54 protein-coding genes, 1 other RNA gene, 1 pseudogene and 1 other annotated feature (2 of these 57 running past the window's edge) are annotated in these 57,671 nt (G+C 41.0%); of the genes and pseudogenes, 47 read left to right on the top strand and 9 right to left on the bottom strand.

The annotated features are described in order from the left end of the window. From lon to IRY55_RS05620, 11 genes and pseudogenes are all read left to right on the top strand, one after another. A protein-coding gene (gene lon / locus IRY55_RS05665; RefSeq protein WP_194562263.1) for an endopeptidase La crosses the window boundary here: on the top strand, positions 1–563 show its 3' portion. Its footprint begins 1,750 nt before the window's first position; only the last 563 of its 2,313 coding nucleotides appear in the window; the start codon falls outside the window, past its left edge; it ends in the stop codon at positions 561–563. Between the two features lie 3 nt (positions 564–566). Then, a complete protein-coding gene (yihA, locus tag IRY55_RS05660; protein ID WP_194562262.1) occupies positions 567–1,148 on the top strand; it encodes a ribosome biogenesis GTP-binding protein YihA/YsxC in 582 nt (193 codons plus the stop codon). 21 nt (positions 1,149–1,169) lie between these two features. Further along, a complete protein-coding gene (locus tag IRY55_RS05655) occupies positions 1,170–2,219 on the top strand; it encodes an SDR family oxidoreductase (RefSeq protein WP_194562261.1) in 1,050 nt (349 codons plus the stop codon). A gap of 258 nt (positions 2,220–2,477) precedes the next feature. Further along, entirely contained in the window at positions 2,478–3,857 is a 1,380-nt protein-coding gene (gene hemA / locus IRY55_RS05650) for a glutamyl-tRNA reductase (protein ID WP_194562260.1), read from the top strand. Positions 3,858–3,893: 36 nt separating this feature from the next. Next, positions 3,894–4,724, top strand: a complete 831-nt coding sequence (ccsA, locus tag IRY55_RS05645; protein ID WP_194562259.1) for a cytochrome c biogenesis protein CcsA — start codon at positions 3,894–3,896, stop codon at positions 4,722–4,724. 18 nt (positions 4,725–4,742) lie between these two features. After that, complete coding sequence (gene hemC, locus IRY55_RS05640) at positions 4,743–5,681, top strand: hydroxymethylbilane synthase (RefSeq protein ID WP_194562258.1); 939 nt, start codon at positions 4,743–4,745, stop codon at positions 5,679–5,681. Further along, a pseudogene (locus IRY55_RS13490) lies at positions 5,665–6,381 on the top strand (uroporphyrinogen-III synthase); the annotation flags it as partial. The gene hemC and the pseudogene IRY55_RS13490, both read left to right, overlap by 17 nt. A gap of 45 nt (positions 6,382–6,426) precedes the next feature. Next, positions 6,427–7,404 carry a porphobilinogen synthase gene (gene hemB, locus IRY55_RS13485; protein ID WP_235961069.1) on the top strand — a complete coding sequence of 326 codons (978 nt, stop codon included), beginning with the start codon at positions 6,427–6,429 and terminating at the stop codon, positions 7,402–7,404. Next, entirely contained in the window at positions 7,405–8,697 is a 1,293-nt protein-coding gene (gene hemL / locus IRY55_RS05630; protein WP_194562256.1) for a glutamate-1-semialdehyde 2,1-aminomutase, read from the top strand. Positions 8,698–8,803: 106 nt separating this feature from the next. Next, positions 8,804–9,250: a CoxG family protein gene (locus IRY55_RS05625; RefSeq protein WP_194562255.1), complete on the top strand. Its 447-nt coding sequence runs from the start codon at positions 8,804–8,806 to the stop codon at positions 9,248–9,250. Between the two features lie 42 nt (positions 9,251–9,292). Continuing rightward, positions 9,293–9,508: a binding site (T-box leader), on the top strand. Positions 9,509–9,546: 38 nt separating this feature from the next. Further along, a complete protein-coding gene (locus tag IRY55_RS05620; RefSeq protein WP_194562254.1) occupies positions 9,547–12,189 on the top strand; it encodes a valine--tRNA ligase in 2,643 nt (880 codons plus the stop codon). Positions 12,190–12,225: 36 nt separating this feature from the next. On the opposite strand, the gene IRY55_RS05615 is transcribed toward IRY55_RS05620, so the two are convergent. Both IRY55_RS05615 and IRY55_RS05610 read right to left on the bottom strand, forming a co-directional pair. Continuing rightward, positions 12,226–13,008 (bottom strand): ATP-grasp domain-containing protein, encoded by a 783-nt coding sequence (locus tag IRY55_RS05615; RefSeq protein ID WP_194562253.1) that lies wholly within the window; start codon positions 13,006–13,008, stop codon positions 12,226–12,228. Next, on the bottom strand, positions 13,005–13,871 hold the full coding sequence (locus IRY55_RS05610; protein ID WP_194562252.1) for an ATP-grasp domain-containing protein: 867 nt from the start codon (positions 13,869–13,871) through the stop codon (positions 13,005–13,007). The genes IRY55_RS05615 and IRY55_RS05610 overlap by 4 nt, the downstream gene beginning before the upstream one ends. Positions 13,872–13,929: 58 nt before the next feature. Here IRY55_RS05610 and IRY55_RS05605 point away from each other — a divergent pair, with 58 nt between their 5' ends. From IRY55_RS05605 to IRY55_RS05560, 10 genes are all read left to right on the top strand, one after another. Continuing rightward, positions 13,930–15,132: a bifunctional folylpolyglutamate synthase/dihydrofolate synthase gene (locus IRY55_RS05605; protein WP_194562251.1), complete on the top strand. Its 1,203-nt coding sequence runs from the start codon at positions 13,930–13,932 to the stop codon at positions 15,130–15,132. Between the two features lie 357 nt (positions 15,133–15,489). Further along, on the top strand, positions 15,490–16,680 hold the full coding sequence (locus IRY55_RS05600) for a VanW family protein (RefSeq protein ID WP_194562250.1): 1,191 nt from the start codon (positions 15,490–15,492) through the stop codon (positions 16,678–16,680). A 16-nt stretch (positions 16,681–16,696) separates the two neighbouring features. Then, positions 16,697–18,361 (top strand): GspE/PulE family protein, encoded by a 1,665-nt coding sequence (locus tag IRY55_RS05595; RefSeq protein WP_194562249.1) that lies wholly within the window; start codon positions 16,697–16,699, stop codon positions 18,359–18,361. 16 nt (positions 18,362–18,377) lie between these two features. Continuing rightward, positions 18,378–19,412, top strand: coding sequence for a type IV pilus twitching motility protein PilT (locus IRY55_RS05590; RefSeq protein WP_194562248.1), 1,035 nt, complete (start codon positions 18,378–18,380; stop codon positions 19,410–19,412). Further along, positions 19,412–20,620: a type II secretion system F family protein gene (locus IRY55_RS05585; protein ID WP_194562247.1), complete on the top strand. Its 1,209-nt coding sequence runs from the start codon at positions 19,412–19,414 to the stop codon at positions 20,618–20,620. The genes IRY55_RS05590 and IRY55_RS05585 overlap by 1 nt, the downstream gene beginning before the upstream one ends. Positions 20,621–20,718: 98 nt before the next feature. Beyond that, on the top strand, positions 20,719–21,210 hold the full coding sequence (locus IRY55_RS05580; RefSeq protein WP_194562246.1) for a prepilin-type N-terminal cleavage/methylation domain-containing protein: 492 nt from the start codon (positions 20,719–20,721) through the stop codon (positions 21,208–21,210). Between the two features lie 97 nt (positions 21,211–21,307). Continuing rightward, positions 21,308–22,396, top strand: a complete 1,089-nt coding sequence (pilM, locus tag IRY55_RS05575) for a type IV pilus biogenesis protein PilM (RefSeq protein WP_194562245.1) — start codon at positions 21,308–21,310, stop codon at positions 22,394–22,396. Next, a complete protein-coding gene (locus tag IRY55_RS05570; protein WP_194562244.1) occupies positions 22,393–23,004 on the top strand; it encodes a hypothetical protein in 612 nt (203 codons plus the stop codon). Before pilM ends, IRY55_RS05570 begins: the two co-directional genes overlap by 4 nt. Further along, positions 22,985–23,689 (top strand): hypothetical protein, encoded by a 705-nt coding sequence (locus IRY55_RS05565; RefSeq protein WP_194562243.1) that lies wholly within the window; start codon positions 22,985–22,987, stop codon positions 23,687–23,689. The genes IRY55_RS05570 and IRY55_RS05565 overlap by 20 nt, the downstream gene beginning before the upstream one ends. A gap of 1 nt (position 23,690) precedes the next feature. Then, positions 23,691–24,443: a prepilin peptidase gene (locus tag IRY55_RS05560; RefSeq protein WP_194562242.1), complete on the top strand. Its 753-nt coding sequence runs from the start codon at positions 23,691–23,693 to the stop codon at positions 24,441–24,443. Between the two features lie 39 nt (positions 24,444–24,482). Here IRY55_RS05560 and IRY55_RS05555 read toward each other — a convergent pair whose 3' ends face one another. The 3 genes from IRY55_RS05555 to IRY55_RS05545 are packed head-to-tail and all read right to left on the bottom strand — an operon-like array spanning position 24,483 to position 27,268. Next, entirely contained in the window at positions 24,483–26,195 is a 1,713-nt protein-coding gene (locus IRY55_RS05555) for a hypothetical protein (RefSeq protein ID WP_194562241.1), read from the bottom strand. Next, positions 26,170–26,793, bottom strand: coding sequence for a PulJ/GspJ family protein (locus IRY55_RS05550; RefSeq protein WP_194562240.1), 624 nt, complete (start codon positions 26,791–26,793; stop codon positions 26,170–26,172). The genes IRY55_RS05555 and IRY55_RS05550 overlap by 26 nt, the downstream gene beginning before the upstream one ends. After that, complete coding sequence (locus IRY55_RS05545; protein ID WP_194562239.1) at positions 26,762–27,268, bottom strand: type IV pilus modification PilV family protein; 507 nt, start codon at positions 27,266–27,268, stop codon at positions 26,762–26,764. Before IRY55_RS05545 ends, IRY55_RS05550 begins: the two co-directional genes overlap by 32 nt. Before the next feature lie 196 nt (positions 27,269–27,464). On the opposite strand from IRY55_RS05545, the gene IRY55_RS05540 reads away from it, so the two are divergent. The 16 genes from IRY55_RS05540 (at position 27,465) to IRY55_RS05465 (ending at position 41,598) form a co-directional block, all read left to right on the top strand. Then, complete coding sequence (locus IRY55_RS05540) at positions 27,465–28,070, top strand: Maf family protein (RefSeq protein WP_194562238.1); 606 nt, start codon at positions 27,465–27,467, stop codon at positions 28,068–28,070. Next, complete coding sequence (radC, locus tag IRY55_RS05535) at positions 28,057–28,755, top strand: RadC family protein (RefSeq protein ID WP_408015125.1); 699 nt, start codon at positions 28,057–28,059, stop codon at positions 28,753–28,755. Before IRY55_RS05540 ends, radC begins: the two co-directional genes overlap by 14 nt. Positions 28,756–28,845: 90 nt before the next feature. After that, complete coding sequence (locus tag IRY55_RS05530) at positions 28,846–29,862, top strand: rod shape-determining protein (RefSeq protein WP_194562237.1); 1,017 nt, start codon at positions 28,846–28,848, stop codon at positions 29,860–29,862. Between the two features lie 22 nt (positions 29,863–29,884). Then, positions 29,885–30,766 carry a rod shape-determining protein MreC gene (mreC, locus tag IRY55_RS05525; RefSeq protein WP_194562236.1) on the top strand — a complete coding sequence of 294 codons (882 nt, stop codon included), beginning with the start codon at positions 29,885–29,887 and terminating at the stop codon, positions 30,764–30,766. Then, a complete protein-coding gene (gene mreD, locus IRY55_RS05520) occupies positions 30,763–31,287 on the top strand; it encodes a rod shape-determining protein MreD (RefSeq protein ID WP_213086645.1) in 525 nt (174 codons plus the stop codon). Before mreC ends, mreD begins: the two co-directional genes overlap by 4 nt. Before the next feature lie 15 nt (positions 31,288–31,302). After that, entirely contained in the window at positions 31,303–31,974 is a 672-nt protein-coding gene (locus IRY55_RS05515; RefSeq protein ID WP_194562235.1) for a septum site-determining protein MinC, read from the top strand. After that, positions 31,974–32,771 (top strand): septum site-determining protein MinD, encoded by a 798-nt coding sequence (gene minD / locus IRY55_RS05510; RefSeq protein WP_194562401.1) that lies wholly within the window; start codon positions 31,974–31,976, stop codon positions 32,769–32,771. The genes IRY55_RS05515 and minD overlap by 1 nt, the downstream gene beginning before the upstream one ends. A gap of 280 nt (positions 32,772–33,051) precedes the next feature. Then, complete coding sequence (panB, locus tag IRY55_RS05505; protein ID WP_194562234.1) at positions 33,052–33,891, top strand: 3-methyl-2-oxobutanoate hydroxymethyltransferase; 840 nt, start codon at positions 33,052–33,054, stop codon at positions 33,889–33,891. Next, positions 33,888–34,736, top strand: a complete 849-nt coding sequence (gene panC, locus IRY55_RS05500) for a pantoate--beta-alanine ligase (RefSeq protein WP_194562233.1) — start codon at positions 33,888–33,890, stop codon at positions 34,734–34,736. Before panB ends, panC begins: the two co-directional genes overlap by 4 nt. Further along, entirely contained in the window at positions 34,736–35,125 is a 390-nt protein-coding gene (panD, locus tag IRY55_RS05495; protein ID WP_194562232.1) for an aspartate 1-decarboxylase, read from the top strand. The genes panC and panD overlap by 1 nt, the downstream gene beginning before the upstream one ends. Before the next feature lie 195 nt (positions 35,126–35,320). Then, complete coding sequence (gene dinG, locus IRY55_RS05490) at positions 35,321–38,092, top strand: ATP-dependent DNA helicase DinG (RefSeq protein WP_194562231.1); 2,772 nt, start codon at positions 35,321–35,323, stop codon at positions 38,090–38,092. Continuing rightward, entirely contained in the window at positions 38,080–38,574 is a 495-nt protein-coding gene (locus IRY55_RS05485) for a cell wall elongation regulator TseB-like domain-containing protein (protein WP_194562230.1), read from the top strand. Before dinG ends, IRY55_RS05485 begins: the two co-directional genes overlap by 13 nt. Before the next feature lie 24 nt (positions 38,575–38,598). Next, positions 38,599–39,798 carry a pyridoxal phosphate-dependent aminotransferase gene (locus tag IRY55_RS05480; RefSeq protein ID WP_194562229.1) on the top strand — a complete coding sequence of 400 codons (1,200 nt, stop codon included), beginning with the start codon at positions 38,599–38,601 and terminating at the stop codon, positions 39,796–39,798. An 83-nt stretch (positions 39,799–39,881) separates the two neighbouring features. Further along, the gene (locus IRY55_RS05475) at positions 39,882–40,571 is read left to right on the top strand and encodes a DnaD domain-containing protein (RefSeq protein WP_194562228.1); all 690 of its coding nucleotides are present in this window, start codon (positions 39,882–39,884) and stop codon (positions 40,569–40,571) included. A gap of 14 nt (positions 40,572–40,585) precedes the next feature. Then, on the top strand, positions 40,586–41,233 hold the full coding sequence (gene nth / locus IRY55_RS05470; RefSeq protein ID WP_194562227.1) for an endonuclease III: 648 nt from the start codon (positions 40,586–40,588) through the stop codon (positions 41,231–41,233). Then, positions 41,230–41,598 (top strand): YpoC family protein, encoded by a 369-nt coding sequence (locus IRY55_RS05465; protein WP_194562226.1) that lies wholly within the window; start codon positions 41,230–41,232, stop codon positions 41,596–41,598. The genes nth and IRY55_RS05465 overlap by 4 nt, the downstream gene beginning before the upstream one ends. Before the next feature lie 24 nt (positions 41,599–41,622). Here IRY55_RS05465 and IRY55_RS05460 read toward each other — a convergent pair whose 3' ends face one another. Further along, the gene (locus tag IRY55_RS05460) at positions 41,623–44,262 is read right to left on the bottom strand and encodes a penicillin-binding protein 1A (protein WP_194562225.1); all 2,640 of its coding nucleotides are present in this window, start codon (positions 44,260–44,262) and stop codon (positions 41,623–41,625) included. 10 nt (positions 44,263–44,272) lie between these two features. Next, positions 44,273–44,875, bottom strand: coding sequence for a Holliday junction resolvase RecU (recU, locus tag IRY55_RS05455; protein ID WP_408015134.1), 603 nt, complete (start codon positions 44,873–44,875; stop codon positions 44,273–44,275). Positions 44,876–45,054: 179 nt separating this feature from the next. Between recU and IRY55_RS05450 the strand changes: the two genes are divergently transcribed. The 8 genes from IRY55_RS05450 (at position 45,055) to IRY55_RS05415 (ending at position 54,039) form a co-directional block, all read left to right on the top strand. Then, positions 45,055–45,396 (top strand): DUF1798 family protein, encoded by a 342-nt coding sequence (locus IRY55_RS05450; RefSeq protein WP_194562223.1) that lies wholly within the window; start codon positions 45,055–45,057, stop codon positions 45,394–45,396. Beyond that, on the top strand, positions 45,393–47,651 hold the full coding sequence (locus tag IRY55_RS05445; RefSeq protein ID WP_194562222.1) for a DEAD/DEAH box helicase: 2,259 nt from the start codon (positions 45,393–45,395) through the stop codon (positions 47,649–47,651). The genes IRY55_RS05450 and IRY55_RS05445 overlap by 4 nt, the downstream gene beginning before the upstream one ends. A gap of 77 nt (positions 47,652–47,728) precedes the next feature. After that, positions 47,729–48,997: a ribonuclease H-like domain-containing protein gene (locus IRY55_RS05440; RefSeq protein ID WP_194562221.1), complete on the top strand. Its 1,269-nt coding sequence runs from the start codon at positions 47,729–47,731 to the stop codon at positions 48,995–48,997. A 72-nt stretch (positions 48,998–49,069) separates the two neighbouring features. Then, a complete protein-coding gene (gpsB, locus tag IRY55_RS05435; RefSeq protein WP_194562220.1) occupies positions 49,070–49,390 on the top strand; it encodes a cell division regulator GpsB in 321 nt (106 codons plus the stop codon). Between the two features lie 46 nt (positions 49,391–49,436). After that, positions 49,437–49,807: RNase P RNA component class B (gene rnpB / locus IRY55_RS05430), an RNA gene on the top strand. Between the two features lie 104 nt (positions 49,808–49,911). Then, a complete protein-coding gene (locus tag IRY55_RS05425; protein ID WP_194562400.1) occupies positions 49,912–51,042 on the top strand; it encodes a THUMP domain-containing class I SAM-dependent RNA methyltransferase in 1,131 nt (376 codons plus the stop codon). Between the two features lie 92 nt (positions 51,043–51,134). After that, a complete protein-coding gene (locus IRY55_RS05420) occupies positions 51,135–53,036 on the top strand; it encodes an ATP-dependent DNA helicase (protein WP_194562219.1) in 1,902 nt (633 codons plus the stop codon). A 19-nt stretch (positions 53,037–53,055) separates the two neighbouring features. Further along, a complete protein-coding gene (locus IRY55_RS05415) occupies positions 53,056–54,039 on the top strand; it encodes an NAD(P)H-dependent flavin oxidoreductase (protein ID WP_194562218.1) in 984 nt (327 codons plus the stop codon). A 16-nt stretch (positions 54,040–54,055) separates the two neighbouring features. Here IRY55_RS05415 and IRY55_RS05410 read toward each other — a convergent pair whose 3' ends face one another. After that, positions 54,056–54,475 carry a universal stress protein gene (locus tag IRY55_RS05410; RefSeq protein ID WP_194562217.1) on the bottom strand — a complete coding sequence of 140 codons (420 nt, stop codon included), beginning with the start codon at positions 54,473–54,475 and terminating at the stop codon, positions 54,056–54,058. Positions 54,476–54,574: 99 nt separating this feature from the next. On the opposite strand from IRY55_RS05410, the gene IRY55_RS05405 reads away from it, so the two are divergent. Next, positions 54,575–54,877 (top strand): hypothetical protein, encoded by a 303-nt coding sequence (locus tag IRY55_RS05405; RefSeq protein ID WP_194562216.1) that lies wholly within the window; start codon positions 54,575–54,577, stop codon positions 54,875–54,877. 189 nt (positions 54,878–55,066) lie between these two features. Further along, positions 55,067–56,116, top strand: a complete 1,050-nt coding sequence (locus IRY55_RS05400) for a 2,3-butanediol dehydrogenase (protein ID WP_194562215.1) — start codon at positions 55,067–55,069, stop codon at positions 56,114–56,116. Between the two features lie 45 nt (positions 56,117–56,161). Here the strand turns inward: IRY55_RS05400 and IRY55_RS05395 are convergent, their stop codons facing one another. Continuing rightward, positions 56,162–57,671, bottom strand: the 3' portion of a protein-coding gene (locus IRY55_RS05395; protein WP_194562214.1) for a methyl-accepting chemotaxis protein. 209 nt of this gene lie beyond the right edge of the window; only the last 1,510 of its 1,719 coding nucleotides appear in the window; the start codon falls outside the window, past its right edge — the gene reads right to left on this strand; it ends in the stop codon at positions 56,162–56,164.

Raw genomic sequence — 57,671 nt, 5'->3', positions numbered from 1 at the left:
GCTTAATGGAAGAACAGAGTGAAGTTGGTGTGGCGACAGGGCTTGCTTATACGCAAGTCGGAGGGGATACACTTCAAATTGAAGTGGCGCTTTCAGAAGGAAAAGGAAAGCTCGTCTTAACAGGAAAGCTCGGCGAAGTGATGCAAGAATCTGCTCAAACGGCACTCTCTTATGTACGTTCAAATGCCGAAAACTTACACATTGATCCGAAGTTTAATGAGAAGACAGACATCCATATTCATGTGCCAGAAGGAGCGGTTCCGAAAGACGGTCCATCTGCGGGAATTACGATTGTGACAGCACTCGTATCTGCATTGACAAACCGACCGATCCGTCGTGATGTCGGGATGACGGGTGAAGTAACGCTTCGCGGTAAAGTGTTACCAATCGGTGGATTGAAAGAGAAATCTTTAAGCGCACATCGCGCAGGAATACGCACAATTATTTTGCCATATGATAATGAAAGAGATTTAGAAGACATTCCTGAAAGTATTCGAGAAGAACTCGAATTCCACCTCGTGAAAGATGTAAAAGAGGTCCTTTCACTCGCTTTGGAGGCGTAGAAAATGAAAGTAAATAAAGTAGAAATGATTATGAGTGCTGTACGACCAGAACAATATCCTGAGACGGGCTATCCTGAATTTGCTTTAGCAGGACGCTCGAATGTAGGAAAATCATCTTTTATCAACCGGATGATCGGTCGGAAGTCACTCGCTCGAACATCGAGTAAACCAGGAAAGACACAAACATTAAACTTTTATGAAATTGAAGATCAACTATATTTCGTTGACGTTCCAGGATACGGTTATGCAAAAGTATCGAAGACAGAGCGCGAAGCATGGGGACAAATGATCGAGCAATACTTAACAGGACGAGAGCCATTAAAAGCGGTCTTATTAATTGTCGACTTGCGTCATGATCCATCAGAAGATGATTGTATGATGTATGAATTTTTAGTGCATTACAATATTCCGACGATCGTTATTGCGACGAAAGCAGACAAATTAAAACGTGGACAAATTGCAACGAATCGTAAACGAATTAAAAAAGTGTTGAATATGCGTCCGGAAGATGAACTGATCGTTTTCTCTTCAGAAACGAAGGTAGGCATAGAAGAAGCATGGAAAGCAATTGAAAAATATCGTTAATCGTTTTTAGGAGGAACACCATTGTCAATTTTTTTAACAGGAGCGACAGGCTTCTTAGGCGGTCAATTATTAAAAAATTTATTGCGTGATACAGAGGAAGACCTTTATATTTTAGCGCGAGATGTCGAAAAGGCAGAGCAATTGGTACAATCATTTCCACCGAGTGAACAATCACGTGTGCATATCGTAGAAGGAGATGTGACAGCTCCGCGTTTCGGTATGGCGGATGATGCTTTCAATCAGCTGATTGGAAAAGTATCGCTCGTTTACCATTTGGCGGCGCTCGTTCGCTTCGATGAAGACTTACGTGATCTCATCTTCTCCATCAACTACGATGGTACGCAATATGTGTTAGACGCATCGGTAGCTTTAGGCGCTAAACGATTTATTTATGTGAGTACAGCGTATACGGTAGGGAAGGCAGAGCGTGGATTAGAACAATTGTATCCACTCGATCATCCAACGCACAATCCGTATGAAGAAAGTAAAGTGAAATCTGAACATCTCGTATTTCATTATGCAGATAAAATGGATGTCTCTATTTTCCGCCCGGCGATTATCGTCGGAGATTCTCGCACAGGAGAAGCGGATTCGAAGTTTACATTGTACGGATTTATGCGTGCGTTAGACGTCTTTAAGCGCCGGGTAGCACTGCGAAATCCTGATGCGACATATCGCATTGTAGGCAATGAGCAAGCGACATCGAATTTAGTACCAGTGAACTATGTAGCCGATATTTTAGCGATTGCTGCTGAAAAAGCAGAGCCAAATAAAGTGTATAATATTACGAACCCGAATCCAGCGACAAATTTTGATATTTTTAAAATGATTCGTGATGCTTTGACGTTTGAACAACTCGATATTATTCGTCCGAATGAACGACATGACTTATCGGAGTTAGAAGAGCGTATGAATGCTACAATTTCGGTATTTGACCCGTATTTGTCACGTGATTTCCAATTCGATGATGACAATACTCAAGCTCTACTACAAGGAACTTCAGTTCGTCACTTACAGTTGGATGATGAAACGTTGGAAATGATTATTCGAGCTTATTTCAAAACAAAATAATAAAAAGTGTTGTCCTTCCATGAGGGATAACACTTTTTTTATAAAACAAAGCAAATAATTCATCATTCATCACATATCTTTTATGAAAGGTTCATGAAAGAAATGTGACGAATTATTCAACAAAATAGAGGGCATACTTCAAAAAAACGAGCGGACCGACGGCGATGAGCATATAAAATATGTTATACTAACAATTGAATATGAACTGAATGTTACGTAAATCATATAAAAAATGAATGTGAGAGGTGTGAACACCCGATGCATACAATCGTAGTCGGTGTGAACTATCGGACAGCGCCGGTAGAAATACGAGAGAAATTTGCTTTCGCAGAATCTGAATTACCAGAAGCGATGCAAACATTACAGCAGCAAAAAAGTATTTTGGAAAATATCATTATTTCAACGTGTAACCGCACAGAAATTTATGCAGTTGTCGATCAATTGCATACAGGGCGCTACTATGTGAAACGATTCATCGCAGATTGGTTCAACTTGCCAATCGATGAACTGTCGAAACATTTAATCATTCGCGAAGATGAGAAAGCAGTTGAGCATTTGATGCGTGTGACGTCAGGCATTGAGTCGATGATTTTAGGGGAGACGCAAATTTTAGGACAAGTGCGTGACAGCTTTTTACAAGCGCAAGATATTGGGACGACAGGTACGATGTTTAATGAGATGTTCAAACAAGCTGTCACATTTGCGAAACGCGCCCATGCAGAAACAGCAATCGGTGAAAATGCAGTGAGTGTATCATATGCAGCAGTAGAATTAGCGAAGAAAATATTCGGTTCATTAAAACATAAACATATTGCAATTTTAGGTGCTGGGCAAATGGGAGAGTTAGCGGCGAAAAATTTAGCGGGAAGCGGTGTCGGGAAAATTACCGTTTTAAACCGTACATTTTCTAAAGCTGAAGAACTCGCGAGCCAATTTGAAGGAGAAGCGAAGCCGTTAACAGAATTACAATGTACTTTGCTCGATGCGGATATTTTAATCAGTTCGACAGGAGCGACAGACTATGTCATCGATTTTGAATTGATGCAGTTTGTTGAACGTTTACGTAAAGGGAAACCCATTTTTCTCGTTGATATCGCCGTTCCACGTGACTTAGACCCGAAAATTGGCGATTTACAAAATGTGTTTTTGTATGATATTGATGATTTACATGGTATTGTAGAAGCGAACTTAGCAGAGCGTCAACGTGCAGCAGACGAAATTGGAAAAATGGTTCTTCATGAAGTAGGAGTGTTCCAAGAATGGGTGGCGACATTAGGAGTCGTTCCTGTCATCTCTGCATTGCGACGTAAAGCGGCAATTATTCAGCAAGATACGATGAGAAGTATCGAGAACAAAATGCCAGATTTAACAGATCGTGAACGTAAAATCTTAAGTAAGCATACGAAATCAATCGTCAATCAATTGTTGCGAGATCCGATTTCACAAGTGAAAGAACTTGCAACGGACCGCAAAGCGAAAGAGAAGTTAGACTTATTTGAGCAGGTGTTCGGCATTTCAGATGAGGTTGTCCGCGAAAAAGAAGTTCTCGCTCAACAAGCGAAAGAACGATTACAGAAACGTGCAGAACGCAACCGACAACGCCTGGCTATGGAGGAGTTATCACCAGAACAGTCGTAAAGAGGGGAGTGCACGTTTAGAAGGGTTTGAACGCGCATGACTGAAATGACGTTAGTTCGGTTAGAGGAGCTGATGGTCGTCTTATACGCCGTCAGCCTCGTCTTTTATTTCATCGACTATTTAAAGCGTGACCGTCTCGCTCATCGGTACGCTTTCGTTTTACTAGCAATCGTTTATTTTTTGCAGACGATTAATCTATTTTGGGCAGTGCTCGCGACGAGTCGAATTCCGATTTATTCATTATTCGATAGCGTTTATTTAATCGCTTGGATTTTAATTTCGATTTCGCTCATATTACATGCATCCCATAAATATAGTTTTTTCATTTTCTTCATTAACATTATCGGCTTTATTTTTATGACGATCCATACATTTGGCCCGACACGTATCGCGGAGTCAACGATTCGGGAGACACTCATCTCTGAATTATTAATCATCCATATTACATTTGCCATTTTAGCGTATGTCGCTTTTGCAATTGGTCTCATTTTCGCTGTTCTTTATTTATTGTTATACAGTTTATTAAAGCAAAAGAAATGGTCTAAGCAATTTGATCGTTATCCTTCTTTGCATCAGACAATGATGGGGATGAAAATTACGACATATGTTGGAATACCTTTACTATTTGTCAGTTTGACACTAGGAGTGCAATGGGCAAATATTATGTTGAATGATTGGTCGATTTTAGATTTTAAAATTATTAGTTCATTCTTTTTATTAATGGTATACGGTGTTATTTTATATTTGCATAAAATCGATAAATTGCGTGCCAATGATTACGCTTGGGCGAATGTATTCGCTTTTTTACTCGTCATTATCAATTTCTTTTTAGCGAGTCGTTTATCGCATTTCCATTATTGGTTGTAACTATACAGGAGGCTCATTATGAGAAAAATTATCGTAGGCTCACGCCGCAGTAACTTAGCATTAACACAAACGAATTGGTTCATCGATCAAATGAAGGCAGCAGGGGCTCCCTTTGAATTTGAAGTGAAAGAAATCGTTACGAAAGGTGACCAAATTTTAAACGTTCAACTTTCGAAAGTCGGTGGAAAAGGTTTATTCGTAAAAGAAATTCAACAAGCTCTTTTCGACAAAGAAATTGACTTTGCGGTACATAGTATGAAAGATATGCCGGCAGTGTTACCAGATGGATTGACAATCGGATGTATTCCGAAGCGCGAAGATCCACGTGACGCATATATCGCAAATGATCACGTTAAATTTGCAGACTTACCGAAAGGAGCTATTGTCGGTACGTCGAGCTTACGCCGTAGTTCACAATTATTGCTCATGCGCCCAGATCTTGAAATTAAATGGATTCGCGGAAATATTGATACGCGCTTACGCAAATTGCGCGACGGTGAGTACGATGCGATCATTTTAGCTGCAGCAGGAATGAAGCGTATGGGATGGCCGGAAGATATCGTGACGGAATATTTACCAGTAGAAAACTATATTCCAGCGGTCGGTCAAGGTGCGCTTGCGATTGAATGTCGTGCGGATGATGAAGAATTACTCGCTGAGCTTGCGAAAGTATCAGATGAAAAGACGTGGAAAGAAGTCGATGCGGAACGTACATTTTTAGCAGCGATGGACGGTTCGTGTCAAGTGCCGATTGCTGCATTTGCAGAAGCGACAGAAGAGGGAGTCACGATGACAGGGTATGTAGCAAGTCCAGATGCTGCACAAGTGTTCAAATTTACAGATTCGAATACAGATACAGTCGCACTTGGTGAAGCGGTTGCGAAGCAATTACGTTCAGAAGGAGCGACAAAAGTCATTGAGAAAGTGATGGCGGAATTCAATGAAAACAACGAATAAATTGCGTGGACAGACGGTGATTTTTACCGGCACACCAAAATCGAATGAAGCCCCAGAGCTCGTCCGACAGCATGGGGGAGAAGTGTATTCTTTTCCCCTTATTCGTGTTCAACCGATCCATCGGCCCGATGATATCGAACAGATGAAAAGTTGCGAAACCGCAACATGGCTCATCTTTACGAGTCAATCTTCCGTTCAATCATTCGCTGAAAAAATGGAGCGTTATCAGTATGAAGCCAAGCAGTTTAAAGGGCGCATTGCAGCGGTAGGGACGAAAACAGCAGCCGCTTTAGAACGTTTAGGTTTTGAAGTATCCTTCATTCCAACAGTCTTTAGTGCGGATGTGTTCGTGAAACAGTTTGCGCCAGAAAAAGAAGAACAAGTACATGTCGTCTTTTTACGCGGAAATTTAGCGAGCTCGGTATTGCGAGAAGGTTTACCGTTTCGTATTACAGAGTGGACCGTGTACGAAACCGTTTCGAATGAAGCCGTATTCGATGATTTAGTACAATGTTTGCAAAAAACGAATCGTCCGATCGTTTCGTTCGCGAGTCCGTCAGCCGTACATATTTTTGCTGAACATATCGCGCCACAAGTCGGTTGGGAAAAGATTGAGCCTGCTGCAATCGGACATGTGACAGAGCGTGCCTTGGCAAAAGAGCAAGTCTTGAACCCAATCGTCCCTCGTGTCTATACTTTAATAGAACTCGTCAAAGAAATCGTGAAAACGAAAGGAAGAGAAAGAATGACTCCAACATTCAAACGCAACCGTCGTCTTCGTACGACAGCAAATTTACGTGCGATGGTACGTGAAACAACATTGAGCAAAAATGATTTTATTTATCCGATTTTCGTCATTGAAGGAGAAAATATTAAAAATGAAATTCCGTCAATGCCAGGCATTTATCAATTTTCATTAGACCAATATGAAGCGGAATTAACACGTGTCGTGGAAGCAGGAGTCCCATCGATCATTTTATTCGGTGTTCCGAGTGAAAAAGACGCATGTGGGACAGAAGCTTATAATGACGAAGGAATCGTACAACGTGCGACGAAATTGACGAAACGATTGTATCCCGACCTCGTCGTCTTAGCGGATACGTGCTTATGTCAATATACGGACCACGGGCATTGTGGCGTCGTAGAAGGCGACTATGTCGACAATGACAAGTCGCTTGAATTGCTTGCGAAAACAGCGGTGAGTCAAGCGCGTGCCGGTGCAGATATTATTGCGCCGAGCAATATGATGGACGGATTCGTCGCCGTCATTCGTGAAGCGCTCGATGAAGCAGGGTTTGTCAATGTGCCGATTATGAGTTATGCAGTGAAATATGCGAGTGCGTATTACGGACCGTTCCGAGACGCAGCTGATTCTGCACCGCAGTTTGGCGACCGTAAAACGTACCAAATGGACCCTGCAAATCGCCGTGAAGCATTGCGTGAAGCGGAAAGTGATATCGACGAAGGAGCGGACTTTTTAATCGTGAAACCAGCGCTCAGCTATTTAGACGTAATGCGTGAAGTGAAAGATATGACGAATTTACCGGTCGTCGCTTACAATGTGAGCGGAGAGTATTCCATGGTAAAAGCAGCGGCAGCACAAGGATGGATTGACGAAAAAGCAATCGTATTAGAAACATTATTAAGCATGAAGCGTGCAGGAGCAGATTTAATTATGACGTACCACGCAATCGACGCAGCATGCTGGTTGGAGGAAAATTAATTGACGAAAAATTATACGAAATCAAAAGCAGCGTTTGCTGAAGCAGTAGACTTAATGCCAGGTGGCGTAAACTCACCCGTTCGTGCATTCGGATCTGTAAACATGGACCCGATTTTCATCGAGCGTGGACATGGTGCTAAAATGACAGACATCGACGGAAATGAGTACATCGATTATGTATTATCATGGGGACCTTTAATCGTCGGTCATACGAATGAACAAGTCGTAAAAGGGATTCAAGAACAAGCGATGAAAGGTTCAAGCTTCGGTGCCTCAACAGAAACGGAAAACGAATTAGCGAAACTCGTCATCGAACGCGTACCATCAATCGAAATGATTCGCATGACGTCAAGCGGTACGGAAGCGACGATGAGTGCTCTTCGTTTAGCGCGTGGCTATACAGGGCGCAACATCATTTTAAAATTTGAAGGATGTTACCACGGACATGGAGACTCATTGCTCATTAAAGCAGGCTCTGGTGTCGCTACACTCGGTTTACCTGATAGCCCAGGTGTTCCAGAGTCCATCGCAAAAAACACAGTAACGTGTGCGTACAACGACTTAGATACAGTACGTGAAGTGTTTGAAAAACACGGAGACGACATCGCAGCAATTATCGTTGAACCGGTTGCTGGAAATATGGGAGTCGTGCCACCGCAAGAAGGATTTTTACAAGGGTTGCGTGATGTGACGAAACAATACGGCGCACTTTTAATCTTTGACGAAGTGATGACAGGATTCCGTGTCGCTTACGACTGTGCGCAAGGATATTTCGGTGTGACACCAGACTTAACATGTCTCGGAAAGGTGATCGGAGGCGGCTTACCCGTCGGCGCATTCGGTGGACGTCGTGACATTATGGAACGCATCGCACCAGCAGGGGATGTGTATCAAGCAGGAACATTATCCGGAAACCCACTCGCGATGCGTGCTGGAATTGAAACATTAAAACAATTAACACCTGAAACATATGATTACTTCACAAAACTCGGAGACCAATTAGAAGCAGGATTCCGTGAAGCCGCTACGAAATACAATATCCCACATACGGTGAACCGTGCAGGGTCAATGATCGGCTACTTCTTTACAAATGAAGACGTAACGAATTATGACAAAGCGAAAACATCGGATTTACAATTGTTCGCAGACTACTACCGTCTCATGGCGGAAGAAGGGGTATATTTACCACCGTCACAATTTGAAGGAATGTTTTTATCAACAGCTCACACACCTGAGCTCGTAGACGAAACAATTCAAGCATTCCATACAGTATTCGCGAAACTAGCAAAATAAATACAAAAAACGTTCATCTGAGAAGGTGAACGTTTTTTGTTCTGTACAAACATTCGTTCCGTCCGTATAATAAAGAACGAAACTATGGAAGAAAGCAGTGATGACAATGGCAACAGGAACACATTCAGTAGACGTACCCGTTTCACAACAAAAAGTATGGGACTTCGTCAGCAATATGGAAAAATGGGCGAAACTCGTCCCAGGATATAGTGGGCATGAGATGATGAGCGATACACGTTCAACGTGGACGTTTCAAGGAAATGTGAGCGTCATTAAAAAAACAGTCGAAGTGCAAATCGATATTTTAGAGTGGAATGAACCGGAAAAAGTGACGTTTCAATTAACAGGTTTGTCAGATAAGTTTTCAGGAACAGGTTATTTTATCGCTGAACCGCTCGATGCTACACATACAAAAATGACAGGTCATTTAGATGTGAAAGCGGAAGGACTGGCATCTGCTGTTTTAAATCCGGTATTAAAACCGATTTTGCCGAAAGCGACACAAGTGTTAACGGACCGAGTCGCCAATGCTTTGAAACGTTTGCACGCTTGATAAAATGAACGATATCCGTTACAATATGAGAAGAATATGAGCAATGATGCGTAGATGAGGAAGAGTAGTGAGTCAGTCGTTTTTAGAGAGGGAATGCTCGGTGAAAATTCCTAACGATGAACCGCGAATGTCGCCTCGGAGCAGCATTTATGAAATGAAGTAGTAAATGCCGGTCACACATGCCGTTACATGTTGAGAGCTGAATGTAGCAATGCGTTCAGAATTAAAGGTGGAACCGCGAACTCCTTCGTCCTTTTGTGACGAAGGGGTTTTTTTGTTCCAGAGGAGGAAAAGAAATGGTAAAAGAAATTGAAATGCCGACAAAATATGACCCCCAGTCGGTCGAACAAGGCCGTTATGACTGGTGGTTAGAAGGAAAGTTTTTTGAAGCAGATCCAACGAGTGATAAGGAACCGTACTCGATCGTCATTCCCCCACCGAACGTAACAGGAAAATTACACTTAGGGCACGCTTGGGATACGACATTGCAAGATATTTTAATTCGTATGAAACGCATGCAAGGATACGATGCGCTTTGGCTTCCAGGGATGGACCACGCAGGAATTGCCACTCAAGCACGTGTTGAAGGGCAATTGCGTGAACAAGGGGTTTCGCGTTACGATCTTGGACGCGAGAAATTTTTAGAGAAGACGTGGGAATGGAAAGAAGAATATGCGGGCCACATTCGCGACCAATGGGCAAAATTAGGGCTCGCGCTAGACTACTCAAAAGAACGCTTTACATTAGACGAAGGATTGTCAGAAGCGGTGCGTCACGTCTTCGTGAACATGTATGAAAAAGGATTAATTTACCGTGGTGAATATATCATTAACTGGGACCCACAAACGAAAACAGCATTATCCGACATTGAAGTTATTCATAAAGATGTCAACGGAGCATTTTATCATATGCGTTACCCACTTGTTGACGGCTCAGGATCAATTGAAATTGCGACGACACGTCCTGAAACAATGCTCGGCGATACAGCAGTTGCGGTACATCCAGAAGATGAGCGTTACAAACATTTGATTGGCAAAATGGTGAAACTTCCGATTATAGGACGCGAAATTCCAATCGTCGCGGACGATTACGTCGATATGGAATTCGGAAGCGGTGCAGTAAAAATTACACCAGCGCATGACCCGAATGACTTTGAAATCGGAAATCGTCACGACTTACCACGTGTACTCGTTATGAATGAAGACGGTACGATGAACGCAAATGCAGGGAAATATGAAGGAATGGACCGTTTCGAATGTCGTAAACAAATTGTGAAAGACCTTCAAGAGATGGACGTTTTATTCGAAATCGAAGATCACTTGCATTCAGTCGGTCACTCTGAGCGTAGTGGAGCTGTTGTAGAGCCTTATCTTTCAACACAATGGTTCGTTAAAATGCAACCACTCGCAGAAGAGTCGATTCGCGTGCAACAATCGGAAGATAAAGTGAATTTCGTTCCAGAACGCTTTGAAAAGACATATTTAAACTGGATGGAAAACATTCATGATTGGTGTATTTCACGTCAATTATGGTGGGGACACCGCATTCCAGCGTGGTATCATAAAGAAACAGGCGAAGTGTACGTTGGGATGGAAGCGCCGGAAGATGTTGAAAACTGGACGCAAGATGAAGACGTACTCGACACGTGGTTTTCAAGCGCACTTTGGCCGTTCTCGACAATGGATTGGCCGAATACGGAGAGCGATATGTTCAAACGTTACTACCCGAACGACACGCTCGTAACAGGTTACGACATTATTTTCTTCTGGGTATCACGTATGATTTTCCAAGGGCTTGAATTTACAGGAGAACGTCCATTTAAAGATGTGCTCATTCACGGACTCGTTCGTGCTGAAGATGGCCAAAAGATGAGTAAATCACTCGGTAACGGAGTCGATCCGATGGATGTGATTGAACAGTACGGAGCGGACGCATTGCGCTATTTCTTAGCGACAGGTTCTTCACCAGGACAAGACTTGCGTTACTCAACAGAAAAAGTCGAATCGATTTGGAACTTCGCAAACAAAATTTGGAACGCATCTCGTTTTGCGCTCATGAATATGGACGGTTTAACGTATGAAGAAATTAATTTAGACGGCAAACGTTCTGTCGCGGACGATTGGATTTTAACACGCCTTAATGAAACGATTGAAACAGTGACGAATTTATCGGACAAATATGAGTTTGGTGAAGTCGGTCGCGCGTTGTATAACTTCATTTGGGATGACTTATGTGATTGGTATATCGAAATGGCAAAACTACCATTGTACGGAGAAGATGAAGAAGCGAAACGTATGACACGTTCGGTACTCGCATACGTCTTTGACCAAACGCTTCGTCTATTACATCCATTAATGCCATTCATTACAGAAGAAATTTGGCAAAACTTACCTCATGAAGGTGAGTCGATTACTGTAGCAGCATGGCCGACAGTGAATGAAGATTTAATGAACCGAGAGCGTGCGAAAGAAATGCAATTGCTTACGGATATCATTCATGCAGTTCGTAATATTCGTGCAGAAGTGAACACGCCGATGAGTAAAGAAATTCCGATGTATATTGCAGCGAAAACAGAAGCGGTTGCGCAAACGTTACAAGAAAATAAAGCGTATATCGAAAAATTCTGTAATCCTTCTGAGTTAACAGTCGGTGTCGGTGTACAAGCACCAGGCAAAGCGATGAGCGCTGTCGTAACAGGAGCGGAAATTTTCCTTCCACTTGAAGGCTTAATTAATATCGAAGAAGAATTAGAACGACTTGCGAAAGAAGAGAAAAAATGGATTGGAGAAGTGAAACGAGTCGAAGGCAAATTATCTAACGAACGTTTCGTTTCGAAAGCACCAGAAGCAGTCGTAGAAGAAGAACGTCAAAAACAAGTCGACTACCAAGCGAAATTAGAAGCTGTACGCCGTCAAATCGCAGAATTAAAAGAAATGTAAATGAAAGCTCGCTATCCAATTGGACAGCGAGCTTTTTTAATGGTGAATACATTTTGCGATATGCTGCATGATGCAAGCAGCCACATCGATCTCAGTCGTTTCATATAAAGAACGTGCACCGACGGGGTCTTCGATTTCATTTAAATAAAATTGGCCGTTGCGACCGATTAAAAAATCAATTCCAATATAATCCGAACGGAGCGCTCGTTGAATGCGTGTGGCATGTTCAACGAGAATAGAAGGAAGATTGAAAGTAGTCACGGTTCCCCCTAATGTGTAGTTCGATTTAAAACCTTCATTCCCTTGTCTTTTCACAGCGCCGAGTATTCGTTTGCCAATCATCCAAATACGCACATCTGTCGCATCGCTTTCGACATAAGGCTGAACGAGTAAAGTGTGCGGATTGTGTCGTTCGGTGATGAGTGCGACATCTCGTTCATCCCGACATAAATACACTTCCTTCCCACCGTGTCCGTCCCGTGTTTTTAATACGACGGGGAATGGAGGCAAGGGTTGTGTGAAACGTGTCGTCGGAATCGTTGGGATGCCAAGCATTTGCGCAAATTGAATCGTCTTTTCTTTATCGTTGGCGAGTGCATTTACGCGGAGCGGGTTAAAAAATGTCGCGTCTAATGTTTTCAATGACTCATGATGATTACGTGTGCGGTTAAAAACGTAGTCGTACGGATGTAATTTTTGTTCATCCGTAATTAGCGTACCGTCTAATTGTACGCGTTTCCCCGCTTCAAGTAATGCTTTGATAAAGTTTGCGTTTCGCTTAGCGTCTTGTTCCGTATAAAAAAGAGCGAAAGGAATCATTTTAAGTCCTCCAAGATATAGTCAATCATCGCATCGGCGACATTAATTCCTGTGACATTATAAATGTTGCGAATGTGAGCCGCTGCATTCACTTCACAAACGAGGGGCTGTTCGTTTTCATCGAACAGTAAATCGACTCCTGCAAATGTCGCACCGACGGCTTGAGCGGCACGAAGCGCGATTTTCTTCTGTACATCGGTAAGGACGACAGTAGAAGCGGTCCCGCCATTCGTAATATTCGCTCGAAAATCACAATCCGACGTTCTTTGCATCGCAGCGACAATGTCGTCACCGATAATATTCACACGGATGTCACGCCCGTGGCTAGACGCCACATATTTTTGAAAAATAAAATCGACTCCGCCAAGCGTGGCTACTTTCTCGAACAATTCCTCGCGTGTCTGAATGAGATAGACGTGCATGCCGAACGAACCTCTCCCTTCTTTCACAACCATTGGAAAACCGAGCGTTTCAATAATATGATCGAGGTAGCGTTCATTTTGAAGCGGCGCGTTCGGATACGTTTTCGGTGCAACGATTGTGTGTGGCATCGGAATGTTCGCCTGTGCGAGCGCGATATATTGATGCGCTTTATTATCGCATCGTTCAATCACTTCCGGGTCGTTATAAACTGGAATGTGAAGCGTGCGCAAAAAACGACCGAGTAAAACATCTTTATCGAGTAAAACAGCAAAGTCTGGTCGAGATGGAAAGGAGCTTGTCGCGTCAATGAACAGCTCATCATTGGCGACGATGCGAGCTTCTACTCCTTTACGCATCGCGGCTTCTTGTAATAACTCCGCTTGATCGCGAAACTTATCTCCTGCTAAACTTCCGTTATAAATCATCCAAGCAGTCGTCATCTGTCTGCCTCCTTTGGTATAATGAGCTCATTACATTTTAGCATACGGAGGAGAAAAGATGATTCCACGATTTGATGAATATAAAAAGAAACATGCTGTTCTAAGTCAAGATGTAATCGACCTTGGGCTAGAACGCATTACCGATATTTTAGCGAAACTTGGCCACCCAGAGCGCACATTGCGCATCATTCATGTAGCGGGAACGAATGGAAAAGGTTCGACAATCGCTTTTTTACAATCACTTTTAACGAACCACGGCTATACGACAGGGGTGTTCACTTCTCCATCGGTCATCGACGTACATGACCAAATTCGTCATGACGGCGTACTTATCACAGAACGAGAAATGGATGCGCTATTTGAACGTGTGAAAACGATAGAAGGAATCGAGAAATTAACGGATTTTGAACTACTTACCGTGCTCGCTCTTTTACAATTTAAACGATGGAATGTTGATTATGTGTTATTAGAGACGGGGCTCGGCGGGAAAAGAGATAGCACAAATGTCGTGACACCGATTTTATCAGTCATCACATCGATCGCACTCGATCATACGGCTTTACTAGGGAATACGATTGAAGAAATAGCGGCGGAAAAAGGAGGCATTATTAAAAAAGGTGTACCGGTCGTTCTCGGAAAAATGCCGGAAGAAGCGATGGACGTTTTATACCACATAGCTGAACAACAAAGAGCCCCAATTCGTATGTACAACCGTGAATTTAAAGCGTACGGCGAAGCATATCGCGGTAAAGGGCATTACGAGTGGGGAGCGCGTCTATTACAAGGGACGCATCAAGTGTACAATGCGGCACTCGCCATCGCCGGACTTGAACTGTTACAAATTCCGCTAGAGCAAGAAAAAGTTGCACGAGCAATCGAAACGGCGACGTACGCCTATCGCTTTGAACAAGTGCGAGAACATGTCTGGTTGGACGGTGCACACAATCCAGCTGCGGCACAAGCGCTCGTTCGAACAATCAGGGAGCAATTCGGAGAAGAGGCAAAAGTAGATATCGCATTCGGCATACTCGCGCGCAAAGACGTACAATCGGTCGTCACGATTTTAGAAGAAGTTGCAGCGAGTTTAACATTCATTGAATTTGAACATGACGAAGCACTTCAAAAAGAACAATTAGAAAAAATCTCGAGCAATGTTCCGATTGCTACCAAAAATGTATCCGAAATTAAAAAAATGATGAATACTTCTAGAGAGAGTCCACTCATTATTACAGGATCTCTCTATTTATTACAGTCGATGTAAATTACATCGACTGTTTTTATTTACATGATAAAACGAAGTGAAATATATTTAGTTCTAAAATATCAATTTGATTTGAATGATTCGTATAGAATAGATATGTTTGCTTATTTAACAGGTAATTCATACTGCTGTAAATATTTTATAAAGTTAAAAGGAGTATATTGACATAGACTAAAAGTCATTATATAATGACAATTGCTTGATGTTAAAAAGTAAATAGCTCTAATGTTTCAATTTGTTTTTAATCAAAAAGAAACATTTTACATAAAAGGAGTGACAAAATTGTTTTCTACTAATAGTAAAATATACATTTTTATTGTTCTATCATTAATTTTTATTTTTACAAGTCGAGCGTTGATGATTAATTTCGCTTTGGCGAACCAACCAAGTTCTTCTGTTCAAATTAACGCAATGACAGAAGAGGACATTCGTCACTCGTTAGACCTACAAATAGCTAATTGGAAATCTGAACCGTTTTACATAAAAGGACCCCATACAGACATACAAATCCCGCTTGACTATTTTCAATTTGATATAGATACCACTGTTTCTCAATTTGTGAATATGCATAAAAGAAAGTGGTATGAATTGTTTTTAGATAAGTATTCGGGGACGACATCGCTTATTGTTTCATTAGATGATCGAGTGGACACTCTTTTAGACCCGTATGTGTATATATCGAAAGAAGATGTGAAGGAACAATTGATTGAACATGCTAGCGTTTTGAAAAGGAGCCCTTTAACGATTGAAGAAAATGAAGTAGCACTCCGTAATATGAAGCGTGTCGCATTCGGTATGGAGGTCATTCCGAACGATGTGGTTCAATTGGGTGATTTAATCCAAGTTTTAGATGAATATACGTTCCATCAGGGGGACGTGTTTTCTTTGTTGGAATTTGCAGAAGATGAAAATTTAACAGTCGATGCTTATACGCTAAGCTTCTTTGCGAGTGTTTTAAATACGGCATCTTTAGAGTCTAGTTTAGCTGTTTTAGAACGTCATGCCCAATCGACTGTTGTACCTTACGCCAGACCAGGAATCGATGTTCACATTGATAAAATAACGCCGAAAGACTTTAAAATATACAATACTTCTGAGCATCCAGTGGTGATGAAAGTAAAACGCTCCGATAACCGCTTAATTGTCGCATTGCATAGCTTCGACGAAAAAAATGAATACAATTTCAGCTTGAAAGAAGAGGTGGTTCCTTTTAAAACGATTTATCGTTATTCCTCCGAATTGACAGGAAGGCAAGAACGTGTTTTAAGAGAGGGCTCTTCAGGCGTTCATGTCACATTGTTTAAAACGCAACAGAACGGTCCATTTGAACAAGAAGAACGGCTTGGCGAAACTTTTTATGCACCCATTAATAAAATTGTAGAGATTGCCCCAGACCGTGGGGAAGCTGCAGAAGCTGAGCGAGAACAAGTAGAAGGAAATGAAGGAAAAGAATCGCATGAAGTTGATTTAGATGGAGAGGGACAACCGTTAGCACCTGAAGGAGAAAAGCCTTTAACCGATAAAGCGGGTCGTCCTGTTATCCAATAATAAGGGAGTGAATAAAGTGAAGCCGAATGAAAGAAAAAAATTAGGGGATTTACTCGTTGAAGCGAAAATTATTTCAGAAGCGACACTTCAAACAGCATTACAACAAAAAGATCGAGATGAAAAACTAGGAGATTATCTCGTTCATCATGGTTATATTACGGAGCAACAATTAATCGAAGTATTGGAATATCAATTGCGCATTCCACACGTTAACTTAAATCAGCTCGTTATCGAAGATCACGTGTTAAAACTCGTTCCGAAAGAATTAGCAAAAAGAGCACAACTCATCCCGTTACAAAGAAAAGAAGACCAATTATACATTGCGATGGCCGATCCGATGGATTATTTCGCAATCGAAGAATTGAGACTCGCAACAGGATGTCAAATCGAAACGAGTATCGCATCGAAAAGTGATATCGTCCGTGCGATTACGAAATATTATGATTTACAAGAGTCGATGAGTGAAGCGATAGAAGGTCTACTACCAGAACAAAAAGAAGAAGAACAGAACGAACTCATGAATGAAGATTCTCCAATTGTTAAACTCGTCAGTCAAATTATTGCGAGCGCTGTAGCTCAACGAGCGAGTGATATTCATATCGACCCGCAAGAAACAGAAGTTCGTGTTCGATTTAGAATTGATGGTTCGTTAAAAGAAGAACGAATTTTACCGAAAACGATGCAAAATATGATTACAGCACGAATTAAAGTGATGGGGCGACTTAATATTACAGAACGACGCATTCCGCAAGATGGCAGAATTAAAGTAATGCAAGATTTCAAGCCTATTGATTTACGTTTATCAACCTTACCGACAGTGTATGGAGAAAAGATTGTTATGCGTGTTCTCGATTTGAGCAACTCCATTGGAGCAATCGAAACATTAGATTTTTCACAGCAAAATTTAGAGAACTTTCATCGTTTATTACAACAGCCGAATGGCATTGTGTTAATTACGGGTCCTACCGGATCAGGAAAATCATCTACTTTATATGCTGGACTCAACCATTTGAACAGTGAAGGGGTAAATATCATTACAGTTGAGGATCCAGTGGAGTACCAATTGGAAGGGATTAACCAAATTCAAGTGCGAGAAGAAGTAGGTTTAACGTTCGCAGCAGGGTTACGTTCTATATTGCGGCAAGACCCTGACGTCATCATGATCGGTGAAATCCGAGATGAAGAAACAGCACAAATTGCGATTCGTTCATCGTTAACAGGTCATCTCGTTTTCAGTACATTACACACGAACAGTGCGGTTGAATCAATTTCCCGCCTTGTTGACATGGGTATTCAGCCTTATTTAATAGCGCCTTCTGTTATCGGTATTTTAGCTCAAAGGCTCGTACGTCGGGTTTGTCGTGATTGCGGAACGTACTTGGCGCCTGATGCTTTTGAAAGTCGCATATTCAGCCAGTTTGGATTAGAAGCTGAAAAATTATATAAAGGTGTCGGTTGTCCTGCATGTAACGAGACAGGATATAAAGGGCGTATGGCTGTGCATGAATTACTCATGATTGATGAACGATTAAAAGGTCAAATTATGGATGGTCGACCGATGCAAGAAATGATTGATGGTGCGAAAGAGCAAGGCTTCCAAACATTAATGGAAGACGGATTGCAAAAAGTATTACAAGGAAAAACGACAGTGGAAGAAGTGATTAAAATCGCAACACAATAGAAAGGAGGAACAGCGCATGCCGTTAGATGCTTTATTACACACCATTCAAAAAATGGGCGCATCCGATTTGCATTTGTCAACAGAATTACCGCCTACTTGTCGCGTAGATGGGACATTAAAAAATCTTCACGATGAAGTGATGACGGAAAAAATGATGGACGAGCTCATTCAACATATTTTACCTTCTAATTTGTATGACCACTTCAAAGACTATGGTGATGCCGATTTTAGCTATGAAATTTCAGATGGAACACGCTTTCGAATGAACGTGTATCAACAACGTGGAACGAAATCACTCGCCGCACGTGTCATTCCAAATAAAATTCCGAAACTAGAAGCGTTAAATATGCCGAGCACCCTCGTCAATTTAGCGAAAAAACCGCATGGCCTCGTCCTTGTAACAGGACCAACAGGTTCGGGAAAATCGACGACACTCGCATCGATGATTGATTATATTAACACTCATCATAATCGACATATTATTACGCTTGAAGATCCGATTGAGTATGAACATGAATCAAAACGAAGTTTGATTAATCAAAGAGAAATTGGAATCGATGCTAAAAATTTCTTAACGGGATTACGAGCTTCATTACGTCAAGATCCGGATGTTATTTTACTCGGTGAAATGCGTGATTTAGAAACGATTTCAACAGCGCTTACTGCTGCGGAAACAGGACATCTTGTTTTTGCGACATTACATACGTCGAGTGCGAAAACGACGATTGATCGGATCATCGATATTTTTCCAGCAGAGCAACAGCGACAAATAAGAATTCAAGTGGCAAACGTCTTACAAGGAATCGTCTCTCAACGTTTGTTTCCAAAAGCTGGAGGAAAAGGACGGATTGCTGCAACAGAAATACTCGTTCGCACACCGGCTATTATTAACTTAATTCGCAATGAAAAAGTAGAACAAATTCAAAATATGATGATGACGGGACGGAAAGATGGAATGCATACGTTATCGATGGCGATTCGAGACCTCCTTCAAAAAAAGTTAGTAGACTATGACACAGTGTCCGCTTACTTAGTAGAAGGTGAGTATTAATGCCAGTCTTTCAATACCAAGGCAAAAGTCGAAATGGGAAAATGAAAAAAGGAACGGTTACAGCGGACACGAAACAACAAGCATTACGTCAATTGCGCGACAAAGGAATTAATGTTCGACATATTAAACAGTCTTCTAGTTTACTTCATATGGAATTTCAAATTGGAGGGAAGCTAAAAAATCAAGACTTTGTCGTCTATTGTCGTCAATTTGCGACCTTAATTCGCTCTGGAGTGAGCGTTGTGGAATCGACGACAATATTAGCGGAACAAGCAAAAAATAAAAGCTTTAAAGCAGCATTGCATGATGTCGCTACGAAAGTAAGAAGCGGTCAAACATTTTCAGAGGCAGCTTCGAAATATAAAAAAATCTTCCCACCGCTTTTTATTAATATGATGCGTGTAGGGGAAGCGACAGGAAACTTAGACGAAACATTAGAAGATCTTGCGGTTTATTACGAGAAGCAATTTAAATTAAAAAAGAGCATTCAATCGGCAATGATTTATCCAGTCATCTTACTCGTCTTAATTCTCGGCGTCGGAGGAGGACTATTGCTAACAATCGTTCCGCAATTTGCGGATATGTTCTCTGACTTCGGAGCGGAATTGCCGACTTTAACGTTAACCGTTTTAGCATTTAGTGATTGGCTTCAAACGTCGTGGTGGATTATTTTGATCTTTTTCATTTTAATTCCGGTGAGTTTTAAAATGGCCTATGACAAAATACCGCAAGTGAAATATACGACGATGCTCATTCTATTCAAGATTCCTATTTTTGGAGATTTATTGCAGAAGTCTGCGATCGCTCAATTGACGCGTACGATGGCATCGCTTTTGAAAAACTCCGTCTCCATTTTAGAGGCGATTACGATTGCCGATCGCGTCGTTGGAAATGTGCTCATTACGGAAGTGATGCAAAAAGCACATAACAGTTTAGAAATTGGACAGCCTCTTTCAGGTCCGTTAAAAGAAAGTTGGATTTTCCCGCCACTCGTCACGCAAATGGTAGCGATCGGTGAAGAAACAGGCTCGCTTGACTATATGTTCGATAAAGTAGCGGACTTTTACGAAGACGATGTCGAACGTTCCGTCGAAACATTAAAATCAATGATTGAACCGATGATGATTCTCGTTCTAGCCGTCGTCGTCGGAACGATTGTCATGAGTATTATGTTGCCAATGTTCAGCTTATTCGAACAAGTCGGTTAATGGAGTGAAAGTAAATCCCTTAAAAGGAGGTGAAACAAATAATGAACGACCAACATATAAAACAAACAAACAATCAAACAACACGAGGAGGAAACAACATGTTTCAAACAATGAAAAAGCGCATGAAAAATGAAAAAGGTTTAACATTAATCGAATTACTCGCAGTAATCGTCATCTTAGCAGTTATCGCAGCAATTGCAATTCCAGCAATCGGGAACATCATTACGAACAGTAAATACAACGCAGTCAAATCAGACGCATTAAACATTTTAAACGCTGCTCAACTTCATAAAATGGATGAGGGTGGAAACAAAGGAGTACCGATTGCTACATTTAATGAAGGAAAAGTTACAGATGGTAAAGGTGCCAATACGTTGAAGGATAAAGGTTATCTAGAAACAGTAGGAGCATTTACAAGCGGGACGGTAAATACAGAAGGCGCAGAATTAAAATTGTCTGGAACAGCAGTAGTGGACGGAGTTTCAATTGAATTTAAAGATGCAACCATTCAAGCCATAAATAATGATAAACAAAAAGGGAAAGATATCCTTAAAGAGGGAGTAAATCCAACAGTACCAGCAGGAAGTTAAAAGTAGAAACGACAGTATAGCTGTCGTTTCTATTCATAACTTGATAACTTCACGTATCATGTTATGAATGGAAACGATTGAGAGAGGAGTGAAGGAATTGTTCAACCGATTGAAGCAAATGAAATGGCCAAAGTTATCTAAACAAAATAAAGAAGAAGTAGAGGAAAATGAAACGAATGTTGTAACAAATGAACCGTTCATCGCTCCGATTACGTTAGCGCATCAAAAGAAAAAGCAATTGATTATAGAAATGCCAGGGAATATGCTTATGGTTTGGAGTATGGCCCAAGCAGACGTTGCGAAAGGAACGCTTCATACGATTCCCCTTTCTTCCGATATATTAAAAGAGGGATATGTGCAAGATGAATTCGCCTTTACGGAGCAATTAGCAGCGCTTGTAAAAGAACGAAAATGGCGCAATTATGAAGTATCCACCTTCGTTCCAGATAAATCCGTTTTATACCGTATCATTGAATATCCCGAAGATGTAACAGAAGAAACGCTGTACGATTATGTCTCACTTGAATTGAATCAAACCATTCATTTACCATTCGAGGATTCTTATTTTGATGTGCAACCGAAAGTAGGAAGCGATCATGAAGCAATTTTATTTGCAACACCGAGCGATACCGCGATGAATATGTTAATGCCATTTGAAGATGCGAAATTAAAGCCGGCCGTACTCGATATTCGAGCATTAAGCATTCTTCGTACACTTCGTTATTTGAATATCATCCGTCGAAGAAAGACGTATTTAATCGCAGAATGGCAACCGAATGCAGTCATTATTACGATTTACTCAGATCGAGGTATTGAATTTTTACGTTATCATTCGATTGATTATGATGAAGCACTCGTTAAAGTGACATATAATGGAGAAAAGCAACAGTATGAAGTAGAAGGGGAAGTGGCGGCGTATGAAGGTGCATTGCTTGACCCTATTTTTGAAATACAACAAATTTTAGGGTTTTATGAGTTTTCGATTCATAAAGGGGCTGCTCGCGTAGAAGAGTTCGTCGTTATCGGAACAAACCCGCTCCTTTCATTTATAGTGGAAAGGATGAAAGATGCGATGCAATTACCGATTCAACTACTGACAGACGAGCAGATGGAATCGATTCACCCTCAGTTTAAAAAAGAGCATGTTGCATTAGCGGGTATGTTAATGAGAGGTGAACAATTGTGATTCCAAATATTAACTTACTTCCTCCGAAACAAGAAAGTGAAGTATCTTCTAAATTGTACGTCGTGTTCGGAGGAATACTCATTTTAGCGCTCGTAGTACTTGGATTTTTATACGTACAAGAAGGAAAAAAAGTAAAAGCGCTACAAGAAGAATCAACCATATTGTCTACCGAGATGAATCGTCTAACGGAAGACATTGACCAATTAGATCGTAGTGAGCTTCAAACATTAATGGAATCTGTTCGTTTCGTTCGTTCAATCTCATATCCGACAAGCACAATCATCGATGAGGTCAATCGTTTAAAAACGAAAACGATGCATGTACTCAATTATCAATTGACAGATACTCAATTGCAGTTGCTGATGACATTTGAAACGATGGAAGAAGCCGCTCGTTATTTAACATATTTGCAAGAAAGTCCTTTCGTTTATGAATCGACCATCGATTCGTTACAAACGATGGAAACAGTGCTCGATGAAGAAAATGAAGAAGAAACAGAAGGAGAACTCGTACACTACGATGTGAAAGATCGTGTGCAAGCGACGTTCCTCATTGAATTAGATGAGGATTATTTAAAAGAGCAAGTAGGTGATCCGATTGCAAAATAACCGTACTGTTGCGTTACTTAGTACGATGCTCATTGTGGGGATTGTAGCAGCTTTATATTATTTTTTACTATTGCCGAAGAAAGAAGAAGTAGCTGCTCAGCGCACGATGAATGAAACGACGTCTTCTACCATTACTCAGTTAAAAGAAGAACGTATTCAATTAGAACAATTGCAAAAAACACCAATTTCTACATTTAAATTAAGACAAATATTACCAGAGAAACGCGATTATCAAGGGATTATGAATGCGATAGAAGCGGTTGAATATATGACAGTAAGTAAAATTGATGCGGTCACATTTGATGACTTTGGAAATTCCGTATTAGATAGTGGATTACTAGAAGAAAAAGAGGAAGAATCATCTACAGAAGAAGATGGTGAAACGCCAGAACATATTGAAGAGCAGGTAGAGGATGAAGGAGAAGAGGCACAAAGAATGACCATCGATTTAACACTTCTACCAGAGCAGTTAGAAATTGTATCGTTCACTGTCGATGCACGGTTTAAAAATGCAGACGAACTCGTGAAATTTATGCGACTCATTGAAAATGGGGAGCGCGCGATAAAAATAGGATCCGTTCAATTTACAGAGCAAGATGAATTGGAAAAAGCGCAAGAGGCCCCGTATTCGGTTCAAGCGAATTTTGAAATGATGACATTTTATTACGAAGGAGGAGTCGAGTAGTATGGAAATGTACAATATGCTCGTCTTCTTCCTTTTTGGCGTAATTTTCGGTTCATTTTATAATGTGGTGGGGCTGCGAGTTCCGAAGGGAGAGTCAGTCGTTTCACCGCCGTCACATTGTACTGTATGCGATCGGCGCTTAACAGCTATTGATCTCGTTCCTATTTTTTCTTATCTTTTATTAAAGGGACGTTGTCGGAAATGTAAAACAAAAATTTCTCCAATTTATCCGTTTATGGAACTGATGACAGGTTTATTGTTTATGCATAGTTACGCAATTTTTGGATTTTCAAAAGAACTCATTGTTGCATTACTATTTGCATCATTACTCGTCATCATGACAGTCTCGGATATCGCTTACATGCTTATTCCGAATAAAATCGTTTATCCAGCATTTGTCTTATTTATCGCATTGCGATGGATGAGTCCCCTCGATCCTTGGTGGTATGCGTTCGTAGGAAGTGCTGTCGGATTTAGCTTACTTCTGTTGATTGCGATCCTATCGAAAGGCGGTATGGGGGGCGGAGATATTAAGTTGTACGCCGTGCTCGGTCTCGTACTCGGTGTGTGGAATACGTTACTCAGTCTTTTTTTAGCATCACTTATCGCATTAGGATACGGTGCATTCATTTTAGCGAAGCGAAAACAAAAAAGACGCGTTCCGATTCCATTCGGTCCTGCCATCGCATTAGGTGCATGGATCTCCTACATATACGGGGAACAGATGATTGACTGGTATTTACGTTTATTTTAAAAAGCTTAGGTGCTCTTATTGAGCGCCTAAGCTTTTTCGTTATGAAGCAATTTCGTATTCGATGGGCACATCTGGACCGTAGAAGACTGGCTCTGGTGGGTATAGTTTTAAGTATGATTCGATTAAATACGGGTCGTAATGTACTTTTAAACGTGGCTCATTGTTGGAAGAAACATAGGATGTATAGTCGTTATCCGCTTTATTTTCATTAGGGAAGCGCGCACTTAATGTATTTAAAACAATCCGGTTAGCTGAAATACCACCATTCAATTCAATGTTAGAACCTGCTCCATACATTTCAATGTTTTCTTCCGTTAAGAAAAATCCTTTAATCTGAGAGGGGGTATTGGAATATAGTGAGTTGTTTGCTATATCAATATTTTGTTTTGCAAAAATAATTAATGTTCCACTTTCGAGTTTTTGAATTTCAGAATCAGGACTTGAAGACAGATTAACGCCTTTAATAGTGGATTCACGAATTGTTACTTTCCCAGTCGTATAAATGAGCATATTTGATGTCAAATTTACATTATTGATAATGACATCTCCCTCTACATAAAATGTTACACCTAATCCAGTGTTGGAGTTTCCTTGTACTGTAAGCTGAGCTTTTGGTGCGTTATTCGGATGACCAATGTAGAGTTGACCTTTTACAAAAACACGACTTTCATCATGGTTGAAACTATATGTTTTAGGCTGGGATGTATAGCATTTGTAAGAAGACCGACCATCCCGACAAGTTTGAATTTGATTAAGGTGTAAATTATATTCTTTCAGTGTTGAAGGTAGTATTTGATTAATTTGTATTTGTTGTCCGATATCTATTGCGTTGCGTGTACCTTCTCTTGTGACACGTAGCACTTGTCCTTTCTTTTTAGTTCTGAATAAATCTTCGATATTTTTAGTTTCAATATAATCTCGAGAGTTAAAATAACTTTGAGAGATATGGTTGAGATACACTTCATTTCCTGTATAGTTATAGCGTAGCGGAGTAGGGTTTTTATATCGATATAAATTTCCTCCAACCGTAATTTTTGAAAAATCATTGTTTCCTATAGGAGAAATCATAGGTAAACCTGTTTCGATCCAGTATCTTTGGCCCATTAAATAGGAACCGAATGATGAAACAATTAAGTCTTGATCAACTTTTATATCTCCTTGAATGTCAGTCGAGCCATGTAAATATAAATTACCATTACCATTTCTCTTGGTATTATTGAAGTTGTAAGTACTTAATGCAAATCGTAAAGCTTCAGGAAATCCTTCTGATCCGATCAACATCGTTTTATAAGTCGTTTCTGTTTCTCCGCTTTTACTAATACCAGTCGATTTAAATTTCACTTTATAAGTTGCGCTTTTATAATCGATTTCCCCGTATTTATAAAGTTCGGGCTCGCCATCGATACAAACTTCAAAAGTCCCTGTTTCGCTAGCTGATTGAAAGTGTTCATTCGTCGTACAAAGTCTTTTTTTAAATTCTTCATTCAATAACTTGATATATTCATCGTAGCTAATCCCAGCTTTTTTATTTTTGAAATTTTTACTAATTTCTTCGTTTAAAGAATAGGCTGCTGATTCAACACCTTTTATGGCTAAGTCTTTCGCTTGCGTCTTCCCTAAATTTTTAGATGTCGCTTTAGAATCTGTCATAACCGTCATAAGAAGCGTCGTACTAATGATAATCCCTAGAGCTAATATTAAAAATGTTAAAAAGAAGCCGAAGCCATTATTTTCTTTTATATATTTGTTCATTTTTTACCTCTTCCCCTTTCGTATTAAAATCTACTTCTTCAATTAGACGCAAATAAGTTGTAAATGTAGGTGCAGTATATTCTCCTTTCATTTTTAAAAAGATTTTGTAATGGTTAGAACTGTCAATTTGTTCAATGTAAGAAAACTCTCCCTCTTCTGTGTTTGGAGGTGTAACTAAATAGGTTGTATTTAACGTTTGATCTTTTAGTTGAACTCCTTCAGGTGTAAAACCTACTTGAAAAGAAGGTAGTATAGATGGGTTCTCTTTTGTCTTTGGTTGAACTACAAATCTCGTGTTAATTGGTTCTTTTTCCGTATTATTTAAAAACACACTTTTATTTTTCGTAAGGTCGAGTTCATTGTCTTTTACTGGAAACATATCGTCGATGATTGAGGAGATGATTAAGTTAGCTTCACGATGTATCTCACTTTCTTCTTGGACTCGCTTATTATATTCTGAGAAATAGTATAAACTAGCGAAGGAAAAAATAGCGATGACACTTAGAAGGGCGAGGGCGATTGTCACTTCGACTAAAGTAAATCCTTCTGCTTTCCTTAAATCATGTTTAATTTTTAGGCGCTTCTTTATTTTCAGCATAGCTTAAATATCCCTCCACTTTTACGCGACCTTTATTAAAATTTTGATCTTTTGATACAAATAGAACTACATTAATCAGTTCTTTGTTTTTTTCAGAAACATCTTGTGTTAATGTAATTTTTAAAAAGTAGTTTTGATCGTTAGCTTGCAAGTGATATAAATCTTTCGAAATGCTAGGGTGATTGACATCGAATGAACTTGGAAATTTGAGAGTATCGAAGTAACAATTTATTTTTTTAACTTTATTGCACGAAGAGTCGATGATGGCATCCGTTGGGATATAAAGTTCTGGATGATCTAAAAAGCGTTTTAAACTCCCTGTCGCGAAACTTGTCATGACGAGTTGGTCAACGTTTTCAGCTGATAGCTTTTTAGTAGATTGCATCAATGATAAAATACCTAATAAAATAAAAGAGATGATTAATAGAGCTGCTGAAACTTCGATTAATGTGAAACCTTTTTCCTGTTTATTCAAAAAATATCCCCCCATTTTTATTTAAACTCCTTATAAATAGTTATTATATCACATGCTGTGGTATTATTAGAATAGTATTGGAAAAGTTTTTAAATAAGGGAATAATGTCTATGATTCTCCTTTTGAAACTTAAAATTGAACAAAAAATCATAAAATATTTTGAAACATTTATAATGAAGTAGAGAGGAGAATGTTCATGTTACAAACAGATAAAAAGTGGATGATCGCTTCACAATCACCGAGAAGAAAAGAGATTTTTGGAATGTTGGAACTTCCTTTTGAAATCGTCGTCTCTAATATGGAGGAAGGTGGGCGTCAAGCGGATGAATCCGTCGAAAATTATGTCATGCGTTTAGCGCAAGGGAAAGCGGAAGCGGTTGCGGAAAATCATCGAGACAAGGTCGTCATCGGTGCGGATACGATTGTGTCTTTACAAGGAAAGTTATTGCCTAAGCCTAAAACGAAAGAAGAGGCGGCATTTTATTTGCGCTTGCTCAGTGGCAGGACGCATGATGTCATGACAGGAGTCGCCATTTCGTACGAAGGACAAACGCACCGCTTTTATGAAAGAACAATCGTCCATTTCCATGCGCTCGATGAAGCGATGATTCGTGCATATGTGGAAACAGGTGATAGTTTAGATAAAGCAGGTGCTTATGGTATTCAGACGCTCGGCGCGTTATGCGTTGCGAAAATCGAAGGAGATTACCATAATGTCGTCGGTCTACCCCTCACGAGACTGGTGCGTGAACTGCGAGCATTACAACTCATTACGATAGGTGATGTCCATGCCTACACATGAAAAAGAGTTGTTGATGATTCGTGATTTGCGCAGAGCAGACCGTCCGCGCGAACGTCTCATCCGTCAAGGAGCGACGAGCTTATCCAATCAAGAACTTATCGCCATTTTATTGCGCACAGGGACGAAAGAGCAGTCTGTCTTCCATTTATCGAATGAATTGTTGAAGCAATTTGGTATGATTCAGCAATTGCGTCACGTGACGATAGAAGAATTGATGAATGTAAAAGGAATCGGAGAGGCGAAAGCGGTCCAAATATTGGCGGCGATTGAGCTTGGACGTCGTGTTTTGAGTAAGCAAGAGGAAGAACGTTATACGATTCGCTCGCCAAAAGATGCCGCATCGTATATGATGACAGAGTTATCAGGTTTAGAGCAGGAACATTTTGTCGCATTGTTTCTCAATGTAAAAAATGAAATCCTGCATAAACAAACGATTTTCATCGGTGGGTTAAATTCATCCATCGTTCATCCGCGTGAATTATTTAAAGAAGCAGTGAAACGAGCAGCAGCTTCTATCATCGTCATGCACAATCATCCTTCTGGTATACCAGATCCAAGTCCGGAAGACATTGAAGTGACGAAGCGACTCGTAGACGCGGGGCGCATTATTGGAATCGAAGTAATCGACCATATTATTATCGGAAATTTTAATTTTGTAAGTTTAAAAGAGAAAGGGTATATGTGACACTGTAAATTTATTCATCTTTCCTATATAATGTTTCATGTAGTAATTGATGAAGAGTGAACGTACTCGTAGGAGAAAGGAAGAACTCATTTGTTTGGATTCGGAGGAAAAGACGTCGGGATTGACCTCGGCACAGCAAATACACTAGTTTTTATTAAAGGAAAAGGGATTGTTTTACGCGAACCATCGGTGGTTGCGAAAAACTTAAATACGAATGAAATTGTAGCAGTAGGTAGCGCGGCGCGTAATATGATTGGTCGTACACCAGGTTCAATCGTGGCAACACGCCCGATGAAAGATGGCGTCATTGCAGATTTTGAAATTACGAAAGCGATGTTAGAGCATTATATGACAGAAGCAGCAAAAGTAGCAGGTGGCGCATGGAAAAAGCCGAATGTTATGATTTGTGTTCCGTTCGGGATTACATCTGTAGAACAACGTGCAGTAATCGATGCGGCACGCCAAGCGGGAGCGAAAGATGCTTTCACGATTGAAGAGCCATTTGCAGCAGCAATTGGAGCAAGCTTGCCTGTATGGGAGCCAACGGGAAGTATGGTCGTTGATATCGGTGGCGGAACGACAGAAGTAGCTGTTATTTCACTCGGTGGTATCGTCACGAGCGATTCGATTCGTGTAGGTGGAGATGTGATGGATCATTCGATTATCGCATATATTCGCAAGCATTATAATTTAACAATCGGCGAGCGTACAGCGGAAGCGATTAAAATGGAAATCGGATCAGCGAAAGAATTAGATGTTGAAGAAACGATGGATATTCGCGGTCGTGATTTATTAACAGGCTTACCAAAAACGTTAGAAGTGAATTCGACTGAAATTACGAGCGCATTGAAAGAAGCAATCGCTCAAATTATTGAAGGTGTGAAGAAGACGCTTGAAGCGACACCACCAGAATTGGCTGCAGACGTTATGGAGCGCGGCATCGTTCTTACAGGAGGTGGCGCATTGCTTAAAAACTTAGATCGTGTCATTTCAGACGAGACGAATATGCCTGTATTTATCGCCGAAGAACCACTGGACTGTGTAGCAATCGGAACCGGGAAAGCGCTCGATAATTTTGAACTCATTAAAAAAATGCAAACTCGTTAATGGTTGAAAGGAGACGAAAGGGATGCGACGATTTTTAGCAGATAAACGTCTCATCGTTTTGTTTATAGTCGTCATCACCCTCGTTGCACTTTTAGCAGTAACGTTAAAAGGGCGCCAGCAAGCAAACTTGGCAGAACAAGTAGTGAAAGATGTCGTCGGCTTCGGACAATCTGTCTTTTCGAAGCCGGCTCATTTTTTTACTAGTAAACTGGCCGACATTGAGGGACTTATTGCGACATTCGATGAAAATAAGCAATTGAAAACACGTTTGGAACATTATGCGATGAATGAAGCGAAGTTAATCGAGCTCGAAAGTGAGAATGAACGACTTCGTAAACTTGTGAATGAAGCTTCCAATTTAAGTGCATATGAACCGATTTATGCTACAGTTATTTCGCGAAATCCTGATCAATGGGAAGAACGCGTCGTCGTCGATAAAGGAGAGTCGGATGGGGTCACGAAAAATATGGCGGTTATCACGTCTCAAGGATTGATAGGTAAAGTGGTTTTAACGACCCCTCTCACAGCGACAATTGAACTTATTTCTACGGAGAACCAATTATTCCGTGTTTCAGCGATGGTAGCTGGAGAAGAAATATTCGGTTTGATTGAAGGATATGATAAAACGCGTGAGCAACTCGTCATGAAACGTATTGACTCGAATTTAGAAGTGAAAGAAGGACAGAAGATTATTTCATCTGGTTTAGGAGGCATTTTCCCGAAAGGTTTGTTGATCGGAGAAGTGAAAGAAGTGTCGACGGATGATTATGGTTTAACGAAGCTTGCTTATATCGAGCCAGCCGCAAACTTTAAAATGCTCGATCATGTCGTCATTACGAAGCGTTCCGTGGATACGGTGACAAGCAGCGTTGATGAAGGGGAAGAGGAGGCAGCTAAAGAATGATATTTCGTATACTCGTTCCGATTATTGCTGCTTCACTCTTTTTTATTGAACCGACATTTAGTTTGTTTTCTCCCCTTCAAATTAATGGAGAGCGATACATACTCGTTCCTCACTTTTTTGCAGTTTTTCTCATTTTATTGGCCGTATATGATTCTAAAAAAACAGCGATGATTTATGGAGTGGTCTTCGGATTGTTGTATGATATGTATCATATTGATATGATTGGTATATATACATTCATTTATCCGTTTATCGCATATTTAGCAGCTGTAATCATTAAGTATGTCCATAAATATACTGTTTTTGTTTTATTTTTAGCAATTGCATTATTAGTGATGTTAGAAGTATTATCTTTTTTATTCGCAGCTGCCATTGGTTTCACAGGAATGAATTTCGACCAATTTTTACATAGTCGTCTCATTCCTACAACAATTGGTAACTTTTTATTTATCGTATTGTTTGGCTATATTATCCGTTGGTTTATTGTGAAGAGAAAGCAAGCGCTTGAACCAGCGATGTAAGACGGAGGTTATCGTATGCCCACAAAACATGTCACGATGAAAGGTACGAGAGATGGGTTAATTATTCATTTGAATGATTCTTGTACATTTGAACAATTATTGAGTAGCTTAGAGCGTTTTTTAACCGATGAACGTGTCGCAGAGAAAATTGAAGTAGACGTCCATCTAGGTTATCGTTACTGTTCTGAAGAAATGATTAAACAAATCGAAACGCTCTTTCAACAAAGCGCGTATTTCACTGTGCGTGAATACGATAGCTTTGTCGTGACGAAGGAGCTCTGCCGTCGTGAAGTAGAGAAGTTGAAGACGGAACAATATATTGGCATCGTTCGTTCAGGACAAGTTTTGCAGGCAGAAGGCGATATCGTCATCATTGGAGATATTAATCCGAACGGTAAAGTCGTTGCAAATGGTAATATATTTATACTCGGTCAATTAAAAGGAGCGGCACATGCCGGAGCGGCAGGAGATGTTAAATCAGTCATCGTCGCTTCTCATATGGACCCGACTCATTTAATGATTGCGGATGTGACAGAGCTTGTCAATGAAGATTCATCACTATTGCTTCATGCGAATCGAATGGAGTGCGTCCATTTATTAGATAACGGACAAATGACGATGAGTGAGTTGAAAGATTTACGACTAGCTCGTCCGGATTTGATGACACGAATAGGAGGTTTTCAATGATGGGAGAAGCGATTGTCATTACATCAGGAAAGGGAGGCGTCGGTAAAACGACGGCTTCTGCAAATATTGGGACAGCACTCGCTTTAAATGATCAACGGGTTTGTCTCGTTGATACAGATATCGGCTTGCGTAATTTAGACGTCGTACTCGGACTCGAAAATCGAATCATTTATGATTTAGTCGATGTCATTGAGGGGCGTTGTAAATTGCATCAAGCGCTCGTAAAAGATAAGCGTTTTGAAGATGGATTATACTTGTTACCTGCTGCGCAGACGCGGGATAAATTAGCCGTTTCTCCAGAACAAGTTGGAGCGCTTATTCAAGAGTTAAAACAAGAGTTTGATTATGTGTTAATCGATAGTCCTGCAGGGATTGAGCAAGGTTATCAAAATGCGGTGGCAGGTGCAGACCGTGCGATTGTCGTCACAGTGCCTGAAATTTCAGCAGTGCGTGATGCAGATCGAATCATCGGTATGTTAGAGCAAGAGGATATTCCCCATCCGATGCTCGTCATTAACCGTATTAAGCGCAATTTAATGGCGCGGGGCGAGGCGTTAGATGTCAACGAGATTACGACGCATTTATCAATCGATCTTTTAGGGATTGTCGTCGATGATGAATCGGTCATTGCTTCGTCGAATAAAGGAGAGCCTATTGTATTAGACCCTTCTAGTCGTGCATCAATTGGTTATCGCAATATCGCTCGTCGTATTTTAGGCGAATCTGTTCCATTAATGAACATTGAAGAAGAATCACCAGGGTTTTTCAGTAAATTAAAATCGTTATTTACAAAGTAATATACAAAAAATGACAAGTCGGAAAACTTGTCATTTTTTAATTGAAAAAAAGATGACTTTTCAAGAAAGTTTTGCTATAGTGAGTGCGATAGGTAATATCTCTTGGAGAATTACACTATCATTTTTAGTAAAAACATAAAATTAATAATCTGCCTTGATCATGTGAGTGACAGGGACGGAAGAATGAACGTGTATACGCAATCCTTCTGTCTTTTTTTGAAAAAGTAGAAGGTTTTTTTATATCGTTCGACTCTTCCACAATGTGAAGGAGAGGGTAAAAATGAAAGGGCTTACAAATTTTCGTAAAATGAAAGACAATGGAGAGAAAATTGTCATGTTGACGGCGTATGATTATCCGACAGCGCAATTTGCAGAGCGCGCAGATGTCGATTTACTGCTCGTTGGAGACTCAGTTGGTATGGTCGCACTCGGGTATGAATCGACAGCATCGGTTACAGTAGATGAGATGATTCACCATGCGAAAGCGGTGCGTCGCGGCGCACGTGATACATTTGTCGTCGTCGACATGCCATTCGGCTCGTACCACATTTCTCAAGAAGAGACGATGAAAACCGCAATTCGGATGTATCAAGAAACAAATGCCGATGCGTTAAAAGTTGAGGGAGCTGGAGAAGTGATTGACTCGATTGAACGTCTTACGACAGCAGGAATTCCAATCGTCGCGCATCTCGGATTATTGCCTCAATCGGCAGCGGTACAAGGCGGATATCGCGTCCAAGGGAAGACAGCGAGTCAAGCGCGTCAACTCATTGAAGATGCTCAAGCAGTCGAACGTGCAGGTGCTTGTATGCTCGTTTTAGAGCTCATTCCACATCAATTGGCGAAAGAAGTGAGTGAAGCGGTATCGATTCCCGTCATTGGTATTGGAGCTGGAAAAGATACAGATGGTCAAGTGCTCGTCATTCATGACATCGTTCAATTCGGGCTTCATCGTTTACCGAAATTTGTGAAAGTGTATGGAGATATCGGCACACAAGTCGAAAAAGCGATGAAGCAATATGTTGCCGACGTGCGTCAACAAACATTTCCATCAGAAGCGCATCATTTTACAATGGAAGAGGACGAACTGCAACAATTGTACGGAGGTGTTTTATCATGACGATTGTCATTCATACGATTCAAGGCGTCCGACGCGTCATGAATCAAATGCGAACAGCGGGGAAGACAATCGGCTATGTTCCAACGATGGGATACTTGCACGAAGGGCATTTAGCGCTCGTCGAACAAGCAAAACGAGAAGCGGATATTGTCATAATGAGTATTTTTGTCAATCCAGCACAGTTTGGACCGAATGAAGACTTCGATGAGTATCCGAGAGATTTAGACCGAGATGCCGCATTGGCGAAAGAGCATAAGGTCGATTATATTTTTGCACCGACTGTGGAAGAAATGTATCCGACAGAACAGACGATTCACATTATTCCAGGAGCGATTGCGAAAAAAATGTGCGGGGCATCTCGTCCAACTCATTTCGACGGTGTACTCAAAGTTATTTTAAAATTGTTTAATATCGTGCAACCTGATTATGCGTATTTTGGATTGAAAGATGCGCAACAAGTCGCGATTATCGAAACATTCGTGCACGACTTCAATATCGATGTAGCGATTCGTCGAGTGTCGATCGTACGCGAAGAAGATGGTCTTGCGAAAAGTTCACGCAATGTCAATTTAACAGAAGAAGAGCGTCAAAAAGCGCCGAAAATTTATGAAATATTGCGAGAAGGTCGTGCACGTTTAGCGCGCGGTACACGTTTAGAAGAAGTGCAAGCGTATATCGAAGAAGCGCTCGTAAAAGAGACGGGTGGAGTCGTCGATTACGTCAGCATTTTACATTATCCAAGCTTAACAGAGCCGAGACTAGGTGAAGAGATGATTATCGCATGTGCGGTTCAATTTTCAAAAACACGCTTAATTGACAATGTCATCGTAGGGGAGGATATGTAATGTACCGCAATATGCTGAATAGTAAAATTCACCGCGCGACGGTGACAGAAGCGAACTTAAACTATGTCGGGAGTATTACGATTGACCGAGACTTATTAGATGCTGCGAACATGTTACCAAATGAACGGGTTCAAATTGTGAATAATAACAATGGAGAGCGTTTTGAAACGTACATTATCGAAGGGGAGCGTGGTAGTGGAGTCATCTGTGTGAACGGTGCAGCGGCACGTCTCGTACAACCAGGAGATGTCGTCATCATTATGAGCTATATGATGATGGAAGATGAAGTAGCTCGTAACTACGAGCCCGTCGTCTGTCTCGTCGATGAGAACAATTGTATCATCCAAAAAATTGAAGAACGCGCTCATGCGACAGTAGAAGACTATTAATAGTAAAGTAGACAGTATACGTGCTGTCTACTTTTTTGTTGAAATTGAGGAGTGAAGTAATAATTTTCCCGTAACAATGAAAATATGATACAATTTGCATGGAGTTCGACTGTTTGAAAAGAGTCGAAATGAAGAGGTGAGCTCATTATGAGTTCACTGATCCGGAGTTAGTGACTGAAAAGGACGTTGATTATTATGACGAAGCCAATTTACGCCGTAGTAGACTTGGAGACGACCGGGCACTCGGCGAAGCGTGGCGATCGAATTATACAAATCGCGATTGTGCGTGTACAAGATGGAGAAATACTCGATACGTACAATCAATTTGTCAATCCTGAGCAGCCGATCCCAGCGTTCATTGCGCAATTGACAAATATTCAAAATGAGCTTGTAGCGGCGTACGAGACGTTTGAGCATTATGCGAAAGATGTCTATGAGCGATTACGAGGAACAGTATTCGTTGCTCACAATGCGTCCTTTGACCTTTCATTTCTACAACAAGAGTTTGAACGATGTGGTTTGGAACGTTGGCGTGGTGAAGTGTTAGACACTGTGGAGTTAGCGAAAATTATGTACCCACGCGCCTCTAGCTATCGTTTATTGGAATTGGCAGATGAGCTTGGCATCCCGTTAGGTAATGCGCATCGAGCGGATGACGATGCGACCGCAACCGCTCAATTATTAGTGAAAATTCTCAAAAAAATGCATACATTGCCAAAACAAACATTGCAATATTTACATAAACATTCTTTTATTTTGAAATCGAATGTTTCAACTTTATTGTATGAATGTTTAAAAGAACAGCGCGAAAGTCATTCGATTACATTGTATAAAGGGCTCGCTTTAAAAGAGCCTCATCACCCTATAAGAATGACAGAGACAAAGCATTTTCCGTTAGAAATGGACGAGCAATACGCTCTCTTACAAGAAATTAATCCTTCCTATGAGCGACGTCCTGTTCAGTTAAATTATATGACGTCTGTTTACGATGCTTTAAAACAAAAGCAAGAAGTTGCGTTGGAAATTCCGAACGGTGTTGGGAAGACATTGGGATATTTGATCCCGAGTGTTTTGTATGCGGAAGAAATGAAACGTCCCGTCGTCATTAGCACGTATACGAATGAACTCGTAGATGCGCTCGTGGAAAAAGAAATAAAAAAATTAGACCGATTGTTTAAAGTACCTATCCGTGTGGCCGTTTTAAAAGGCCGTGAACAGTACATTTCTTTATCTAAATTTTTGCAAGTGCTCACGGTGACGAACCATTCCTACGATGAAACATTGACCATTTTACAACTGATTGTTTGGCTTAGCGAAACGGAAACGGGAGACTTATCTGAAGTGAATGTTTCGGGTGGTGGTCAATTATTGTTAGACCGTATACGTAAACGCACACATGAATTGTCCTCGGAAGAGAAGCCTTTTGATTTTCACCAAAGGGCCGTTGGTAAAGCGCAAGATGCTCAATTAGTCGTGACAAATCATTCATTACTTCTTGCGAATCATTCTTATCCTTTTATTCACGAAGCGTGTGGATTAATTATCGACGAAGCTCATCAAATGTCTAACATTGCGATGCGCAATGTGGAGACGGTATTTCGTTATACGCGTTGGAAATATGTCATCGGCCAGTTAATAGGTGAAGGAGAATATGATTTACTGACACGATTAACGACTTTATTTGAACGTAAACAGCAACCGTACAAGTCGAAAAAACGTCAACTTATACGAGCTTATGACCAATTAGTCGATCAATTTGATTTATTCATTCGCCAACTGGTGCAGCAGTTGAAGCCAAATAGGACGAGTACTACGAAACATACTGTGCATCTAGATGCAACAGTGATCCATCAATTGTCGCTTCAATCTTTACATCAAGCGATGTTCCTATTTTTACGTTCAGCTCAACAGTTTATTGAGCCTCTCGAACATTTATATTTAGTGGAGAAAGAACGGGCATTCGTTCAAGAGTGGCAAGATTGGGTGACGCAATACGAGCAGAAGATGGATGATTGGATTGAACTCTTTACAGTCGTTCCTCAATCGACGGAAGAAACATTTATTGAATATGATGAACGGAGCGTGCCAGGAAGTGTAGTGTTCGTAAAAAAACCGATTACGAGTGCTCCACTTCTACGTTCATTCGTTCATTCCTTAAAAGAAGAGTCTTTCGGAATAGTTTGGACGTCAGGAACATTGCGTGTCCCTTCGTATGAATCATTCATTCCGAAACAGCTCGGCTTACCAGAAGATGTCCCAATTGAAACATTCCCAGCACCTTCTTCTTTTTACGATCACGCCTCTATTTGGCTTGTGGAAGATATGCCACAAATCGATGAAGTGAAAGAAGATGAATATATCGAACTCGTTGCGGATTCTATTGTACAAACAACTTATGCGACAGCGGGAAATGTATTCGTCCTGTTTACGAGTCAACAAATGTTGCAAAAGACGGTTCACCTTATCCAAGATAGTGAATTGTTAGAAGAACACCCGATTTTTGCGCAAGGCGTCACATCAGGAAGTGCTGCAAAATTATTAAAGCTATTTCATCAAACAGAAGGTTCTTTATTATTCGGTACGAATCAATTTTGGGAAGGGTTGGACGTTCGCGATGAATCTGTACGAGCGGTTATCGTCGTTCGTTTGCCATTTTCATCACCGAAAGATCCGCTGTATCGTTTACGTAGTGAACAGTTAGCGAGTGAGAATGGCGGACATCCTTTTTACGATTACGGCTTGCCAGAAGCGCTCGTGCGATTCAGACAAGGCTTCACACGTCTAATGCGTCGGACAGAAGGGCGCACAAGTTTTATCTTATTGGACAAACGCCTGGAGACGAAACAATATGGTCATTATTTTATTGATAGTTTGCCTCAACTTCCCATTCGAAAAGTGAATGTAGATTCGATTGTAGGTCAATTATCCAATTGGTATGGAGGTGCAAATGACCGATGGAAAAAGTAAAAAACTCGACGTGGCAGTGGGTGCGATTCATCATCGTGTTTTTCACGATTCTGGTGATTTCATTGACTGCACTCATTTTATTTCAAGCGACACGCCCTTTCGCTGATGCGGATAAAAAGGCGGAGACGGTCGCTTTAAAAGAAGAGTATTTGTCATCTGTCGAACGTATGGAAACGTATAATGGGAATGATATTCAGTATGTGCTTTACGGTAAGAAAAAAGACGAAAAAAGTGCTGTCATTTTAGACGAATCCCTTGTAAAATTAAAAACAATTCAAATGTCAAAAGGCATTTCAAGACAACAAGCGATCGATACCGTTCAAAAAGAATTCCCTGTGAAGAAAGTCATCCATGCGAAACTCGGTTATGAAGAGGACCATGTCTTTTGGGAGGTTGTTTTTAAAGGCGAAAATGATACGCTGAACTATGTCTATTTATTGTTTGAAGACGGCAAATGGTGGAAAAGAATATTAAATTTATAATTTTGAAGGAGTGTACGATAGGTCATGAGTAGAACATTGTCAAAACGAATTGAAACGTTATCCCCCTCGACAACTTTGGCCATTACAGCGAAAGCGAAAGCGATGAAAGCAGAAGGCATCGATGTCATCGGACTCGGAGCGGGAGAGCCGGATTACAATACACCGGAAGCGATTATCCAAGCGGCTTATCGCTCGATGCAAGAAGGTAAAACGAAATATACGCCAGCAGGTGGTTTGCCTGAATTGAAAGATGCGATTATCGCGAAGCTGAAACGTGATCAAAAGCTGACGTACACACGTTCAGAAATTATGGTAGGTGTCGGAGCGAAGCATGCGCTCTACACATTGTTCCAAGTGTTATTAAACGAAGGCGATGAAGTGATTATTCCTGCGCCGTTTTGGGTCAGCTATACAGAACAGATTAAACTTGCAGAGGGAACGCCAGTCATCATCCAAACGACAGCGGATGCGGAGTTTAAGGTGACGGTCGAGCAATTAGAAGAAGCGGTGACAGAACGCACGAAAGCGCTCATCATCAATTCACCAAGCAACCCGACAGGTATGATTTATTCAAAAGAAGAACTCGTTGAAATTGCTGAATTTGCAAAACGCCATGACCTTTGGATCATATCAGATGAAATTTATGAAAAATTAATTTATGCAGGCAATGAACATGTCTCTATTGCAGAGTTGAGCGACGATGCAAAAGAACGCACGTTAATTATTAACGGAGTATCGAAGTCACACTCAATGACAGGCTGGCGTATCGGCTTTGTCGCAGGGGATGCTTCAGTGATTGGTCCGATGACAGATTTAGCGAGCCATTCAACATCTAATCCGACGACGACTTCGCAATATGCAGCGATTGCAGCATATAATGGTTCTCAAGACATTGTTGAAGAGATGCGTCAAGATTTTGAGTCGCGATTGAATCGCGTATATCCACAAGCGAACGCGATTCGTGGCTTCCACATCGTCAAGCCGAAGGGTGCTTTTTATTTGCTTGCTGATGTGTCAGAAGCGATGAAACATACTGGTTTTACATCTGTCGATCATTTCAGTGCAGCTTTATTAGAAGAAGCGAAAGTAGCTGTCATTCCAGGGTCCGCATTCGGTTCGACGACGACGATTCGTCTTTCCTATGCGACAAATGTGGAAGCAATTGAAGAAGCGATTCGTCGCATTTCACACTATGTAGAACAAAACTGGAATGAAGCAGTATAAAAATTGGTCAATGATCGAACGTCTTCTTGCTTGAAGCAAAGACAGACGTTCGTTTTTTAGCTTGTACGGAAGGAGAATGCAAGATGAAACAAGAAGCATTACGATTATGGATTGAACAAGGGAATGTCGTCATTTCTCAACTGTTTTTTAAACATTATGCGAAATTGCACATTACAGATCAAGAGGCTATGTTACTCCTCCACATTCAATCGTTTCAAGAAGAAGGCATTACTTTTCCAACACATTTTGAACTAGCGGAGCGACTCGGTGTGACGATGCAAGACGTCAGTTCACTCGTACAATCTTTAATGAAACGCAATTTAGTATCGATCGATTCGCAAACCGATGCAAAAGGTGTGTTTCATGAAATGTATTCATTGCTTCCTTTATGGGAAAAAATTATGTATATGACGGAATATGAAGTGAGTGAGGAAGGCGAACAGACGATAGCAGAACGCGAAGGAATGCTATATCAAATGTTTGAACAAGAATTTGGACGTCTCCTCTCTCCGTTAGAAAGTGAAATGATTGGTGCTTGGCTAGATGAAGATGAACATTCAGTTGAAGTGATTGAAGCGGCTTTACGTGAAGCGGTATTGGCACAGAAATTAAGTTTGAAATACATCAATGCCATTTTAAATGAATGGAAGAGAAAAAATGTAAAGTCACTAAAGGACGTTGAGAAAGCAGCATATTCCTATACCTCTCCAACTCCTCAAACGAAACTAACCCCATCAAACAATGTTCCGTTGTATAATTGGTTAGAAGATTAAGAGGAGGAGAAGGTGTGTTACGTAAAACAGAATGGCAACATTGCTTACAAGTATTCGAAGAGATGTTTCCGGACGCTCATTGTGAGCTCGTGCATCAAAACCCATTTGAATTATTAATTGCAACTTTATTGTCGGCACAAGCGACAGATGTTCATGTGAATAAAGTGACGGCAGAATTGTTTCAAAAATATCGTACTCCGGAAGATTACATCCGTGTATCATTGGAAGAATTAGAAAATGATATTCGCTCGATTGGTCTATATCGCAATAAAGCGAAAAACATTCGTGCGCTGTGTGAAATGCTCATTACAGAATATAACGGAATTTTGCCAGAAGATCGGGATGAGTTAACGAAGTTTCCTGGTGTCGGCCGAAAAACGGCGAATGTCGTCGTTTCCAATGCCTTTGGAGTGCCAGCGCTCGCAGTCGATACACATGTTGAACGTGTTTCGAAGCGTCTTGGAATGTGTCGGTGGAAAGATAATGTTATGCAAGTAGAGGATAAGTTAATGCGTTGGACGCCCCGTGAAGAATGGACAAATACACATCATCGCATGATTTTCTTCGGACGTTACCATTGCAAAGCGCAAAATCCAAACTGTCCAGAATGTCCACTTCTTGATTTATGTCGAGAAGGGAAGAAAAGGATGCGAGTGAAATGAGTGAATTGGAGACGATTGTTTTAGCTCATCTTCAACAGTGGGAAGATGTGAAGGAAGAAATACGTGTGAAATATGCTAATCGAGATGCTTCTGTCCACGCTTTATTACAAGCACAAATTGAAAATTATGAAACGCTCGTCACATTAGGTGGAACATTTTGGAACGAAGCACGTGAAGAAGAATGGTATGTATTCGGTCCATTAAATGAAGCAGAACGTATTGAATTCGTAAAATCCAAGTATAAAAGTCATTATGCTTACGTGCAATTAAATGCTCTATTCGAGGAATTGAGAAAAAAAGCGGCGATGCATTTTGCCAAACAAGCACGTTTACAAAGAAAGTTAGAAAAAGAACAAAAAGGTTAGCATCGAGTGATGCTAACCTTTTTATTATGCGTCACCTGGAGGGGTTTCAGGCGTTTGTTCCACAGGAGGTTGTGGTTTGTCAGGTGGTGTTGGTTCTGGTTTTGGTTTTGGTTGTTCTGGGGGTATTACTGGTTTATTCCCTTGATTATCATTTGGGTTAGTTGGTTTATCATTCGGTGTTGACGGATTGTTATTTTGTCCTTGATTATTGTTATCTGGAATTTCAGGTTGATTTGGTTCTACTGGCTCTTCTTCTTCACCAGGTACATCAGGCGCTTCTGGTTCTTCAACGGAAGGCTCTTCAATGATTTCCCCTTCGAGTATGAGAGAAGTTGTCGCTGGGCTACTCGTTTCATCTCCTCGTTTTGCGACGACAGAGAAATGATATTCATGACCGAGTGAAACATTCGGTAATACTGCTTGTCGTTCTGTAGTGGTAGTAATTAAAACGGGACTTCCTGAATCTATCGTGTAGGATACTTCAAAAGTAACTTCTTCGTCATTCGTGTCATCTTCATGAAGAGCAAAATCCCAGTTCAATATAATATCATAGGAATCATCTTCTAATGAAGCTGTCAAATTGCTCGGACTAGCGAGACTCACTTCTTCAGTTTCGTCTTCCACAACAGGTACGGAGCCGTTTACGAATAATTCACGTGAACGAAGATTCGCAGGTGTCGCTGCTGATGCGAGAACGATAGGATTCGAACCATAGACGATATCTGCTTCAGTGACAGTAGATGGTTTTTTCATTCTCGGTGTGTTATGTGAAATAGAGCTCATGACATTCCGGAATAAATTTTGTGGTACTTGGCGACCACGATCATACGTTTTAATTGGGTCGGTATAGTTTTTATACCCTCCCCAAATGGCGATTGTATAATCAGCTGAATAGCCGGCAAACCACGTATCTGGAACGTAATGGCTTTCCATATTATGCTTTTTCAAAATTTCAGCAGGATAGTTTGTCGTTCCTGTTTTACCAGCGACATCGACTCCTGAAATATTTGCTAATGTTCCTGTACCACGTGTTAAAACATCACGCAGTACATCCGTAATCATATAAGCAGTGGAGCTTTGCATCACTTGTTCATGATTTGGTGTTAATACACGTTCTGTTCCATCGCGGAATACGATGCGCTTCACTGCGTGAGGTTCTGTGTAAATGCCATCATTTCCGAATGCAGCATAAGCTCCTGCAATTTGTTTTGTAGAGAAATTATATTCTCCACCACCTAATGCATTTGCGGCGTGAACGTCTTCAAAAGGTAAACCGAGCTTACGTGCGAAGTTTGCAGCATCGGTAGCTCCAACTTCTTCGAATACTTTGACAGCAGGTACGTTACGTGATTTTGCTAAAGCGTCACGCAAAGTCAATGTGCCGAGATGCTTGCCGTCTACGTTGCGTACTTCTTTGTCTGTTCCTTTATAAAAGTATCGTTCATCTTTCAATGCTTGTCCCGTAGACCAACCAAATTTTTCAATGGCAGGGCCGTAAGATAAAATAGGTTTAATGACCGATCCGGGCTGCCCATTTTCCTTTGTTGCAAAGTTGAAGTTACGTCCTGAATAGTTGCGTCCGCCACCGACAGCGACAATCGCTCCTGTTTTCGTATCGAGGACGGTCATTCCTGCTTCCATTTCATCTGATTCGTACAATTGATCTTGATTAATCGCATTTTCGACTGTTTTTTGGACTTCTGGCTGTAGCGCTGTGTGAATCGTTACGCCTTCTGCTAAAACATCCATTAATCCTTGTTCTTCTAGTTCATGTAAGACCGTATCGATATATGCTGCGTATTGGCCTCCTGCTGTCGTTGTATCTCGCTGAGCAAGTGTTGACTCAACAGGGATTGCTTGTGCCGCTTCCATCTGTTCTTTCGTAATTTTTCCGTGTTTTTCCATGAGGAGTAAAACGATATTGCGTCGTTTTTCCGCTCGCTCAGGGTGTTGGAATGGGTTGTAAGCGTTCGGTGATTGTGGCAATCCTGCGAGTAATGCCGCTTCGTGTAATTCGAGTTCGTTTAATGGTTTGTCAAAGTAGAATTCAGCACCTGTCCCGAAGCCATAAATTGAGCCGCCCATTAAAATTTTATTGAAATACATTTCAAAAATTTTCTCTTTTGAGTATTTTTGTTCTAACTTGTGCGCAAGCCAAGCTTCTTGAGCTTTACGCTTTAACGTTTTATCCTTCCAAGAGAAAGAGTTTTTTATCACTTGTTGGGTTAATGTCGAAGCTCCTTGAGAACCGAAGCCGTCACGGAAGTTCGCAATGACTGCGCCGCCGAGACGATAGAAGTCGATTCCACCGTGTTCAAAAAATCGCACATCTTCTGTTGCAAGAATGGCATTTTCCATCACTTCAGGAATGTCTTTATATTCGACATATTCTCGTTTTTCGGCGCCAAATTTCATAATTAAATTGCCGTTAGCGTCAACAAAATCACTCGTTAATGGATCTTTTAATAATTTTTCATCTAGTTCAGGAGCAGTGGAAGCATAATAAGCAAATAAAGCACCGCCACTTAATAACCCTACAATTCCTAAGATGAAAATAAGGCTAATTACTTTTTTGAGAAGAGATCCTTTTTTCCCTTTTTGTTTGCGCTTTTGTCGTTTTAATTGACGTTGACGTTCAGCGCGGGAAGTCGGTTGATTGCTCATCGGATCGTCCCTACCTTTCTTTTTGTTTCATGTATTGTTCGATAATGGGCAAGTAGTGCAATTCTGGATATGCACTTGCTTGCAGTTCATAGCTGTTGTTTTCAACTTCTGAAAGTGTAATCGACTTTCGTCCACCTTGCAACATTCGCGTCCAAAACGGCTCGAAATCTTCGTAAAAAAACAAAAAATAACGGGATAGTGTCGCAAATTTTAAGATGAAAAAGACGACACCATTTTGACGTGCGACTCTACCCATATGTTCCACTTGGTGCGGGTGAATATTCGCTAAAGGGAAAGAAGTTTTGTTTTTCGTTTCCTTCGCTTCAAAATCGATATGATGACCATTCCAAATGCCGTTGAAATCTGTTGTGGAAGGCGTTTTAAAATACGCTTCCGTAATTCGCGCAGCACTTCGGGCAGGATAGTGCACATTGACGATTTGAATGGGAACAGGTTTTTTGTGAATGATGGCGAGCTCTTTTTCTAAATAGTATTGATTTGCTTCTTCAATTTGTTGTTCTAATGTCTGTCCACGATTTGCAAATGACGGTTCAGCGATGCGGGTTTTCGCTCGTTGTTGTTTTTGATAAATGCGTCCATTCGGATAACGAATGACCATAAGATCACCTCACTTGTATCATAACGCAAAAAGGCGAACGTTTGAACTGTTAACATTCAGCACATATAAGACGAATTGGGTTGCAATTTGTTGCTACGTTGGAAATGGAGAAAGTATGAAGAGTTTGCTAAAATGAATTGATGAGCATCATTTATAGAAGGGAAGCGAATGCGATGCACACGGAAAAGATGTTACAACATATCGAAAATTGTCGAACGCGCTATTTTCAATTGCGAGAAGAAGAGCGCGATCTCGATTTTTATACAGAAGTTCAACCAGCATGTGAGCAATCATTTATTGAAATTGAAACGTGGTTTTCTGAAATGACAAGATGGGTGAAATTGAATTCCCCTCGCCACATTCATTTACCTCAGCTTCAACATACGAAAGAAGCACTCGAACAAATAACGGTTCAGTCCTATCATCGCAAGACGAGCCGCGCGATGTTTTTAAAATCGCTTCAATCGATTGAATATACATTGAAAACAATATTAGAGGAAATGATGAATGTATGAGTAAGATTGAACAATTTATTGAAGCGTTGCGTCGTGACGAAGAATATGGGCCGAATATTCAACATTTGGAAGTGACGGAAGCGACAGAGGCAAAGTATGCTTCTTTTCCACAATCATTGCATGAAGATTTACAAAAAGCATTACGTTCTAAAGGGATCGAACAACTCTATACCCATCAAGCAGAAGCGTTTAACTATGCACGAAAAAAACAATCATTTGTTGCGGTAACCCCGACAGCGAGTGGAAAGTCGCTCTGTTATCACTTACCAGTATTACAAGAAATATTGGAAAATCCCGCATCGCGTGCACTTTATTTATTTCCAACAAAAGCGCTCGCACAAGATCAACTCGCCGATTTGCACGACTTAATTGAACGGACGGAACAGTCTATTTTATCTTATACATTTGATGGGGATACGCCACCTGGCCTTCGGACGAAAGTGAGAAAGTCTGGACATATCGTGTTGACGAATCCTGATATGTTGCATTCTGGACTTTTACCCCATCATACGAAGTGGGTCAGCTTATTCGAAAATTTAAAGTATATCGTCATCGATGAATTGCATACGTATAAAGGGGTATTCGGCAGCCATGTCGCTCACGTATTGCGTCGTTTAATGCGCATCGCACGTTATTACGGAGCGAATCCTGTCGTCATTTGTACGTCAGCTACAATTGCGAATCCGTTGGAACTCGCGGAAAGTTTGACGAATGAGTCGATGCAATTGATCGACCGAAGTGGAGCTCCTACCGGACGGAAGTTTTTCTTGTTTTATAATCCGCCTGTCGTTCACCCGACATTCGGCATACGAAAGAGTGCCATTTTAGAAGTTCGTGAACTGGCGAAGCGTTTATACGAGGATCACATTCAAACGATTATTTTCGCAAGAAGTCGCGTGCGCGTCGAAATGATTACGACGTATTTAAAACAGTTGACGGCCCAAAAGTTGTTCGATTCGTCCATTATGGGGTATCGGGGAGGGTATTTGCCTTCGGAACGAAGAAATATTGAAAAAGGATTGCGTAACGGAGAGATTCGGACAGTCGTCAGTACGAACGCACTCGAACTCGGCATTGATATCGGACAGCTCGACGCTTGTATTATGACGGGATATCCGGGAAATATTGCGAGCGCTCTCCAACAAGCAGGGCGAGCAGGGCGCCGAGGGGAGGATGCGCTCATCATTCTCGTCGCTCAATCAACGCCACTCGACCAATACGTCATCCAACATCCGAACTATTTATTAGCGCGTCGCCCAGAAGAAGTGAGAATTCATCCCGATAATATTTTAATTTTGATGGACCATTTAAAATGCGCTTCTTTTGAGTTACCGTTCACCTTTGATGAAATGTACGGAGAATTTGATGTGCAATATTTACTAGAAATGTTAGCGGAAGAAGGTGTGCTCATTCGAACAGGTCTCAAATGGCATTGGATGACGGATCAATTTCCAGCGCGTGATATTAGTTTACGTTCCGCTTCGCAAGAAAATGTCGTCATCATTGACCAATCCGTTCCAACGAAAACACGTGTCATCGGAGAAATGGATCGCTTCAGCGCGATGACATTGCTCCATGAAGAAGCGATTTATTTACATCAAGGAACACAATTTCAAGTAGAAGAGCTCGACTGGGAAGAGAAAAAAGCATATGTGAAAGAAGTCGATGTCGATTACTTCACCGATGCGAATTTAGCGGTGGAACTTAATCGTTTAGAAGAAGATGAGGAAATGACATATTCACACGGCACCGCATATTTTGGTGATGTGGCGGTCGTGGCGATTCCTACGATTTTTAAAAAAATTGCTTTCAATGATCAACGAGATAATATTGGTTCAGGACCTATCAACTTACCCGAAGAAAGTTTACACACCGCAAGCACTTGGTATAGCTTCGATACGCCTGAAAACTGGACGCATGATCAGCTGTCAGATGTGCTCATTAATGTGAGTCATGCGCTTCAAAATTTAATTCCATTACTCGTCAGCTGCGACCGAAGCGATATTCATGTCGTGCCGAAAGTGAAAGCGAGCGAAACGGAAACGCCGACGATTTTCGTGTACGACAGCTATCCGGGAGGAATCGGATTAAGTGAAGCCGTCTTTAAAAAATGGCCAGAGCTATTTGACATGACGGCCGATCACATCGAAAACTGCCCTTGTGAAATAGGATGCCCAAGCTGTATCGGAGCACAAGACCAAGCGCATTCGACATATAAAGCAAAATCGGTAGCATTGTTGCGAAGTTTAGTATGAGAGAGCCGCTTTCCGAGCGGTTCTTTTTTGTAGTTTTTTGGAAAAGAGGTATACTGAAGAAAAAGGAGGGTGCGTGGATGAGTTATGAAAGTCGATTATTGGAAATGCGTCGAAAATTAGTGAAAAAGAAAAAAGTACAGTTGGTTGAAAAGTCAAAACCTGTTGCAATTCCAGCGCCTCCTTATGAGCAAAATTGGTTGCGCGCCGGACTTCAAAAAATTGAAAATGAATATGGCATCGTCTACTTAAAACAAAAGCGTTACGATCTTGATGCGAGGCATGGCAATCGAACATTTCGTTCCCTTTTTCAAGCATTGGAACAATGGGCATATGTGGAGGATAATCATCCTTTAAAGTCGGACGTCAAGGAACGGCTTGTCTTTTTTGATACGGAGACGACAGGTCTTTCAGGTGCGGGTGCGTACATATTTCTCCTCGGCTTTCTAGAGAGGGAAGAAGATGATCTCGTATTGAGCCAATATGTTCTACCGAGTCCAGATCATGAAGCCGCCTTTTTGTACGCTTCAAGTTTTTACGAACGAGATTTAACGCTCGTTACGTATAACGGGAAAAGCTTCGACGTTCCGATGGTCGAAAGTCGGTGGACATTACATCGCAAGCAACTTCCACGGCTTCAAAAGCATAAACACATTGATTTATTACATGCGGCACGTCGTATTTGGAAAGACGAACAAGCTTCCTTTTCCCTCGTTCGGATGGAAGAAACGATTCTCGACTTTTTCAGAGAAGGTGACATCCCTGGACATTTAGCGCCGATCATTTACGAAGATGCTGTGAAAAGTGGAAATCCTCAAGCTTTGATGGATATTTTGCGTCACAATGAATGGGATTTGCTATCGCTTGTAACATTTTACGGGGAAGCGGTGGATACGGTGTTACGACAAAAGAAAACCACGAGCACCGTGGAAGTGAATGTTGCGAAATGGTTGAATGATTTAAAATTATTTGGTCAAAGTCGTCAACAATTCGAACAGATTGTCGATACTTATGGAGCGGAGACACCGACTGCTCATTATTATTTGGGAAGATTATTAAAAAAAGAAGGACGCCCATTAGAAGCGTTCGATTTTTTTGAGCGGTCGATTCATTTGCCAAATCGCATCGGAGTAGAAGCGAGTATTCAATGTGCGATGATAGCAGAACATCAAAAGAGAGAGTATGTTTTAGCTTTACGGTATACGACGAAAGCATATGAACGATTAATGGCGAAAGAGACAGAGATTACGCAACGCTTTCGTGAAAATACCGCCCAACAATTACATGCTCGAAAAGCGCGCATTATAAAGAAACTAGCGCATGAGCAACGCGATAAAAGTAGCGATTAAGAAGCGACATCTCTCTCATTGTTATGCTATAATAAAAAGAAGTTTAGATCTAAGAGGGAAGGACGTCTGAAGATGGAGATTAAGTTAGATGCAAAACAAATTATCGAAAAAGATTTCGGTACGAGTTTGCGCGGGTATAGCAAAGATGAAGTGGATCTATTTTTAGATCAAATTGTAAAAGACTATGAAAACTTTCGACTTGAAATTGAACGTTTAGAAAAAGAAAATGCACGTTTAGAAAAAGAGATGCAAGAAATGGCTGAACGCGAAGTACGTTCAGTACCTAATTCGCCAAAACAACCACCTGTTAGCTCGACAAACTTTGATATTTTAAAACGTTTATCAAATTTAGAGCGTCATGTTTTCGGCGATAAATTAAACGGGGACGTGTAAGTTGCGTTTTTACTGAACTCGTGTATAATAAAAAGTTGCTATAAGGTCATTTAAGTAATCGCTGCGATGCTAGACATCGTAGAGGAAAGTCCATGCTCACACGATCCTGAGATGGTCGTAGTGTTCGTGCTAGATGAAACAATAAGTCTAGGCAGTGAGAGCTGACGGCAGGTCCCTATGCTAAGGCGTCGCGCTATGCATACACCTTGAAAGTGCCACAGAGACGAGCTCATAAGGAAACTTATGAGGTGGAACGCGGTAAACCCCACGAGTGAGAAACCCAAATTTTGGTAGGGGCACTTGTTGCGCGGAATTGAACGTAGCAACGAGGCGAACTTGTTCGCAGACAGATGATTACTACCGGAGTACGAGGCGTGAGCCGTTGGAGTACGAAGGAACAGAACATGGCTTATGAATGGCTTTATAGCCTAATTTTACAACACGCTCAAATAGAGCATAATGAAAGTGTCGATGAAGAGTACTGCTTTATCGACACATTTTTTTACGTGAGGATGATTAAATTGACGACGTACCAATTAGTTGCGACTTCAGCGATGGGTCTTGAAGCGCTCGTTGCTGATGAGATTCGAGAACTCGGCTATGAAACGAGAACAGAGAACGGAAAAATTTATTTTGAAGGCGATGAATTAGCGATTGCACGCGCCAACATGTGGTGTCGTGTAGCGGACCGAATTCGCATCGTCGTCGGGCAATTCAAAGCGAAAACATTCGATGAATTGTTCGAGAAGACAAAAGCATTGCCATGGGAGCGTTATTTACCAGTAGATGCAGCTTTTCCAGTTCAAGGCAAATCAGTGAAGTCGACCTTATATTCGGTGCCTGACTGTCAAGCGATTACGAAAAAAGCGATTGTGGAACGAATGAAGCAAGCGTATAAACGAATCGGTTTTTTAGATGAAAGCGGTCCGTTATTTAAATTGGAAGTATCGATTTTGAAAGATGTCGTGACATTGACAATCGATTCAAGTGGTGTCGGTTTACATAAACGTGGATACCGAATTGATCAAGGAGGGGCACCTTTAAAAGAAACATTAGCTGCTGCTTTAATTAAATTAACGCGTTGGAGTTCCCATCGTCCATTTATGGACCCATTTTGCGGCTCTGGAACAATTCCGATTGAAGCGGCAATGATCGGTCAAAACATTGCGCCAGGCTACAATCGTAATTTTTTAGCGGAAGAATGGCCGTGGATGAAGCAAGCGATTTGGGACCAGGTTCATGAAGAAGTGGAAGATGTTGCCAAATATGACGAACCGCTTGAAATTATCGGTTCAGATCACGACGGTCGCATGATTCACATCGCACAAGAAAACGCCATTGAAGCAGGATTTACCGAAGATTTGATTACGTGGCGTCAATGTGCTGTAAAAGATATTACGATTCAAGGCGAAAACGGCGTCCTCGTCGGAAATCCACCATACGGAGAGCGACTTGGTGAAGTGGAAGAAGCGGAAGCGATTGCGCAAGTGCTCGGTTATATTATGGAAAGCCACCCGTCGTGGAGCACGTATATTTTAACATCATTACCTAATTTTGAAGAACACTTCGGCAGTAAAGCGACGAAAAAACGTAAACTATTCAATGGATTTATTCGCACCGATTACTATCAATATTGGGGCAAACGTGTGTAAAATCATTCGTTTTTAAACATATAAAGCAACGAGAATACCCTCAGTTCACAATTGTGAAGTGGGGGTATTCTATCCGAGAAAGAGGTACAATTATGCGAAAAAAATTACCCTTCACATTATCGAAAGATCAATCTTTTTATGAATCGTTAAATGATTGGATTGGCGATACATTGTATGATGAGTTACCAGAACGTGGATTTGATCTTCGTGACGAACAAGTGTTTATGGCGTTTCAAATTGAGAAAGCCTTACAAGAGAAAAAAGTATTATTTGCAGAAGCGGGTGTCGGCACTGGGAAGACGATCGCTTATTTATTACCAGCGATCAGTTATGCACGTTATACAGGAAAACCTGCACTCATCTCATGCGCGGATGAAACACTCATCGATCAGTTAGTGAAAGAGGATGGCGACATTCAAAAAATTAGCGATGCCCTCAATTTAAATATCGACGTACGTTTAGCGAAGTCACGCGATCAATATTTATGTATTAAACGATTAGAAGACGCATCAGACTTCGGATATGGCGATTATGCGGATGAAGTGGAAGAGTCGCTACCCGGCTTCGTATTCGGCTCTGATTCGTTAGAAAAAATGTACCCATACGGGGAACGTTCGGCTTATCCAGAATTGAGTAATGACGAATGGGAAACGATCAACTACAATCCGATTCAGCAATGTGCTTCTTGTGACGTTCGTAACCGTTGTGGTCAAACATTGCACCGCGTGGCTTATCGCGAGGCGACCGACTTAATCATCTGTTCGCATGATTTTTATATGGAGCATGTGTGGACGAAAGAATCACGTTTACGCCAAGAGCTTTTGCCACTTTTACCAGATTTATCGATGATCGTATTTGACGAAGGGCATCTGCTCGAATATGCAGCGCAGCGTGCGTTAAACTTTGAAGTGCAGAGCGAAACACTCATTAAATTGTTAGAACAAGTAATGGTCGATGGTGTTCGTGAAACGACTTTAGAGAAAATCGAACAATTGATCGAAGTTCATGCGCTCTTTTTCGATGAGATGGAAGACTATATTACATTGAATGACGGCGAACGCTACACGATTAATAAAGTGGAGCGATTGAAAAAAATAGCGCTCTCTGCGATTCGTTTAGCAGATGAATTATTGGAAGAATTCGTATTCGACGGTGAATTATATGTAATCCCAAGCTATGATTTAAAAATGGTCGAGGAATATTTAGAGCAATATACGTATTCGATGAATTTATTTGCGACGGATGAAGAAGCGATCGATTGGATGGAAGATCGTGAAGGAGATTGGACACTCGTCATTATGCCGCGCCTCGTGACCGATATTTTGCGCAATCAATTGTTTAATCAACGTTTACCGATTATTTTCTCATCTGCGACATTGTCTGTCGATGAAGATTTCACCTACATTCAAAATAGTTTAGGGATTACAGAGCCGCTTAAGTTTTCTGTACAGTCACCATTTGATTATGATGAAGTGATGAAGATTGAACAACATGTAACGGAAGATAAACGAGAAGCAGTGTTAAATATTATGAAAAATCGTCAACAAACATTAGTGTTATTCAAATCAAAACAAGCGATGTTAGCGTTTAAGGAAAGTTTGACGCCATCTGAACGAGAATTGTTTGATTTTGAAGGGGACCGAGAGTTAAGTGCGATGATTCGTGATTTTAGCGATGGATTTGTTCAAGGGATTGCCTCTTATAATTTATGGGAAGGCTTGGATCTTCCAGAACATCGTTTAACACAAGTGATCATTTACGATTTACCATTACCACCACAAGACCCGTTATTTGATGCGAAGCGGAAACATACAGACCGACCATTTGAAACAGTCGACCTTCCATTTATGCAATTGCGTTTGCGTCAAGGAATCGGTCGACTTATCCGCACAGAGCGAGATGCGGGAATTGTTCATTTGCTTGTCAACCATGAAGAAGTGAAGTTACAATCATCATATGAAGACTTATTCCCAGTGAAAATCCAATCTTCATAATTGACGAGGAGGAATGGTGATGAAGCGTTACGTACTCGCTCCAATGGCTGGTGTCTCGACAGTAGAACTCGTCGCAGCGGCGTGTGAAGCAGGGATGCTCGGCTCTTACGGAGCAGGTTATTTAACAGGAGAACAGACAGAACAAATTTTAAAAGAGTTACGCGAATTGATCACGACGTCCTATGCCATTAATGTGTTCGTACCAGAAGGGGTGTCAGCGGATGAACAGAACATTCAACGAGCGTACGAAACGATTCGGTCGTATGAAGAGCGTCTCGGGTTGACTGCAGAACAGCCCGTCATTCCACCGAATGCATACGAAGCGCAAATTAATGCGATTTTAAATGACCCAGTTCCGATTGTTTCATTTACATTCGGTGTTCCGAGCGAAGAGGTTGTGAAGGCATTAAAAGCGCAAGGCAAACAACTGATCGGTACTGCGACATCGCTAGAAGAAGTAAGGGCGAATGAAGCGGCTGGTATGGATGCAATCGTCGTTCAAGGTGTAGAAGCGGGCGGGCATCGTGGAAGCTTTTTACGCGATGCGTATCTCCCTTTACTCGAATTTATCGAGCAAGCGAAACGAGTGACGACATTACCGCTCATTGCGGCAGGAGGAATTGCGAGTTATATAGAAGTAGAAGCTTGCTTACAAGCAGGTGCTTCTTCTGTTCAAATCGGTACCGGTTTTTTATGTGCAACAGAAAGTGGCGCTTCTATAATTCATAAGCAATCTTTGCTCGAATCGCAAGAAGGCGATTTCGTAGTGACGAAAGCGTTTAGTGGAAAAGAAGCGCGTGGCATTCGCAATACGTTTATTGAAGAGATGAAAAACGAAGTATTAGCGCCGTATCCGATTCAACATTGGCTGACGAGTCGTTTGCGTAAAGAAAGCATTAAGCAAAATGATCCCAACTATACATCGATGTGGTCAGGAGAGCGAGGGCATTTAGCGCAAAGTGGCACCGTTCAAGAATTATTAAAAAACTGTTACAGCGAATAATTCGCTGTAACAGTTTTTATTTGATGACGAGCACTGCACATGGAGAATGATTGACGACTTTTTGGCTAACGCTTCCGATGACGAGTTTTTCAATCGGATTTAGTCCTCGGCTACCAATCATAATTAAATCTGCTTTTTTCTCTTCGGCATATTCAGTAATCGCTTTACCTGGAGAGCCTTGTAATTTCGTTAAAACGTAAGGAATTCCTTCTTGTTCAAATAAGCTTTCAATCGGGTAGAGACGTTGTTGAATGACTGGATCGTTTTTTAAAGATTCCGGTGAGCGAAATGCGACGGATCCTAAGTCGCTTTCATCGATGACATACACGAGTTCAATAATGGAGTTTTTTGATAAGTGAGCGATGCGGAGTGCTTCTTTTGCCACACGTTGTGAGTTTTCTGAGCCGTCGATTGCGACGAGAATATGTTTATACAAAATAAATGTCCTCCTTTAAAATGATGTGCATCTTTAGTATACCATCTTTTTTTATACACTGTGACGATAGAATAATTGAAATGATCAGGAGTGAAACGAATGTCTTGTTTTTGTGAAGAAGTGAGCGATGAAAGAATTGTCGAATTTGATTTTAGTGCTTCTGTTTTTTGGTGTGGGGAATGTTTTGCGAATTTGGAAATAGAAGAGGAATTTGATGAAGTGCTTCAAGCATTTATTCAAGAAAGTGTGCAATTGTTTGAAAGGTATGGAGAACGAGAGGTTGAAGCAATTCGATGGTCGATGGAGCAAAAGCAGAAATTGAATGAACGAGGGGAAAAGATTGCGCGAGAAGCGATGAACCAAAGTCCGTATCGATATGTTTATAAAGAAATACTAATATAATACCTGTATTAATAACATTTTATTCTTAAAATAATACAGTAAAGGATAGTTTACTTTTCTATTAGTATCAATTCACTATCGTCAATTATGTTAAATAGGCGTATTTACTTATGATTTCATTGGAAACATAGAAAAAATATGTTATATTATAAGTGTAACAGAAATGAATAATTTGGAGGCGGATGTTAAATGAAAGCAGCAGTTTGGTATGGTCAGAAAGATATTCGTGTAGAAGAAAGAGAATTAAAGGAACTTCAACCTAATGAAGTGACCGTACGTGTCGCTTGGGCAGGAATTTGTGGAAGTGACTTGCATGAGTATGCAGAAGGACCAGTTTTCGTTCCAGTAGACGAAAAAGCACCACTTACAGGTGAAATTGCGCCACTCATTATGGGTCACGAGTTCGCAGGAATTGTTGAAGCAGTAGGAAGCGAAGTAACAACAGTGAAAGTCGGAGATCGTGTAGCGGTCAACCCAACATTAACATATGGAAACAAACCAGAAGAATACGATACGTATGACGGCTTTAACTTTATCGGGCTTCATGGTGATGGTGGATTCGCGACATTTGCAAACGCTCCAGAATCAAATATATATGTTTTACCAGAACCGTTAACATTGCAACACGGTGCGCTCGTTGAACCAGCAGCGGTAGGCGTACAAGCGGTGAAAGAATCTAATTTACGCTTTGGAGATACGGTTGCCGTATTCGGAGCAGGTCCGATCGGTTTATTAACAGCGGCGGCAGCGAAAGCAGCAGGGGCAAGCAAAATCATCGTTCTTGATTTATCAGAAGAGCGTTTAGCGAAAGCAAAACAAATGGGCGCGACACATGTTGTCAATTCAGGAGAAGTGAATCCGGTAGAAGCGATTAAAGAAATCGTACCTTACGGTGTAGACGTTTCATTTGAAGTCGCAGGTGTGAAAGCGACATTTGAACAAGCGATTGATTCAACGCGTCCACGTGGAACGATGGTTATCGTGTCAATCTTTGCGAATCCAATTCCGTGGAATCCACTTCAGTTAATTAATACGGGTGTTAAAATTACATCAAGTATTGCGTATACACCATCTTCATTCCAACAAACGATTGACTTAATGAGTACAGGTCAATTAAATACAGATGGAATCGTTACGGATCAAATCGAGTTGGACGATATCGTCGAAAAAGGATTCGACGTTTTAATTTCAGATAAATCACAAGCGAAAATTTTAGTGAAATTAAGTGGCGAACAGTAAGGAGTATAACCCCCTTCTATCCAATGAGGTAGAAGGGGGTTTCTTTCATGATGTCTCTTTCATCTCGTGATGGGTGTGAATTGTAAAATGTGCCATCGCTTCATCTAATTGAGAGGCGAGTTTGTGTAGTTTAATGATTCGTTCATCAATCGCTTGCTGGGTCTTCATTTGATCATGTACAGAAACTAGAGTGGTAGACGCTGTTTCATTGGAGCTTTGAGCGTAATGTAATAAGTCATTTGTTTTACGATTGACTCGTTCGGTTTGAACGACAATTTGAGCCAATGCTTCCGAGACATTCGCAAATTGATGATTCATTTGTTCGGTTGCTTGTTCAATATTTTGAAATAAGTGAACAGTATCCGTTGCGACATCGCTATTTTTTTGAATGAGCTTGACATTTTCACGACTCCATCCAACCGTTTCGTGAATGGAGCCTTGCATTTCCTTCATAATTTGCTGAATTTGTGTTGTCGCTTCTTTTGATTGTTCGGCTAATCCTCGTATTTCCTGCGCGACGACAGCAAATCCATTCCCAAACTGTCCGGCATGCGCTGCTTCGATTGACGCATTCAATGCTAATAAATTGGTTTGTTCCGCAACACTTGAGATGAATGAAGCGACTTCCGCCATATGACGAAAGCGTCCAGCTACTTGGTCGACTTGAGTAGTCATCTGTTTTGTTACATGTTCCATTTCAGTCATCTGATGTTGAAATTGCTCCATTTGTTTTGTGCCATTATGTACGACATCATCGACAGCAGAGACGGCCACTTGTAAATCGTTATTTTGTTGTTGCAACACTTGAATTTGCTCATGCATGACATTGGTGGAATCAACAGTATCATGCACTGTTTTCACTTGCTTTTCACTCAATTGTTGATTATCTTCCGCAATCATCGCCATCGTTCCGAAAGAAGTTGTATGTTCTTCAGAATAAGAATTTAATAAATCAGCATAACGAGTGAGATTCTCAGAATTTTGATGCGCTTGGTGAAGCGTTTCTGTTAAAGAATCGATCATATTTTCGACAGAACGTGCCATTTGTCCAATTTCATCTTTTGATTGAATCGGTAAAATTTGTTGGACAATATCTCCATGACTTAATTGATCAATTGCACGTTGAACGATTCGAACAGGGTGCACAATTGCCCGATATAAAAAGAAAGCGAGTCCGATGCTGAGTGCGAGTGAAAGGGCAGTGAGTCCGATGATAAGATTACGAATGAAGACGGACCAATCAGCGACATCTTTTTTCATATTGTCTCGTTCTTTTATTTGTTGAGCAGTTAGTTGTTGCACAGCTTCACTCATCGATTCTTCATACTGTTCAATTTCTTCGATAATTGGCTTGGCTCGCGTTAAATCTCCATTTTCCATATCACGAAAAATAAGTTCCCCCATCAGTAAAAAACTAATCGATGCTTCTTGAATTTCCTTCAAATGTTCTTGTTCGGCAGGAAGGGTGAGCTTCTTTTTTAATTGAAAAAGGAGCGCTTGATACTGCTCTTTCGCTTCTGCAAACTGTTCAATATACACGGGCGATAAAAAAATT

Source organism: Savagea serpentis, assembly GCF_015351395.1.
Classification (GTDB): domain Bacteria; phylum Bacillota; class Bacilli; order Bacillales_A; family Planococcaceae; genus Savagea; species Savagea serpentis.
Note: the sequence above shows the minus strand (reverse complement) of the source record. Positions and strands in the feature narration are given on the sequence as shown.

What these genes read in the sequence shown, in the direction of transcription:
- yihA (WP_194562262.1), top strand. Translation starts at nt 567, where the DNA reads ATGAAAGTAAATAAAGTAGAAATGATTATGAGTGCTGTACGACCAGAA.
- hemA (WP_194562260.1), top strand. Translation starts at nt 2,478, where the DNA reads ATGCATACAATCGTAGTCGGTGTGAACTATCGGACAGCGCCGGTAGAA.
- ccsA (WP_194562259.1), top strand. Translation starts at nt 3,894, where the DNA reads ATGACTGAAATGACGTTAGTTCGGTTAGAGGAGCTGATGGTCGTCTTA.
- hemC (WP_194562258.1), top strand. Translation starts at nt 4,743, where the DNA reads ATGAGAAAAATTATCGTAGGCTCACGCCGCAGTAACTTAGCATTAACA.
- hemB (WP_235961069.1), top strand. Translation starts at nt 6,427, where the DNA reads ATGACTCCAACATTCAAACGCAACCGTCGTCTTCGTACGACAGCAAAT.
- IRY55_RS05625 (WP_194562255.1), top strand. Translation starts at nt 8,804, where the DNA reads ATGGCAACAGGAACACATTCAGTAGACGTACCCGTTTCACAACAAAAA.
- IRY55_RS05620 (WP_194562254.1), top strand. Translation starts at nt 9,547, where the DNA reads ATGGTAAAAGAAATTGAAATGCCGACAAAATATGACCCCCAGTCGGTC.
- IRY55_RS05615 (WP_194562253.1), bottom strand. Translation starts at nt 13,008, where the DNA reads ATGATTCCTTTCGCTCTTTTTTATACGGAACAAGACGCTAAGCGAAAC.
- IRY55_RS05610 (WP_194562252.1), bottom strand. Translation starts at nt 13,871, where the DNA reads ATGACGACTGCTTGGATGATTTATAACGGAAGTTTAGCAGGAGATAAG.
- IRY55_RS05605 (WP_194562251.1), top strand. Translation starts at nt 13,930, where the DNA reads ATGATTCCACGATTTGATGAATATAAAAAGAAACATGCTGTTCTAAGT.
- IRY55_RS05600 (WP_194562250.1), top strand. Translation starts at nt 15,490, where the DNA reads ATGATTAATTTCGCTTTGGCGAACCAACCAAGTTCTTCTGTTCAAATT.
- IRY55_RS05590 (WP_194562248.1), top strand. Translation starts at nt 18,378, where the DNA reads ATGCCGTTAGATGCTTTATTACACACCATTCAAAAAATGGGCGCATCC.
- IRY55_RS05585 (WP_194562247.1), top strand. Translation starts at nt 19,412, where the DNA reads ATGCCAGTCTTTCAATACCAAGGCAAAAGTCGAAATGGGAAAATGAAA.
- IRY55_RS05580 (WP_194562246.1), top strand. Translation starts at nt 20,719, where the DNA reads ATGTTTCAAACAATGAAAAAGCGCATGAAAAATGAAAAAGGTTTAACA.
- IRY55_RS05560 (WP_194562242.1), top strand. Translation starts at nt 23,691, where the DNA reads ATGGAAATGTACAATATGCTCGTCTTCTTCCTTTTTGGCGTAATTTTC.
- IRY55_RS05555 (WP_194562241.1), bottom strand. Translation starts at nt 26,195, where the DNA reads ATGAACAAATATATAAAAGAAAATAATGGCTTCGGCTTCTTTTTAACA.
- IRY55_RS05550 (WP_194562240.1), bottom strand. Translation starts at nt 26,793, where the DNA reads ATGCTGAAAATAAAGAAGCGCCTAAAAATTAAACATGATTTAAGGAAA.
- IRY55_RS05540 (WP_194562238.1), top strand. Translation starts at nt 27,465, where the DNA reads ATGTTACAAACAGATAAAAAGTGGATGATCGCTTCACAATCACCGAGA.
- radC (WP_408015125.1), top strand. Translation starts at nt 28,057, where the DNA reads ATGCCTACACATGAAAAAGAGTTGTTGATGATTCGTGATTTGCGCAGA.
- mreC (WP_194562236.1), top strand. Translation starts at nt 29,885, where the DNA reads ATGCGACGATTTTTAGCAGATAAACGTCTCATCGTTTTGTTTATAGTC.
- mreD (WP_213086645.1), top strand. Translation starts at nt 30,763, where the DNA reads ATGATATTTCGTATACTCGTTCCGATTATTGCTGCTTCACTCTTTTTT.
- IRY55_RS05515 (WP_194562235.1), top strand. Translation starts at nt 31,303, where the DNA reads ATGCCCACAAAACATGTCACGATGAAAGGTACGAGAGATGGGTTAATT.
- minD (WP_194562401.1), top strand. Translation starts at nt 31,974, where the DNA reads ATGGGAGAAGCGATTGTCATTACATCAGGAAAGGGAGGCGTCGGTAAA.
- panB (WP_194562234.1), top strand. Translation starts at nt 33,052, where the DNA reads ATGAAAGGGCTTACAAATTTTCGTAAAATGAAAGACAATGGAGAGAAA.
- panC (WP_194562233.1), top strand. Translation starts at nt 33,888, where the DNA reads ATGACGATTGTCATTCATACGATTCAAGGCGTCCGACGCGTCATGAAT.
- panD (WP_194562232.1), top strand. Translation starts at nt 34,736, where the DNA reads ATGTACCGCAATATGCTGAATAGTAAAATTCACCGCGCGACGGTGACA.
- dinG (WP_194562231.1), top strand. Translation starts at nt 35,321, where the DNA reads ATGACGAAGCCAATTTACGCCGTAGTAGACTTGGAGACGACCGGGCAC.
- IRY55_RS05485 (WP_194562230.1), top strand. Translation starts at nt 38,080, where the DNA reads ATGGAAAAAGTAAAAAACTCGACGTGGCAGTGGGTGCGATTCATCATC.
- IRY55_RS05480 (WP_194562229.1), top strand. Translation starts at nt 38,599, where the DNA reads ATGAGTAGAACATTGTCAAAACGAATTGAAACGTTATCCCCCTCGACA.
- IRY55_RS05475 (WP_194562228.1), top strand. Translation starts at nt 39,882, where the DNA reads ATGAAACAAGAAGCATTACGATTATGGATTGAACAAGGGAATGTCGTC.
- IRY55_RS05465 (WP_194562226.1), top strand. Translation starts at nt 41,230, where the DNA reads ATGAGTGAATTGGAGACGATTGTTTTAGCTCATCTTCAACAGTGGGAA.
- IRY55_RS05460 (WP_194562225.1), bottom strand. Translation starts at nt 44,262, where the DNA reads ATGAGCAATCAACCGACTTCCCGCGCTGAACGTCAACGTCAATTAAAA.
- IRY55_RS05450 (WP_194562223.1), top strand. Translation starts at nt 45,055, where the DNA reads ATGCACACGGAAAAGATGTTACAACATATCGAAAATTGTCGAACGCGC.
- IRY55_RS05445 (WP_194562222.1), top strand. Translation starts at nt 45,393, where the DNA reads ATGAGTAAGATTGAACAATTTATTGAAGCGTTGCGTCGTGACGAAGAA.
- IRY55_RS05440 (WP_194562221.1), top strand. Translation starts at nt 47,729, where the DNA reads ATGAGTTATGAAAGTCGATTATTGGAAATGCGTCGAAAATTAGTGAAA.
- gpsB (WP_194562220.1), top strand. Translation starts at nt 49,070, where the DNA reads ATGGAGATTAAGTTAGATGCAAAACAAATTATCGAAAAAGATTTCGGT.
- IRY55_RS05420 (WP_194562219.1), top strand. Translation starts at nt 51,135, where the DNA reads ATGCGAAAAAAATTACCCTTCACATTATCGAAAGATCAATCTTTTTAT.
- IRY55_RS05415 (WP_194562218.1), top strand. Translation starts at nt 53,056, where the DNA reads ATGAAGCGTTACGTACTCGCTCCAATGGCTGGTGTCTCGACAGTAGAA.
- IRY55_RS05405 (WP_194562216.1), top strand. Translation starts at nt 54,575, where the DNA reads ATGTCTTGTTTTTGTGAAGAAGTGAGCGATGAAAGAATTGTCGAATTT.
- IRY55_RS05400 (WP_194562215.1), top strand. Translation starts at nt 55,067, where the DNA reads ATGAAAGCAGCAGTTTGGTATGGTCAGAAAGATATTCGTGTAGAAGAA.